Here is a 57,671-nt window from a genome sequence, read left to right on the forward strand (position 1 = left end):
TTTGGTACAGGAATAAGTGAAATAGCGCTTCTTTCACTTGTATATTCAATTACCAAGTCGGAGATAGATACATCTTTAATGGTATCTGTGAGATTAATGGCGAGTATATTAGTTTTTGTGGTTATTGGTGGGCTAACTGCTCGGTTTAATATGAGGGCTATTTGTATTTCTTCGGATTTATTTCGGGTAGTAACAATATTTCTTGCTGTATTTGTCAATAATATATATTTATTGTTTTTCATATCTTTTCTTCTATCATTTTTTTCAGGTTTGAATATATCAATAAGGTCAGTAGCATACCAAGCATTTGTTAGCTCAGAAGAAAGAGTGGCTTTTATATCAAAGCAACAATTCTATTATGGATTGCTCTCTATATCTTCTCCATTGATAGCTGGTTTTTTGATAAATATGATTTCAATACGCCCCTTATTTTTTATTGAATCAATGTGTTTTATTTTATCAATTATATTTCTCTTTTTTATCGGCGATTGGGGAACTAAAGTAAAGGAAAAAGATATTTCTATGAAATATGGTGGGTTAGAATATATTATCAAGAATAATACGCAGAGAAATATATTATTATTCAGGATAAGTATTTTAACTGCAATGGTGTCATATCAAGTAATTTCGACCTATATAGTGACTTCTAACTATACAACAATTTCCTCTTTATTTAGTGGGCCATATTCGTTTTCTTTTTCTGATTTGATTGCTTATTTTTCCTTTTTAGCTTCTGTTTCAATGTTATTTGGGTCTTATTTATCTGGTCGCTATTTTACTATAAGTAGAATAAAAAAATCTTTCTTTCTTGGTTCTCTATTGATTGCAATTGGGAGTATCCTTTGGGCTATGCCTTTATCAAAAATTGTCCTGTTATACTATACTCTGGGGACCGTGCTTATTTTTATCGGACTTTCTTTTTTAAGAATCTCTCTCTATACATCAGGGCAAGAGCTAACTCCAGAAAAATATTTTGCGAGAATAATATCGTCTTCGGATGCAATTTCAAGAAGTTACCAGTCAGCCTTTGGTATTATAATAATATGGTTAATCCCTTTGCTAGGAAGTAGTGTTTTGTTTGTCCTTTTTGCAATGTGTTCTTTAAGTTCAATTGTTGTTGCAAAGAAAATAAGTGCTGACGTTGAGAATAAACTCACATTAAAGTAGTTTATTTTAAAGGAAATTATTGGCAATGGTTTCAATTTACTGAATTTTTATCTCTGTGATGAGATCCTCAAACCAAGAGACTTTGCTAGCGGGGGGTCTGTAATGATGCTCTAAAGTTTAAAGGATTTGCTATCGAAAACGTTTGTAAATCAACCAAACATCCTCAATTGTTTTTACCGCCTTGCAGCAAGATCTGACCATGTTATTATCAACGGATGGCTCAGAAACAATGCCACAATTTCACGCATAACGATGAGATATGACAAAATGACCGATAAACTAACCTCCCTGCGTAAACTGACAACAGTAGTGGCAGATACCGGGGATATTGCGGCGATGAAGCTTTATCAGCCACAAGATGCGACAACTAACCCATCTCTGATCCTTAACGCTGCACAACTTCCTGAATACCGTAAATTAATTGATGAAGCAATTGCGTGGGCGCGTGAACAGAGCGATTCCCGCGAGCAGCAGATTGTGGATGCTAGTGATAAACTGGCGGTAAATATTGGCTTGGAAATTCTCAAACTGATCCCCGGCCGTATTTCGACAGAAGTTGATGCTCGTTTGTCTTATGACACTGAACGCAGTGTTGCTAAAGCTAAACGCCTGATTAAGTTGTATAACGAGGCGGGTATCAGCAATGATCGGATTTTGATCAAATTGGCTTCAACTTGGCAAGGTATCCGCGCGGCTGAACAGCTAGAAAAAGAGGGTATCAACTGTAACCTGACACTATTGTTCTCCTTTGCTCAGGCGCGTGCTTGTGCGGAAGCGGGTGTATATCTGATTTCGCCATTCGTTGGTCGTATCCTTGACTGGTATAAAGCGAACAGCGATCAGAAAGAGTTTGCTCCACATGAAGATCCCGGCGTCATTTCTGTGACTGAAATCTACCAATACTATAAACAACATGGCTATAACACTGTGGTTATGGGAGCAAGTTTCCGTAACGCTGGTGAGATTTTGGAATTAGCGGGTTGTGACCGTTTGACTATTGCCCCTGCGTTGTTGAAAGAGCTATCGGAAGCTCAGGGTGAAGTTGAACGTAAACTGAGTTATACCGGTGAAATTAAAGTGCGTCCAGAGCCATTGAATGAAGCTCAGTTCTACTGGGAACATCATCAAGATGCAATGGCAACAGAAAAACTGGCGGATGGTATCCGTAAATTTGCTATCGATCAGGGTAAACTTGAGAAGATGATCGCTGATCTGCTGTAATAATAGGTTATAAGCTATTCTTTTAGTGTCAAAGGCGGCATAATTAGCCGCCTTTTTGCCATCAGTTAATTGAGGTTTGTATGAATGAATTGCGCATTGGCTTGGTATCCGTCTCTGATCGTGCATCGAGTGGGGTTTATCAGGACAAAGGGATTCCGGCATTGTCCGAGTGGCTGAAAAGTGCGATTACCACCCCTTTTCAGATAGAGGCTCGTCTGATCCCGGATGAGCAGATCATCATTGAACAAACCTTGTGTGAGCTGGTGGATGAAATCGGCTGTCATCTGGTTTTGACCACTGGTGGAACGGGTCCGGCACGCCGAGATATGACTCCTGATGCCACATTAGCGGTTGCAGATCGTGAAATGCCGGGCTATGGCGAACAGATGCGTCAGATTAGTTTGCAATTTGTTCCAACGGCAATTTTATCCCGTCAGGTTGGTGTTATTCGCAAACAGGCGCTGATCCTGAACTTACCGGGGCAACCAAAAGCAATTGCAGAAACGCTGGAAGGTTTGAAAGACGAAAACGGCAACGTTCTGGTATCCGGCATTTTTGCCAGCGTGCCATATTGTATCCAATTGCTGGATGGCCCATATGTGGAAACCAATGATAAGGTAGTCGCGGCTTTTAGACCGAAAAGTGCTTGTCGTTAAGCAATGGGTTGATTAGAGAATCAAAAAATCAAACTTTTATCCGCCACCTATCATCATCTACCGGTTGAGGTTTTGGCTCAGGAAGATAAGGTTCTTGCTAAATCAATCAGCGAGGCTGAGTTTTTCGGGTTAAGGATACCTTTAAAACTGACTGGTAGAAATTGCGTTAACCACGGATAAGTTTTATCTGCGTGCGTTGCATCAGGCATGTTGTGCAGTGCAATATTACCTAAACCGGCCATTAATTCAGGGGATGTTGTGATCACGTAAGTGGCAATGCCCGGCACAACAACCAGGAAAGGCAAAATGAGTTTCAGAAAGGCGGCGAAAACAATTCCTTTCTGTGCTTCCTGAATTGATTTTGCGGCAAGAGTACGCTGAATAATGTATTGGTTGAAGCCCCAATAATAGAGGTTTGCGACCCATAAACCGCCAATCAGTACAGCAAGACCAGGCAAGTTTATGAATTCAGGGTTACTTTTATCCAAAATCATTTCAAAGTGCCCCGGTGCCGCATCAGCCATTTTTATAAATCCAGCTATCATGCCTTCATTGCCGCCAATATAGCTGACAGCAATAAATGTTGTGAGCAATCCACCTAATATCAGGAAGAAAACTTGAATAACATCGGGCCAAACTTGTAAACGTTACCATTTGGTGGAGATGTAATCAGAATCACAAAATTGTTATTAAATATCCTATTTGTAACTTATCTTAATTCTTAATAATTTGTTTTAATTAATAGATTAAGTAAATTTACTGTGACTTTTAACTCATGTTTGCAGAATATGTTAAAGTTGAACACATTATCTGTATTTTAGGTTTATATTTAAACTTTTTGTGTAACCGTTTACATTTGCGTGATTGGTATCTCAGATTAGTGTTAATGTCCGTTGTTAAACTGTGTCCAGCCTAAGTATTAATAAAGATTTTCACAATCGGTGTTGAAAAATATACCCAATGGATTTCAAGATGCATCGCGACGGCAAGGGAGCGAATCCCCGGGAGCATAGGTAACTATGTGACCGGGGTGAGTGAGTGCAGCCAACAAAGAGGCAACTTGAAAGATGATGGGTATATAAAAAGTAGAGACTGCTATGCCCAAAATTGCATTCAATCCTGTTGAACATCCCCATCGTCGTTACAATCCGCTAACCGGGCAATGGGTTTTGGTCTCTCCTCATCGAGTGAAGCGGCCGTGGTGTGGGCAAGATGAGCAGCCATTGATAGATAATATTCTTAACTATGATGAGCAATGTTTTCTTTGCCCATCAAATACACGTATTTCCGGTGATAAAAATCCTGCTTATCAAGGAACCTTTGTTTTTAATAATGATTTTTCGGCTTTAATGCCCGATTCACCTGATGTGCTCCAATCGTCTCACCCGTTATTTAAAATACAAGGAGTACGAGGATTAAGTCGCGTGATCTGTTTTTCTCCTGATCACAGTAAGACATTGCCTGAATTGCCGGTTAAACATATTCGTCAGGTAATTGATACCTGGAATGAGCATATTGAAATACTGGGTAAAGAATATCTTTGGGTTCAAATTTTTGAAAATAAGGGTGAAGTAATGGGATGTTCTCAGCCTCATCCACATGGACAAATTTGGGCAAATAGTTTTCTGCCAAACGAAATTGAACGTAAAGATAAACAGTTACGTAACTATTACCAAGAACAAGGTTCCAATTTACTGATGGATTATGTTCAGGCTGAATTAGCTGATGGTGAACGGGTGGTGGTCGATACAACCCATTGGTTGGTGGTTGTGCCTTATTGGGCTGCATGGCCCTATGAAACCATGTTATTACCTAAAGTTCATGTTCGTCGTATGAATGAATTAACGGGTGAACAACGCGATGATTTGGCGGTTGCGCTTAAAAAGCTTACCAGTCGTTATGACAACTTATTTCATAGCTCTTTTCCTTATTCAATGGGTTGGCATTTTGCGCCGTTTTTTGCACAAGGCAGCGATATTGAACATTGGCAACTGCATGCACTTTTCTATCCGCCATTATTGCGATCGGCTACTGTGCGAAAATTTATGGTAGGCTATGAAATGTTTGCTGAAACACAACGTGATTTAACGGCAGAGCAAGCTGCTCAGCTTTTGCGTGCTGTGAGCGATGTACATTATAAAGAGCAGCAATGCTCATTATCGAGTGGTTGATACCATATTTGAGAGTAATGTGATGGAAACTTTAATTAATCGCGTTAAAAATGTTTTTGATTTAGTATTTCATTATACGCCGACACATATTATTCAGGCACCGGGTCGGGTTAATTTGATTGGAGAGCACACGGATTATAATGACGGCTTTGTATTGCCCTGTGCTATTAATTACCAAATCGTGGCTGCTGCGGCGAAACGAGAAGATAATATTATCCGTGTTGTTTCGGTTGATTATAATAATCAGTTAGACGAGTTTGATATTAGCCAATCTATTATATTTCATGAAAGTAAAATGTGGGCTAATTATATTCGCGGTGTTGTAAAGTGTCTGCTCAGTCGTGGGTATATATTTAACGGGGCAGATATTGTGGTAGTGGGTAATGTGCCACAAGGGGCGGGATTAAGTTCATCGGCTGCACTGGAAACAGTTATTGGTCAAACAATTAAAAACCTTTACCACTTAGCCATTAGCCAAACAGAAATAGCATTAAATGGGCAGCAAGCTGAAAATGAATTTGTCGGTTGTCATTGTGGCATTATGGATCAATTGATTTCCGCACAAGGTAAGAAGGATCATGCGTTATTAATTGATTGTCGTCATTTAACCACGCAAGCCGTATCTATGCCGAAAGATATTGCAGTTATGATTATTAATTCAAATAAAAAACGGGAATTGGTTGGCAGTGAATATAATGTTCGTCGGGCTCAATGTGAACAAGCAGCCGCACTATTTGAGGTTAAAGCTTTGCGGGATGTGGCATTAGATGAGTTTGAAAAACGTCGTGTTGAGCTGGATAGTGTAGTGGCTAAACGTGCACGCCATGTGATCACGGAAAATGAACGTACACTTTTGGCAGCAAAAGCATTAGCAAAGGGTGATATGCCATTAATCGCGGAACTTATGGCGCAATCACATCAGTCAATGTGTGATGATTTTGAAATTACCGTACCTGAAATCGATACCTTGGTTGATATTGTGAAACAAGTCATTGGTAAACAGGGTGGAGTGAGAATGACTGGTGGTGGGTTTGGGGGTTGTGTGGTGGCTTTAGTTCCACAAACTTTGGTTGATGTGGTTAAGGCTGCGGTAGAACAACATTATTTTGCGTTGACAGGTCTGAAAGAGGCCATTTATGTGTGTCAGGCTTCGGACGGTGCAAATCTGGTTGAAACACTGTAGGCAATAAAATGACAGATGCTTACTTTGAATTATTGAACGCTTCAATGACACAAAATGTTGCTTGGGATGGAAAGAAAACAAATCTTGTCTGCCTTTCCAATGTTTCAGGTTTTTCTATGGTGCTGATGGACATTGGCGCTTCGTGGTTAAGTTGCCGTGTACCTTTAATAGCGCAGGGGTAAATATCATCGGCTTTTTCTACCATCTTTTCCTCTGAAAATAACGGACTGGAAGAGGAGAAAAAATTTGCCTTCTTCCAACCCGCGGTTTATTACGGTTTTATCTCGCCAATGGGCAGAATAGTGCGTCCATACTGCTCATTCAGCACTTCCGCCATTGCCAGATAAAATGCGCTGGCACCACATATTATCCCTTCATAACCGGCAATCGTCAGAAGAGTGGTATTTCCGGTAAAGTTGCCAATCGCTAACAAAGCGAACAACAGTGTCAGGCCACCAAAGATAAACTGTAGTACGCGGTTAGCCTTGAAGGTGCCAAAGAACATAAACAGAGTAAACACACCCCATAGGCCAAGATATACCGCTAAATATTGGCTGCTGGTGGCTTCTGCCAGTCCCATTTTAGGCAGAAATAATAACCCGACCAGACTGAGCCAAAACAACCCATAGGAGGTGAAAGCCGTTGCGGCAAAGGTATTGCCTTTCTTATATTCAAAAATCCCTGCCAGTACTTGAGCCAGGCCGCCGTAGAAAATGCCCATACTCAGGATAACGGATGCCAGTGGAAAGAGACCTGCGTTATGCAGATTAAGCAGAATGGTTGTCATGCCGAAGCCCATTAGCCCTAAGGGGCCGGGATTAGCCAATTGATTCGCGCTCATAAGTCCTCTGAAAGAAAATCATAAAAGTCATAAATAGCAAAGGAGGCGAATCATAATGATCTGTCAGCAATGAAACAATAATCTTTGAAATAATAAAAAGGTTTTTTTTTCGCATCCCCCCTTGATGATAGCTTTAACGACCCCATCTTATAATCAACCGCAGTTGCTAATCGCTGTCCTATACAGCCGGTGTTATAAGCAAGGGTGAGGAATCGCGTAGAGGCATAAAAATGGGTGCCATTGAAAAGCAGAAAGTCATCCTCATATTGATTAGCAACTTGACTGATTACGAATTTCTTTGGAGGCGTTTAGATGGGTAAAATTATTGGTATCGACCTGGGAACTACCAACTCTTGTGTAGCTATTATGGATGGCACGACAGCTCGTGTGCTGGAAAACAGCGAAGGTGATCGCACAACCCCTTCCATCATTGCTTATACCCAGGATGGTGAGACTCTGGTTGGTCAACCGGCTAAACGTCAGGCTGTTACTAACCCGCAAAATACGTTGTTTGCTATTAAGCGTCTGATTGGCCGTCGTTTCCAAGACGAAGAAGCGCAACGCGATGTAGCTATCATGCCATACAAAATTATTGCGGCAGATAATGGCGACGCATGGCTGGAAGTGAAAGACCAGAAGATGGCTCCTCCTCAGGTTTCTGCTGAAGTTTTGAAGAAAATGAAGAAAACGGCAGAAGATTATCTGGGTGAGCCAGTGACTGAAGCGGTAATCACCGTACCTGCATATTTTAACGATGCTCAGCGTCAAGCAACCAAAGATGCTGGCCGTATCGCAGGTCTGGAAGTAAAACGTATTATCAACGAACCAACCGCTGCTGCACTGGCTTATGGCTTGGACAGAGAAGTAGGTAACCGTACTATCGCGGTTTATGACCTTGGTGGTGGTACTTTCGATATCTCTATTATCGAAATCGATGAAGTTGATGGTGAAAAAACATATGAAGTGCTGGCAACCAACGGTGATACTCACTTGGGCGGTGAAGACTTCGACAGCCGTATGATCAACTACTTGGTTGACGAATTTAAGAAAGATCAGGGCATTGATCTGCGTAACGACCCATTGGCAATGCAACGTCTGAAAGAAGCAGCGGAAAAAGCAAAAATTGAACTCTCTTCTGCACAACAGACCGATGTGAACCTGCCATATATCACCGCAGATGCAACCGGTCCTAAGCACATGAATATCAAAGTGACCCGTGCGAAACTGGAATCACTGGTAGAAGAGCTGGTTAAACGTTCTATGGAGCCTGTACGAGTCGCATTGCAAGATGCCGGCCTGTCAGTTTCTGATGTGAACGATGTCATTTTGGTGGGCGGTCAGACCCGTATGCCAATGGTACAGAAAGTGGTTGCTGACTTCTTCGGTAAAGAGCCACGTAAAGATGTGAACCCTGACGAAGCGGTAGCAATGGGTGCTGCGGTACAGGGCGGTGTTCTGGCCGGTGATGTGAAAGATGTCTTGTTGCTGGATGTTACACCACTGTCTCTGGGTATCGAAACAATGGGTGGCGTTATGACTTCCCTCATTGTGAAAAACACCACGATCCCAACCAAACACAGCCAGGTGTTCTCTACGGCAGACGACAATCAGTCTGCGGTAACTATCCATGTGTTGCAGGGTGAGCGTAAACGTGCCGGTGATAACAAATCTTTGGGCCAGTTCAATTTGGATGGTATCCAAGCAGCACCTCGTGGTATGCCTCAGATTGAAGTGACTTTTGATATTGATGCTGATGGTATTTTGCATGTATCTGCTAAAGACAAAAACACTGGTCGCGAACAGCAGATCACTATCAAGGCCTCTTCCGGTCTGAATGAGGACGAAATTCAACGGATGGTTCGTGATGCAGAAGCTAACGCTGAATCTGATCGTAAGTTTGAAGAGTTGGTACAAACGCGTAACCAAGCAGATCAACTGGTTCACGGTACCCGTAAGCAAGTAGAAGAAGCGGGTGACAAGCTGCCAGCAGAAGATAAAACTGCGATTGAAAGTGCTATCACTCAGCTAGAAACCGCAGCGAAAGGCGAAGATAAAGCGGATATTGAAGCGAAAATTCAGGCTTTGGTTCAGGCTTCCGCTAAGTTGTTGGAAATTGCTCAGCAGCAGGCTCAGGCTGGTGCAACCGCAGACGCTGGTGACAGTGCGAAGAAAGATGACGACGTTGTAGACGCTGAATTCGAAGAAGTTAAAGATAAAAAATAATAGCCCTTAGCGGGCGCGGTGACAGTTAGATGATGACAACTGTTGCTGATTAACCGGCACGGGCGTCGAGGGAACTCTGCGCCCGTGCGCGTATGTTAAGGGTAAAATAAGAGATGGCGAAAAGAGATTATTACGAAGTTTTGGGGGTTTCCAAAACAGCGAGCGAAAAAGAGATTAAAAAAGCCTATAAGCGGCTGGCGATGAAATATCATCCTGATCGTAATCAGGGTGATAAAGAAGCAGAAAGTCAATTCAAAGAAGTTAAAGAAGCTTATGAAATTCTGACGGATGACCAGAAACGGGCTGCTTATGACCAATATGGTCATGCTGCTTTTGAACAAGGTGGCATGGGCGGTGGCGGTTTTAGCGGCGGTGCTGATTTTAGTGATATCTTTGGTGACGTTTTCGGTGATATCTTCGGAGGTGGTCGTCGTCAACAGCGTCCAAGCCGCGGTGCTGATTTGCGTTACAGCATGGAGTTGACGCTGGAAGAAGCAGTTCGTGGTGTGACCAAAGAGATCCGTATCCCGACACTGGAAACCTGTGATGCCTGTCATGGTAGCGGCGCAAAAGCAGGAACCAGCCCTGTAACCTGCTCAACCTGTCAAGGTGCTGGTCAGGTTCATATGCGTCAGGGGTTCTTCACCGTTCAGCAACCTTGTCCACATTGTCATGGACGTGGTCAGATCATTAAAGATTCTTGCCATAAATGTCATGGTCATGGGCGAGTTGAAAGATACAAAACCCTGTCTGTTAAGATCCCGGCAGGTGTAGATACCGGTGACCGCGTTCGTTTGAGTGGTGAAGGTGAAGCGGGAGCTAAAGGCGCACCCGCAGGTGATCTGTACGTTCAGGTACAGGTGAAATCGCACCATATTTTTGAGCGTCAAGAAAGTAATCTCTATTGTGAAGTGCCGGTTAACTTTGCAATGGCGGCACTGGGCGGAGAAATCGAAGTACCAACCCTCGATGGCCGTGTGAAATTGAAAATACCTGCTGAAACCCAGACAGGTAAAATGTTCCGCATGAAAGGCAAAGGTGTTAAATCTGTCCGTGGTGGCATTCAGGGTGATTTACTGTGCCGGGTAGTGGTAGAAACGCCAGTTAAATTGAATGAAAGACAGAAAGAATTACTGTGCGAATTGGGTGAATCTTTCGGTGGTGCTGGCGAAGAAACGAATAGCCCACGTTCTAAAAGTTTCTTCGATGGTGTAAAGAAATTCTTTGATGATTTGACTAAGTAATAGTCGATGTCGCCACATATATACCCTGTGGATTTCAAGATACATCGCGACGGCAAGGAAGTGAATCCCCGGGAGCATAGCGAACTATGTGATCGGGGTGAGCGAGTGCAGCCAACAAAGAGGCAACTTGAAAGATAACGGGTATAGAGCTGGATTGCTAAATAAAGCTCAAATTACGGGTGAAAAGTCCTCGTTTTAAATGAGGACTTTTTGTTTAAATTGAAAATTATAAACTAACAGTAATTTGTGTGAGCAAGTTATAGGCATCATCCTCTTTCGGTGTCACTGATGGGTGATGAGTATACGATAAGCTATTAGTCCAATAGATTCCGTTGTAAACACGATAGGTATACGCTACAGAAGCGGTGGCACTATAACTTTCAGCAAGTTGACCATTGCGGGCGAAGTAATCTTTTGCATCGTTACTGAATTTATCGTATGCCAGACCAAAAGTGACCATATCGTTTGGACGTGAATTAAATGGCCCGATGCTGAACAGTGATAACGAAATATCAGCATTAAATAGGTTACGATTCTTTGGTGCGTAATTGGCTTTGCCGTCAATATACCAGCCACGGAAAGGCATTGACGCATCCGGTTTGGTTATTTGGCGGGTAGCCGCTATATAATGAGAGTAAGTGTTATCTTCATACTCTAAGTTATTATAGTTAAAATAAGGTGTTTTATTGAACACCGATCCGCCCCGCAGCCAGATCATATTTTCCGTTTCATTGGTATTAACACGATAACCTAATTCATTGATCACCAAGGTGCCTGCTCTGGGAAGTTTCCAGCGCAGACCGTAAGTATTATATTTTGAGTCTGCCTTTAAACCTTCTGAGCTTTGACTTCTGGCAACACCAATGTGGTCATACCAACGTTTATTTTCCGATAAAAACCGAATATCTATCGATGGACTCGGTTTGGTCATGGTGAGGCCAGCTTGGGCCAACATGACACTGGTTGGCCCCAACGCGGATGAGGCTGTACTGCTACCAAAAAATAATCCATAGAAATTGAAGAGTAGTGTTGTATAGCCGTAATTTAATATTACTTGGTCATTAAATAAGGGTTGGTTAATGGAAAAGGCTGAGACAAAAGGATGTCCATCTTGACCATTATTTTTGAAGTTATTATAAGCATAGGTTAAACCTAAACGCAGTTGTGCTTTATCAGTGAAACCAATCCGTGATAAATCGTAAGTGAGTTCTGTAGCGGCCATATTACCGGTAGTTAAGCGCTGTCCCATATAATTGGGATTAGGTGTATTTTTCCAGCTTCTTGATACATCGTAGGTTAGGTTAGTGAGTAGTTGAAAATTTGCATAAAAGCCACGATCTGCCATCTCTTTTCTAAGGCCGCCCCATTCAGGAAATACGGTATCGCATGCAGATGAAACCGAAGGTGTTTCTTGTCCTCTCGGTAAAAGGGCATCATACGAGCTACAGCTATTTTCTGCTGCCACAGTAATATTGTTATAAAGCAAAATAAGTGGAACTGTGAGTAAACGAAATTTATTGGTTATTTTCATTTTTTTCCTCCGGGGATTTAAGCGTATTCCCGTGACTGCTTATCACCTCTTTATACCAACTAAAACTTTTTTTACGTCGCCGTTCTAATGTCCCATTACCTTGGTCATCACGATCGACATAAATAAATCCATATCGTTTTGACATTTCTGCTGTAGAGGCGCTGACCAAATCTATTGGCCCCCATGAGGTATATCCTAATAATTGAACACCATCTTCAATGGCTTCTCGTATCTGAAATAAGTGATCGTTGAGATAGTTAATACGATAATCATCAATAATAGAGCCATCGTCTTGAATAACATCCCTGGCACCCAAACCGTTTTCTACAATAAACAGGGGCTTCTGGTAACGGTCATATAGCATATTGAGAAGATAGCGAATACCTTGGGGATCGATTTGCCATCCCCATTCTGAGCTGGACAGATAAGGATTTTTCACCGGATTAATTATATTCCCTGAGGTCTTGATAATCTCAGGATTTGTCGTTGCACAGCTACTCATGTAGTAACTGAAAGAGAGAAAATCAACGGTTTCTTTGAGTGCTTTTTTATCTTCATCTGTTATATCAAGTGTAATATTTTGCTCTTCAAATAGACGGGACATATAAGATGGATAATATCCACGAGCTTGTACATCAAAGAAGAACAACCATTCGCGATTCTTTTTCAATGATTCTAATATATCATCAGGGTGACAAGTCAATGGATAATAAGGTGCCGCTGCCACCATATTACCTATTTTTGCATCAGGAATAATTTCATGGCAGGCTTTAACTGCTTTAGCACTGGCAACTAATTGATAATGTAGCGCCTGATAAATATCTTGAATTTTACTTTTTTCTGGTAATCCTGCGCCGGTAAAACAAGAGAATAAAGACATGTTAATTTCATTGAATGTCAGCCAATATTTTACTTTATGTTGGTAACGTTTAAAAACAGTTCTGGTATAATGGTCAAAAAACGTAATTGTTTCACGATTTCCCCAACCACCATATTTTTTTACTAAGCCATAAGGCATTTCAAAATGAGAAAGCGTAATCAATGGTTGAATATTATGTTTTATCATTTCGTCAAAAAGGCGATCATAAAAAGCTAAACCATTTTCGTTCGGTATTTCTTCATCTCCTTCAGGGAATATACGTGTCCAGGCGATAGAGGTTCTCAGGCATTTAAATCCCATTTCAGCAAATAGCGCAATATCTTCGGGATAACGATGATAAAAATCGATACCAATATCCTTAATATGAAAATCACCCAAACTGCGTTCTATGCTGTGACCAATGACTCCGCGGGGTTGCATATCTGAGGTTGATAACCCTTTGCCATCTATTTGATAGGCACCTTCAACTTGATTTGCAGCCAGCGCTCCTCCCCAAAGGAAGTTATTTGGAAATTGTTTGTTCATGATTTTCCTCTTGTTAATTGCTCGTTAAACTTGGAAGATATCTTCTTAATATGATTCTTCCTCTCAGAGTTTAAATTAATTTTTTGTACGGGATGTTATTGGTGAAGCTTTTACTTCTGATGGCAAACCGAATAAATAGGTTGCGATACAGGAGAAGACAAATGAACCTAACGAACCTAATACGACACTCCAGAAAGCACTATCTATGCCGGAGGGAGAAATAAATGAGGTAAATGCAAAGATACCCATGCCGCCAACGTTATATGCTGTTCCTGAATAGAAACCGACAATTGCCCCGCCAAGTGCCCCGCCAATACAACCGATAATAAATGGGCGTTTTAGTGGCAGTGTGACACCATAAATAGATGGCTCAGTGATGCCAAAGAGACTTGATATCAGTGCGGTACCTGATAATGTTTTCATATTCTTATCGCGTGTACGTAAAAATACCCCCAGAGTTGCACCTGCTTGACCAAATATTGCTGGCTGGAGCAGTGGAGAGAGCATATCTCTTTTCTGGGTCATCATATTATTGATCATTATTGGGATAAGTCCCCAATGCAGACCGAAAATGACACAAACCTGCCACAATGCGCCCATCAAAAGTCCAGCAATGACCGGATTTAATTGATAGAAAAAGAGATATCCCGCTGCCAGGCTATCACTGAGCTCTGTTGCTATAGGGCCAATAACTAGAAAAGTCAAAGGAACCGTAATCAATAGACATAGGAAAGGTGTGGCAAACATTTTGAAGGAAGAATGAAACCAACTGTTAAACTTCTTTTCCAGCAAGCAGCTAAACCATGCTGATAAAATAATGGGAACAACTGTTGAGCTGTAATTAATGAAAGTAATAGGGACACCAAGGAAATTGAGGTGAATAGCAGGCGTAATTTGTGAAAGTTTAAATGTCTCGGTCATGGTTGGATAGGTTAAGGCTGCCCCGATAACCATGGTAATAAAAGGGTTGCCTCCGAACCGCTTACCTGCGGTATACCCTAATAAAATAGGCATGAAATAGAGCATTGCATCACCGGTAGCGTATAAAATTTTATAGGTACCGCTGTCTATGCTCATCCAATTGAATACGTTGGATAAAGCGAGAATGCCTTTAATTAATCCGGCTGCAACCAATACACCTAATAGCGGGGTAAAAATACTGGAAATAATATCAATGGCGACATCAAGAATGCGTTTTAAACCTCTGGCGTTATCTCGTTTTATCTCTTGTGGTGAAGTTATATTTTGTGCTGCTTCTGCGTCATCTTGTAAGTATTTATGATTAATATCATCGTAAACATCACCTACATGGCTACCGATGACTACCTGATATTGCCCACCACTCTCTACTACGGTAATAATTCCCGCAGTCTGTTTGAGTAATTCGCTATTGGTCAGGCTGCTATCTTTAAGTTTAAATCGTAAACGAGTCGCACAATGGACTAGGCTAGATATATTCTCTTTCCCACCTATTGTGCTGACTATTTTCTCAGCCAGACTTTCGTATCTCATTGGACCTCTCCTTCATTTTAGTACGCTGAAAACAGCGAAAGGCCAAATTTAAGGTAAAAAAAAACCTAACCCACCATCTACAATCGCCTTGGAATAAGGGAACTGTAGCGTGATGGATTAGGTTTTGCCCGACGTCAGTCGCAACTAAGTCGGTAACAAGCCTATATCAGTTGGTCAAAAACTAATTACTCCTTGCGATACTTGCAAGTTATTAAATGTAATTTTGGTAAAAATGTGATGCTTATCATAAATATCCTGGGTAAGTGGATATGTTGCTGTGTCGTTGACTTTGTAAAAATAATGTTTTAGCTTAAAAGGTAACATAATGAATATAGTGTACAGGAGTGTTACTGATTAGACTCAGGCACAACCAGGTCACAAATATATTTCACCTATTTTATAGGCTTAGGTTGGTGCATATATTGGTGCATATAATAGTTTATCCTGTAAGGTATCTCTTTTGTTAACGATAGTAAAACTCATAAATAATAATGTCGTTCTTGCCGTTGATGAGAATAATAATGAAGTTATTCTAATGGATAAGGGCATAGGTTTTAATAGAAAAAAAGGCGATAGGCTGAATATTCAAGATGTTGAAAAAGTCTTCACTGTTGAAAAGAACGATAGAATTAATCAAATTATTGCGACTATTCCAGTCTCAGTTATAGAGCTAACCGAGAAAATTATCGCATTAGGGAAAGATCTTCTTGGCAAATCTCTCAACGATTCATTACTCATTACTTTGTCAGAGCATTTAAACTTTGCATTTGAGCGAATGAGTAAAGGATATCAGATTGGTAATGTCTTACAATGGGAGATCCCTCATCTTTACCCGTTGGAATATGAAGTCGGTAAACAGGCGCTTATCTATATTAATGACCAGATTGAAAAACCATTACCGCCGATAGAAGCCTCATTGATTGCCTTGCATTTTGTCAATGCTCAATATGAAGGGCAAACAATGGGAGATACATTAAAATTAACGAATTTGATTAATAAAACGGTTAAGCTTATTCACTACTATTTTCATGTTAACCTTGATACAACCTCGGTAAATTACTCTCGTTTTATTACGCATTTGCGCTATTTCCTGATTAGACAAAATAAAAATGAGCATTCTTCTGCGATTGAGATGGATTTTTCTCTGCAAGAGTTGATAGAAGAAAAGTATTTCAAAAGCTACAACTGTGCAGTTAAGCTAATTAAATATCTGAGGGAGAAATACCAATGGAAAGTGCCCGATGATGAATTGATTTATTTAGTCATTCATATAGAGCGGGTGGTTAATGATAGTTATAAGGGCAGAGAATGATAAGTAAATGGATCGTCAAATAAGTGTCAATCGCTAATGGTATTAGATGAGTATATTTATGTGATTTAGATTTTTTGGGAGGTGGTGAATAAAATGAGAGATGAAGATTTTGCAAAAGAGATCATTATATTTATTGGCGGACAAGAAAATATAAATAAAAGTTGGCATTGTGTTACCAGATTGCGTTTTAATATTATAGATGATAGTAAAGTAGATATTGCTGCGATCAGAAAAATGCAGGGGGTTATTGGAGCACATTTTCACAGCGGGCAATTGCAAATAATTATTGGCAATAGAGTTGTTGAAATATTTAGTGAAATAATTAAGCAGTTAAAAGAAAATGAAGGAAATCATTATGGTCCAAAAAAGGGTTTCATTAGTCATATTCTTGACGTCATTTCAGGCATATTTGTTCCCATATTGCCTGCAATTGTAGGGGCGGGTTTACTTAAAGGCGGATTAATTTTTTTCTATATGATGGATTGGGTTTCAGAGCAGAGTAATGAGTATAAATTATTATATATTCTTTCTGATACACCTCTCTATTTTTTGCCTGTTCTTTTGGCTTTTTCAGCGGCAAGAAAATTTAAAACAAATGAATTTATTGCCGCCACATTAGCGTGTATTTTAATTTATCCAACATTATCTGATCTTGTGAGCAGTTCTGGTGGTGGATATTTCAGTGTATTTGGTATTACTATTCCCGCTATTCATTATAGTTATACTGCCATTCCAATTATTTTAGGGGTTTGGTTGCTCAGTTATATTCATAGATGGGTAGATAGGTTTATTCCAACGGTATTGAAAATAATATTTACACCATTATTGGTCTTATTAATTTCTGCACCTATTTTATTGATTATTGCTGCACCGTTGGGAAATACAATTGGTTTGTATATTGAAAAGTGGCTTTTAATATTATTTTCCGTGGCTGGACCGTTTGCGGGATTATTGTTAGGTGGATTGATACCTATTTTAGTTATTACTGGAATGCATTATGCCTTTTTGCCAAGTGTTTTTGCTAATTTTAAATCTCTTGGATACGATTTTATGTTATTACCCATCAGTTTTGCGAGTAATATTGCACAAGCTGGTGCGACATTAGCAGTCGCAATTAAAACTAAAGACAGGCAAATGAAATCATTAGCTTATTCATCTTCATTCTCTGCTTTTTTAGGCGTAACTGAACCTGCAATGTATGGCGTTACGCTTAAATTAAGAAAACCTTTTTATGCTGCATTAATGGGTGGAGCCGTTGGTGGCGCTATTATAGGTATTTTCTCTGTGAAAATATTTGCTTTTAGTGTACCGGGATTGGTGTCATTACCTTTTTATATGCAAAAAGATAGCAATAATTTTATTTTTATTTTGCTTGGCATTTTTAGTAGTTTCTTAGTGGCATTTATATCCACTTTATTAATGAAATTAGAATCTAATGTTGATTCTATAGTATTAATAAAGCCACGTTTTTCAAAAAAGAAGAAAATCATATTACGTTCTCCGATGACCGGCACAATAGAATCTCTCTCAAGAGTACCTGACGACACTTTTTCTGAAAAAATTATTGGTGATGGTATTGCTATTATTCCTACCGAAGGTGTGGTTAAATCGCCTTTTAATGGCAAGGTTTCAATGATTACTCCGACTGGACATGCTATTGGTTTAATTTCCGATCAAGGAGTGGAGTTATTAATTCATATTGGTATTGAAACGGTAGGTTTGCAAGGAGCGGGATTTAATTTGCAAATTATAGAAGGGCAGAGAGTAGTTGCCGGTGAGGTATTAGTTAATTTTGATCTGGAATTTCTTCAAGAGAATAAAATTCAGATTATATCGCCAATTATTGTCACTAATAGTGAGGAATATCACTCAATAATGCCTACTAAAAGAAAAAATGTTATTGGATGTAAAGATGATTTGTTGTTTATTAATCGATATTGATTTGTTTTTCAAATGATTAGTGTATATTAATAATATTCTTAATTCTTTTTTTGTATTTAAAGATTGCAATATGACCAGTTTTAATACCTGTTAATTGTTCATGCTGTTTTCTCGTTATTATTGTCTTATTTTATCTTTTCTGTCGAATCCTTAGAAATTATCTAGCTATATAAATTCTGAAAAAATATATTTTGCATAATATGAAGTCATATTGAATACTAATATTTTGAGGTGAAAAATTAATCGATCAACATTGACAATTAACCCTAAAAGGGCTGCTTTTTATTGTGTAATAATATAAGGTAGCGCTCAAATTCATTTAATTAATTGGCCCCGTAAGGGGCTTTGTTCTGGAATACTTATGCGACTGATCGGCAATTATTCTCCTCCTACTACAGAAGATCTCATTAAACTCAAAGAAGAATTAGGTTTCACGGGAGAACAAATGGCCGATTTAGCGGGAGTTTCCGGTAACAATCAATGGAGAAAATACACGGGCGGGAAAATGCCACGTGTTATTTCTCCGCACATTCTATTCTATACCTAATAGATTTCGAGTTGCAGCGCGGCGGCAAGTGAACGAATCCCCAGGAGCATAGATAACTATGTGACTGGGGTGAGTGAAAGCTGCCAACAAAGCAGCAGTTTGAAAGATGAAGGGTATATATAGCAACACAGTTAACACTATCAGAAGATGATTTAAACCGCATTTTGGCTAAGATGCGGGAAATTGGTGCTAATGTAAAATAAATAGGCACGCTTCACTTAACGATTTCCTCTGATTGATAATCTATTTTATTGAGATGTAGATCATCAATAGATCGGTTATATCGAATTATTCTGGTTATAAAATCGATTTTTTTCGAAACCATAGCTAGAGTACCATTTAAGCTCGATCAGTTTCAGAGGTTAATCATCGTGACAGCAATTATTCGTCAATTCCTGAAATTAGAAGCGGCTGGAGGGCTCCTTCTTATCATTGCTGCCATTATTGCGCTGATAATGGCAAACTCGCCATTACAGGGTATTTATCAGCAATTTCTTAATATTTCGATGGTAGTGCAATTCGCTGCACTGGAGATCAATAAGCCTTTATTGTTATGGATTAATGACGGCTTAATGGCTGTCTTCTTTTTGATTGTTGGTCTGGAAGTCAAGCGGGAATTGCTGGAAGGTTCTTTAGCGGGGCGTGATAAGGCAATATTTCCGGTAATAGCGGCGATAGGAGGTATGGCCGCTCCGGCACTGATATATCTGTTATTTAATGGCAATGATGAATTTACCCGTCAAGGGTGGGCTATTCCTGCGGCAACCGATATTGCTTTTGCCTTGGGGGTGATGGCGCTATTGTCTAAGCGGGTGCCAATAGAACTCAAGGTTTTCTTGTTGGCACTCGCGATTATTGATGATCTGGGCGTTATTGTGATTATCGCTCTGTTTTATACCAAAACGGTTTCTCTTGTGGCGCTTGGATTGTCAGCGGCAATGATTGCTTTGCTGGTTTGGATGAATTGGCGTGGTGTCGAAAAAACATCGGCTTATCTGGCTGTTGGCACTATCCTTTGGGTTTGCATCTTGAAATCGGGTGTTCATGCAACACTAGCTGGCGTCATTGTTGGTTTTCTGATTCCTCTGCGTGGTCAGAATGGTCATTCACCATCTGAATTACTTGAGCACGGTTTGCATCCTTGGGTGGCGTATCTTATTTTGCCATTATTTGCATTTGCCAATGCAGGCGTAGCCCTGAATGGCGTTACGTTAAATGGTTTGACCGATATGTTACCGTTAGGTATTGCTGTGGCTCTGTTTCTTGGTAAGCCATTGGGCATTTTTCTTTTTAGCTATATTTCTATTAAGATCGGATTTGCTAAATTGCCACAGCAGATTAATCTTAAACAGATATTTGCGGTCTCTGTTCTTTGTGGAATCGGTTTTACTATGTCTATCTTTATTTCAGGATTGGCTTTTGAAGGAGCGGATGAATCTTTCAGTGTCTATTCCCGTCTTGGCATTCTGATAGGTTCAACCATCGCTGCGTTTATGGGGTATGGCTTGTTACGAATGGTCTTACCAAAGAAAAAGTGATGGCAGAGTGGGGATAAATTCATTAACTTAGCCAAATGAAGTTCTACATTTTAGAGAAAATTTCTGGACTGACTCATCATTTTTGTATTTGCGGTACAACAACTAAAATTGTATCGCGGATACTTTATGTAGTGAAAAAACAGAAAATCACCGGGAGACGGTGGATTAGTAATGTATGGCTGGCGTTGTCTACCAGACGTAAGCGATACATAAGGAAAAACGTATGCGGGTGTCACATCTGAATTTTAATCATCTCTATTATTTCTGGCATGTTTGCAAGGAAGGATCAGTGGTTGGGGCGGCAGAAGCGCTTTATCTAACACCTCAAACGATCACAGGACAGATAAAAGCGCTGGAGGAGCGTCTGGGAGGGAAACTGTTCAAACGTCAGGGCAGGGGATTAGTGCCATCAGAGCTAGGACAGCTTATCTTCCGCTATGCGGATAAGATGTTTATGCTAAGCCAGGAGATGTTGGATATCGTTAACTACAGCCGTGAATCTAATCTTTTATTTGATGTTGGTGTTGCTGATGCACTGTCCAAACGTCTGGTTAGCCAGGTATTAAAAACGGCGGTTGTGGAACATGAGCAGATTCATCTACGTTGTTTTGAATCAACCCATGAGTTGTTGCTGGAACAACTCAGCCAGCACAAACTCGATATGATATTGTCTGATTGCCCGGTGGATTCTTCCCAACAGGAAGGGCTGTTCTCGGTAAAACTGGGTGAATGTGATGTGAGTTTCTTCTGCCGACAACCTATCCCGGAAAAACCTTTCCCGGAATGTTTGGAGGAACGTCGCTTATTGGTTCCAGGGCGTCGCTCTATGTTGGGGCGTAAATTGTTGACTTGGATACGTAATAAAAATCTTCAGGTTGAAGTACTAGGTGAGTTTGATGATGCCGCGTTAATGAAAGCGTTTGGTATGTATCATAATGCGATTTTCGTGGCGCCATCTTTGTATACCAATGATATTTTTACAGATAATGATATTGCCGAGATTGGTCGGTTGGATGCCGTGCAGGAAGAGTATTATGTGATTTTTGCTGAGCGAATGATTCAACACCCGGCTGTTCAAAGGGTATGTAATAAAGATTTTTCTGCGTTGTTTAATGTGCTATCTAAGAAGCGTACTTAAAAAATAATTGATAGTAACTGCAGACACAAAAAAACCGGCGCAGGCCGGTTTTTCAGTAACCCAAACGCAAATTATTACATTGCGTTGATTTGCGCCGTCAGATTAGATTTATGACGTGCTGCTTTGTTTTTGTGGATCAGACCCTTACAGGCGTGACGATCGACAATAGGTTGCATGTCATGAAATGCTTTCTGCGCAGCTTCTTTATCGCCGGTAGCGATAGCAGCATATACCTTCTTGATAAAGGTACGCACCATAGAACGACGGCTAGCGTTATGCTGACGACGTTTTTCAGACTGTATGGCGCGTTTCTTAGCTGATTTGATATTAGCCAAGGTCCAACTCCCAAATATATTCTATCGAGGACAATTCAAAGGCCGAGGAATATGCCTGTTCAACCTTCTTTTGTCAATGGATTTGTGCAAATAAGCGCCGTTGTACCGCGGCAACTTGTTTCGTTGTGATGGCGCAGGATTTTATCAGTTTACTTAGTGGGAATACAGTCTTTCACAATAAAAATCTCATTGAATAGTCCAGATAGAAATAAAATGAATATTTTTCGGGATTCCTGCTCGTTTTTGTTGTATGAATCAGGGCTATTGATTTAAATCATCTTATGATGGTGGGTTAACCTTGAGCTTTGTACAAGGTATAATTTGGTAATTTCCAGGGTATTGAGCCAGCTATGGAGCTAATTCGCGGTATACGTAATATCCGGACATGTCACCGCGGTTGCGTGTTGACGATTGGTAATTTTGATGGTGTCCACAGAGGTCATCAGGCACTACTGAAACACTTAAAACACGAAGGGCAGCGTCTGGGATTACCAGTAATGGTCATGATTTTTGAACCACAACCTTTGGAGTTTTTTGCTAAGGGTAATGCTCCTGCGCGTCTAACGAGATTAAGGGATAAAGCCAAATATCTCGCCCAATGTGGAGTGGATTATTTATTATGCGTGAAATTTGATAGAAATTTTGCGGCAAATACGCCAGAAGCCTTTGTTTCACGGTTGCTGGTGGAAAAATTGGGTGTTAAGTTTCTCGCTGTAGGAGACGACTTTCGTTTTGGTCAATCTCGCAGTGGTGATTTTGCCTTTTTGCAGCGAGCCGGTGAGACATACGGCTTTGATGTGACCAGCAGTGAAAGTTTTTGTGATGATGGTTTACGGATTAGCAGCACAGCTATCCGTCAAGCACTGCAAGATGATGATTTGGTATTAGCCGAAACATTATTGGGACATCCATACAGCATTTGTGGCCGGGTCGTTCATGGTAAGCGACTAGGGAGCACTATTGGTTTTCCAACAGCAAATTTGCCGTTAAAACGATTAGTGGTTCCGGTACACGGCGTTTATGTTGTTGAAGTCTATGGTTTGGGAGACCAGCCTTTACCGGGTGTTGCCAATATTGGTACACGTCCAACAGTCTCTGGTCAGGGTCAACAACTTGAAGTACATCTAATTGATACCCAAATGGATCTCTATGGGCGTTATATTGATGTGGTGTTACGTAAAAAATTGCGTAATGAACAGCGGTTTGCTTCCCTTGATGCACTCAAGCAGCAAATTGCGAATGATTTGGTTGCTGCGAAGGAATTTTTTAAGCAGCTACCTGTGTCATGTATCTAGCGGAAAATTGGAATTGAGAATCGAATGAGTGACTATAAAAACACCCTGAATCTGCCAGAAACAGGGTTTCCAATGCGCGGAGATTTAGCAAAGCGCGAACCAGATATGTTAAAACGTTGGTACAAAGATGGGTTGTATCAAGTAATTCGTAAAGCAAAAGCCGGTAAAAAAACATTTATTCTGCATGATGGCCCTCCTTACGCGAATGGCAGTATTCATATTGGTCACTCAGTCAATAAGATTCTCAAAGATATTATTATTAAATCCAAAGGAATGGCGGGATATGATTCGCCATATATCCCTGGTTGGGATTGCCACGGTTTACCCATTGAGCTTAAGGTTGAGCAGATTATTGGTAAGCCGGGGGAAAAATTTTCCGCCGCTGAATTTCGTGCCGAGTGCCGCAAATATGCTAAAGAGCAAATTGAAGGTCAGAAGAAAGACTTTATCCGTCTGGGCATATTAGGTGACTGGGAACGTCCATATTTGACGATGGACTTTAAGACCGAAGCCGACATTATTCGCGCATTGAGCCGTATTATCGCTAATGGTCATTTGTTGAAAGGTGCCAAGCCTGTTCACTGGTGTACTGATTGTCGTTCGTCACTGGCCGAAGCAGAAGTTGAGTATTACGACAAAACTTCTCCATCGATTGATGTGCGTTTTAATGCGGTTGATGCAGTTGCCGTTTGTGAGAAATTTGGTGTGCAGGTAGCAGATCAACCGGTCTCTCTGGTTATCTGGACAACCACGCCGTGGACGTTGCCGGCTAACCGAGCGATCGCTTTGCATGCTGAATTTAGCTATCAATTAGTACAGATTGAGGGTGAATGCCTGATCCTGGCTGCTGATTTGGTAGAAAGTGTGATGCAGCGCGCAGGTATAACTTCGTGGGTAGTATTAGGGAGTTGTACGGGTGCTGCATTGGAGCTGTTGCGCTTTAAACATCCATTTATGGGTTTTGATTCACCGGTTGTACTGGGTGATCACGTGACTTTGGATGCGGGTACCGGTGCTGTGCATACGGCCCCAGGTCACGGCCCGGACGACTTTGTTCTTGGTCAGAAATATGGCTTGGAAGTTGCAAACCCGGTTGGCCCTAATGGTTGCTACCTGCCCGGTACTTATCCTTCTCTGGATGGTGTGTTTGTCTTTAAAGCGAATGATGTTGTGCTGAATATCCTGAGTGAAAACAATGCGTTGTTGCATTTGGAAAAATTACAGCACAGTTATCCTTGCTGCTGGCGCCATAAGACACCTATCATTTTCCGTGCCACGCCGCAGTGGTTTGTCAGCATGGAGCAAAATGGTCTGCGTAAACAATCGTTGCAGGAGATCAAAGGGGTTGAGTGGATTCCGGGTTGGGGTCAGGCCCGTATTGAGGCAATGGTTGAAAATCGCCCTGACTGGTGTATTTCACGTCAACGTACTTGGGGTACGCCGATGTCTCTTTTTGTCCATAAAGAGACGGAAGAGCTTCATCCACGTACTATCGAATTGATGGAAGAAGTTGCAAAACGTGTTGAAGTTGACGGTATTCAGGCGTGGTGGGATCTGGAACCAGCCGAACTGTTAGGTGATGATGCGGCTAACTATGTCAAAATTTTTGATACGTTGGATGTCTGGTTCGATTCGGGATCAACTCACGCATCGGTGGTTGATGCCCGCCCTGAATTCCAGGGTAACGCTGCGGATATCTATCTTGAAGGTTCAGATCAGCACCGTGGCTGGTTTATGTCTTCCCTGATGATCTCAACGGCAATAAAAGGTAAAGCACCTTACCGTCAGGTGTTAACGCATGGTTTCACTGTGGATGGTCAGGGCCGTAAGATGTCTAAATCTATCGGTAATACCATCAGTCCGCAGGATGTCATGGATAAATTAGGGGCAGATATTCTGCGTCTATGGGTTGCTTCTACCGATTACACCGGTGAAATTGCGGTATCCGATGAGATTTTGAAACGCTCTGCTGATGCATATCGTCGTATCCGTAACACGGCGCGTTTCCTGCTGGCAAACCTGAATGGTTTCGATCCTGAACAGCATAGGGTTAAACCAGAAGAGATGGCTGTGTTGGATCGTTGGGCTGTGGGGCGTGCTCAAGCGGCGCAAGCGGACATTACCAAATGTTACGATAGATATGATTTCCACACCGTTGTTCAACGTATGATGCAATTCTGTTCCGTGGAGATGGGATCGTTCTATCTCGATATCATTAAAGACCGTCAATACACCGCTAAGAGCGATAGTTTGGCTCGTCGCAGTTGTCAGACTGCGCTGTATCATATTGCGGAAGCATTGGTTCGCTGGATGGCGCCTATCCTCTCCTTTACTGCTGATGAAGTTTGGAATGAGTTGCCTGGTGGCAAACGTGCTCAATATGTATTTACCGAAGAGTGGTACGACGGTTTGTTTGGTCTGGCCGCAGGCGAACCAATGAATGATGTTTTCTGGGCTGATTTGTTGGCTGTGCGTGGTGAGGTTAACAAAGTGCTGGAGCAGGCACGCGCAGACAAACATATCCGTAGTTCACTGGAAGCCGCGGTGACGCTGTACGCCGATAATGAATTGGCGGATAAACTGAATAGCCTCGGAGATGAATTGCGTTTTGTTCTGCTAACATCTCAGGTTGTTGTTGCAGATTATGAGCAGGCTGGTGAAGATGCGCAACAAAGCGAAATCGGTAGTCTGAAAATTGCTTTCCGCAAAGCGGATGGCGAAAAATGTCCTCGTTGCTGGCATTACGCTAAAGATGTGGGATTGGTGGCGGAACATGCAGAACTTTGTGGCCGCTGTGTAACTAATGTTGCCGGTAACGGCGAAGAGCGTAAGTTTGCCTGATGAATAAACCCATTTGCTCCACCGGCCTTCGCTGGCTTTGGTTAGTTGTTGTGGTATTGATTTTGGATCTGGGTAGTAAGCAGCTAGTGTTGCAACACTTTCATCTGTATGAATCCGTTCCATTGATACCTTATTTTAATCTGACTTATGCCCAGAATTTTGGGGCGGCTTTTAGTTTCCTTGCAGAGAAAGATGGTTGGCAGCGTTGGTTCTTTGCATTCATTGCCGTTGCTATTTCAGTTGTACTGATGGTGATGATGTATCGTGCCAGTGCAAAGAAGAAACTGAGTAATATCGCTTATGCCCTGATTATTGGTGGAGCATTGGGTAATCTGTTTGACCGGTTGGTTCATGGTTTTGTCATCGATTTTATTGATTTTTATGTCGGTGATTGGCACTTTCCAACTTTTAATATCGCTGATATGGCGATATGTATCGGGGCTGGATTGGTTATCATTGATAGCTTTCTAAGCCCGGATGAAAAGACCATCAAAGTGGGATAAGTAATATGTCAAATCAGGTGCAGGCGAATAGTGCAGTTTTACTGCACTTCACTTTAAAACTGCAAGATGGCTCTATTGTCGACTCCACTCACACTCAGGGCAAACCTGCATTATTTCGTTTAGGTGATGGAACCCTTTCTTCACCTTTGGAACAGCAGCTTACTGGGCTAAAAGACGGAGATAAACATACCTTTACTCTGGCTGGTGAGAATGTATTTGGTAAACCAAATCCTGATCTGATCCAATATTTTACTCCGCGTGATTTTGCTGAAATGGGTATTCCTGAAATTGGCACTATAATGTTATTTACGGCAATGAATGGCAGTGAAATGCCGGGCATAGTCAAAGCTGTAACAGAAGAATCTGTGACTGTTGATTTCAATCACCCGTTAGCTGATCAGAACGTCACGTTTGAAATTGAAGTGTTGGAAATTGATCCACAATTGGAGGAAAACCATGCAGATATTGCTGGCTAACCCCCGCGGTTTTTGTGCTGGTGTTGACCGTGCTATCAGTATTGTAGAGCGCGCGCTGGAATTATATGGTGCGCCGATCTACGTTCGTCATGAAGTTGTGCATAACCGTTATGTTGTAGATAACCTGCGCAAGCGGGGTGCTATCTTTATTGAAGAAATTTCAGAAGTACCGGATGATGCGATTCTGATTTTTTCGGCACATGGTGTTTCACAGGCTATTCGTGCTGAAGCACGTTCTCGCAATTTGACAATGTTGTTCGATGCGACTTGTCCTCTAGTGACTAAAGTCCATATGGAGGTAGCAAGAGCCAGCCGCAAAGGCAAAGAAGCTATTCTGATTGGTCACGCTGGACATCCCGAAGTTGAAGGTACAATGGGTCAGTACAACAATGCGGAAGGTGGAATGTATCTGGTTGAATCTCCGGAAGATGTATGGAACTTGAAAGTCAAAGATGAAGACAACATGTGTTTTATGACTCAAACCACATTATCTGTTGATGATACTTCAGAAGTGATTGATGCACTTAATGCGCGATTCCCAAACATCGTTGGTCCCCGTAAAGATGATATCTGCTATGCGACGACTAACCGCCAGGAAGCGGTACGGGATCTGGCGTCTGACGCCGATGTTGTTTTGGTTGTGGGTTCGAAGAATTCATCTAACTCTAATCGCCTTGCTGAGTTAGCTCAGCGGGTTGGTAAACCTGCTTACTTGATAGATTCTGCTGAGGATATTAAAGAAGAGTGGATTACCGGCATCTCTTTGGTTGGCGTAACCGCGGGCGCTTCGGCACCGGATATTCTAGTTCAGCAAGTTATTGAACGCTTGAAATATCTTGGTGCTGATTCCGTCCAAGAATTACACGGTAGAGAAGAAAATATTGTATTTGAAGTGCCAAAAGAGTTACGTGTTGAAGTTAAAGAAATTAGCTAAATTATCAAGATAAATAAGAATAAAGTATTGCATATACTCTTTATTTAGAGCATTCATCTGACTGTTCATCGTGTTAAATATAGTGAGGGCTTATGGCTGATACAGATATTCGTGTTGCTATTGTTGGCGCTGGTGGGCGTATGGGACGTCAGTTGATTCAGGCCATATATCAAATAGATGGTGTTGCTCTTGGTGCAGCTTTGGAACGCTCCGGTTCTTCTCTGATTGGCGCAGATGCCGGAGAGTTGGCGGGTATTGGTCATACAGGTGTGACTGTTTGTGATGACTTGAAAAGTATCGTTGATGATTTTGATATCCTTATCGATTTTACCCGTCCGGAAGGAACGTTGACTCATCTTGAAATTTGTCGCCAGAACGGTAAAGCGATAGTGATCGGTACAACTGGCTTTGATGAGGCTGGTAAACAGGCAATTAAAGAGGCTTCTGCTGATATCCCGATTGTATTTGCTGCGAATTTCAGTGTTGGTGTAAATCTGGTGCTTAAATTATTGGAAAAAGCAGCGAAAGTGATGGGCGAGTATAGTGATATCGAAATTATTGAAGCACATCACCGCCATAAAGTGGATGCTCCATCAGGAACAGCTTTAGCAATGGGAGAATCTATTGCTCATGCTTTGGGGCGGGATCTTAAAGCGTGTGCTGTCTATGCCCGTGAAGGTTATACCGGTGAACGTGATCCAAAAAGTATTGGTTTTGCAACTGTCCGTGCAGGGGATATCGTGGGCGAGCATACCGCTATGTTTGCAGATATTGGGGAGAGAGTAGAGATAACTCATAAGGCTTCCAGTCGGATGACATTTGCAAATGGCGCTGTAAAGGCTGCTTTATGGCTGAGTGGTAAAAATAGTGGTCTTTTTGATATGAAAGATGTGCTAAATCTCGACTTACTTTGAAAGAAAATTTTTACAACTTATTGATATCGCATAATTAAATATTTTATTGTGCGATTTTTAATTTCTTTGTTTATTTTCATTGCTTTTTAGTTTTTTTTTCTATTTTTATCTTATTTCTAACCTTAATTTTCTGCTTTTTTCTCCTTTTCATGATTATTTTCAACTTTTCATCTGAGAATCAAGTTTTCTATGCTGATTACCGTTTTCTAAATTAGTTTTATTGCTGTTTTTAGTCTTATTTCATTAATTCACTCAGTGAAATGTGTAAAAAAATAAGAAAAGTAACATTTTTTGTAGACAACTCTCCCTCTCATCATTAGAATGCGCGCAATTTGCCAAAATTTTGCCTAAAAAGCAGCTTTGGCATTGATTTTGAGGAATAAATCTGAATTAATATGCACTAATTGCGAGTAATTATTCTTTGGAGGGTGTTTTGATTAAGTCAGCTATATTGGTTCTGGAAGATGGAACCCAATTCCACGGTCGTGCCATAGGTGCGGAAGGGGCGGCAGTTGGGGAAGTGGTTTTCAATACCTCGATGACCGGATATCAAGAAATTCTCACAGACCCTTCCTATTCCCGCCAAATTGTCACTCTTACTTATCCCCATATTGGTAATGTCGGTGTTAACTCAGTCGATAAAGAATCACTAAAAGTACAGGCCCAAGGGCTAGTGATTCGTGATCTACCACTGTTGACCAGTAACTTCCGCTGCGAAGAAACACTTTCCGATTACCTTAAACGTCATAATATTGTTGCGATAGCAGATATCGATACCCGTAAACTGACACGTTTGTTAAGAGAAAAGGGTTCACAGAATGGTTGTATTATAGCAGGTAAACAGATTGACGCTCAGGTTGCACTGGAAAAAGCGCAAGCGTTTCCGGGGCTGGAGGGGATGGATTTAGCAAAAGAGGTGACAACTAAACAGATTTATCCGTGGTTACAGGGGAGCTGGACGTTGGCGGGGGGATTACCGGAAGATAAGCAAGAACAGGATCTGCCTTATCATGTTGTTGCTTATGACTTTGGCGCAAAACGTAATATCTTGCGAATGCTGGTGGATCGTAGCTGCCGCCTGACAGTGGTTCCCGCTCAGACACCGGCTGAGGATGTATTGAAGCTGAATCCAGATGGTATTTTCTTGTCCAATGGGCCAGGAGATCCGGCACCTTGTGGTTATGCAGTCGATGCAATCAAAACCCTGCTTGAGACAGAGATTCCGATCTTTGGTATCTGCCTTGGACACCAATTGTTGGCGTTAGCCAGTGGAGCTGAAACTATGAAAATGAAATTCGGCCATCATGGTGGTAACCATCCGGTGAAAGATCTTGAATGTAATGTTGTAATGATTACTGCACAAAACCACGGCTTTGCTGTGGATGAAAAATCACTGCCGTCAAATTTGCGCGTTACTCATAAATCTCTGTTTGACGGTACGTTGCAAGGGATTCATCGTACCGATAAACCTGCATTCAGCTTCCAGGGGCATCCAGAAGCTAGCCCCGGTCCACATGAGACTGCATCGTTATTTGATCACTTTATTGAACTCATTGAGCAGTATTGTCAGAAAAATAATCGTCATAACACCAAGTAATCAGGAGAAAATAAAATGGCAAAACGTACTGATATTAAAAGTATCCTGATCTTGGGAGCGGGTCCAATTGTCATTGGTCAGGCTTGTGAATTCGACTACTCGGGAGCACAAGCTTGTAAAGCGTTACGGGAAGAAGGTTATCGTGTCGTTCTGGTGAACTCGAACCCTGCTACTATTATGACTGATCCAGAAATGGCCGATGCCACTTACATTGAGCCGATCCACTGGGAAGTGGTACGTAAAATCATTGAAAAAGAGCGCCCCGATGCGATTCTGCCAACAATGGGCGGACAAACTGCACTGAACTGTGCGCTAGAACTAGAGCGTCAGGGAGTACTGGAAGAGTTTGGCGTTACCATGATTGGCGCTACCGCAGATGCGATTGACAAAGCGGAAGATCGCCGCCGTTTCGATATAGCAATGAAAAAGATTGGCTTGGAAACTCCGCGTTCTGGTATCGCTCATTCAATGGAAGAAGCGCTGGCAGTTGCTGATCAAGTCGGTTTTCCTTGTATTATCCGCCCTTCCTTTACTATGGGAGGAAGTGGTGGCGGTATTGCTTATAACCGCGAAGAATTCGAGGAAATTTGTGAGCGTGGCCTGGATCTTTCACCAACCAACGAACTCTTGATTGATGAATCTCTGATTGGTTGGAAAGAGTATGAAATGGAAGTTGTGCGGGATAAAAACGATAACTGCATTATCGTCTGCTCTATTGAAAACTTTGATGCAATGGGGATTCACACCGGTGATTCCATCACGGTCGCTCCGGCGCAAACGCTGACGGATAAAGAGTATCAAATCATGCGTAACGCTTCGATGGCGGTATTGCGTGAAATCGGTGTAGAAACTGGGGGATCTAACGTACAGTTTGCGGTGAACCCAAAAAATGGCCGTTTAGTTATCATCGAAATGAATCCACGCGTTTCTCGCTCTTCTGCGCTGGCTTCGAAAGCGACAGGTTTCCCGATCGCTAAAATTGCCGCTAAATTGGCTGTGGGCTATACCCTTGACGAATTGATGAATGATATCACTGGTGGTCGCACGCCAGCTTCCTTTGAACCTTCTATCGACTACGTAGTTACTAAAGTTCCTCGCTTTAATTTCGAGAAATTTGCTGGAGCCAATGATCGTCTGACAACCCAGATGAAATCTGTTGGTGAGGTGATGGCGATTGGTCGCACTCAGCAAGAATCTCTGCAAAAAGCATTGCGTGGTTTGGAAGTGGGGGCAACCGGTTTTGACCCGAAAGTCAGTTTAGATGATCCAGAAGCATTGACTAAAATTCGTCGCGAATTAAAAGATGCAGGTGCTGAACGTATCTGGTATATCGCGGATGCTTTCCGTGCGGGTATGTCTGTTGATGGTGTTTTTAACCTGACTGATATTGATCGCTGGTTCTTAGTGCAAATTGAAGAACTCGTGCGATTGGAAGAGCAAGTAGCAGAGCAGGGCATTAACAGCTTGACGGCCGACTTCCTGCGCCATCTGAAGCGTAAAGGTTTTGCTGATGCACGTTTGGCGAAACTGGTCGGTGTGGCCGAAAAAGAGATCCGCAAACTGCGCCACAAATATAATCTGTATCCGGTTTACAAGCGCGTTGATACCTGTGCGGCAGAATTTGCGACTGATACTGCATACATGTATTCCACTTATGAAGATGAGTGTGAGGCTAATCCGAATAGTGACAAGCCAAAAATCATGGTATTGGGTGGTGGCCCTAATCGTATTGGGCAGGGGATTGAATTCGACTATTGTTGTGTTCATGCGGCCTTGGCACTGCGTGAAGATGGGTATGAAACCATCATGGTGAACTGTAACCCGGAAACCGTTTCAACAGATTACGATACTTCGGACCGTCTCTATTTCGAACCGGTGACTTTGGAAGATGTTCTTGAGATTGTGCGTGTTGAGCAGCCAAAAGGGGTGATTGTTCAATATGGTGGGCAGACTCCGCTGAAATTAGCTCGTGAACTGGAAATTGCCGGTGTTCCCATTATTGGTACCAGCCCGGATGCGATTGATCGTGCGGAAGACCGTGAACGTTTCAAACAGGCGGTAAATCGCCTTGGCCTGAAACAACCCGAAAATGCCACAGTGACCACGATAGAACGGGCAGTTGAGAAGGCAAATATTCTGGGTTATCCGTTGGTGGTTCGTCCATCCTATGTTTTGGGTGGCCGTGCGATGGAAATCGTATATGACGAAGTTGACCTACGTCGTTACTTCCAGACGGCGGTCAATGTCTCTAATGATGCCCCAGTATTGCTTGATTGTTTCCTTGATGATGCAGTGGAAGTGGATGTTGACGCTATCTGTGACGGTGAGCGTGTATTGATCGGCGGCATTATGGAACATATTGAACAGGCCGGTGTGCATTCCGGCGACTCAGCTTGTTCATTGCCTGCTTACACCCTAAGTCAGGAAATCCAGGATGTCATGCGTCAGCAGGTAGAAGAACTGGCGTTTGAATTGGGTGTACGTGGCTTGATGAATGTCCAGTTTGCTGTCAAGAATGACGAAGTTTATCTGATTGAAGTCAACCCGCGTGCGGCTCGTACTGTGCCATTTGTTTCTAAAGCGACCGGTTTACCACTGGCGAAAGTTGCGGCTCGTGTGATGGTTGGTCAATCTCTGGTTGAGCAAGATGCAACTCAGGAGATCATTCCACCATACTATTCGGTGAAAGAAGTTGTATTGCCTTTCAACAAATTCCCAGGTGTGGATCCGATTCTGGGGCCTGAAATGCGGTCAACCGGCGAAGTGATGGGGGTTGGGCGTACATTTGCCGAAGCTTTCTCAAAGGCACTATTGGGGTGTAGCGCCAGAATTCCGCAAAATGGTAGAGCACTTTTGTCCGTGCGTGAAGGTGATAAAGGCCGGGTTGTGGATTTGGCCGCTAAATTGCTGAAACAGGGCTTTGAACTGGATGCGACTCACGGTACTGCGGTTGTGCTAGGTGAAGCGGGGATTAACCCTCGTCTGGTGAATAAAGTTCACGAAGGGCGTCCGCATATTCAGGATAGAACCAAAAATGGTGAATATAGCTATATTGTAAACACGACTGCGGGTCGTCAGGCGATTGAAGATTCCAAACTTATTCGCCGCAGTGCACTGCAATATAAAGTGCATTATGACACCACATTAAATGGTGGATTTGCTACAACAATGGCACTGAGTGCTGATCCAACTGAGCAGGTGATTTCTGTACAGGAAATGCATGCGATGATTAATAGCTAGTCCGTATTATGATTAATTGAAGTAATAAATAAGGTGCGCTTGAGAAAGCGCACTTATTATTTATTACTGACAAAATGCCGGATAAAAAAATCAGCGCTTTGTTAGGTGAGGTCAGAGATCTCACAATTTCCCCGGCATTGGCACCACTGTTAACGCCTTTGGCGCTGTGGGTAACGCTGCCGATGATTTTGCCACCCGCCTGAATTTTCATTGGATCGCTGAATGTTTTATCTGATGTTATTGTTACCCTCTTTTTAAATAATTTTCTCTGATAAGTAAATAGTAACTGACAGGTAAATAAGCCCCAGCCGTGGCTGGGGTTGTGAGTTATTTGTTTCGAGGATAGTTATAATGATCAGGTATTTTGTAATCTTCTGGAATCTCAGGCCACAAGTCCTGACTGTTTATTGATACAACATCGTCGATAATATCTGCATATAGATTAGACAGATTCAATGATGTAATCCGAACTCTTGTCAGCGCACATTGAATAGCTATTTGATCATTTTCTTCAATAGTTCTGTTAAGTAACATCACTGCCTGTTCAAAATCATAAATATATTCCTTGTATTTTTCGGTAATATCTAAATTCAGATTTAACTCAGATTGGATATTTTTCCTAAGTGAGAGTAAATTAATACAATAGCTAAGTTTGTTTAGAGTTTTCATCATTTTAATTTTCTCCCCTCCGCAGCTTTAGTTTTAGCATCATTAATTGAACCATCCAAGTTAAGCACAACTCTAAAATTTCCTCTTTTATCAAAAATTTCAAGATGATTCTTATGATCACCATCTAAGTAAATCTGATCGCCTTTTTTGATATATTTATCAATGTCACTTTTTGCAGAATAAATACTCTGCCCATCATACATTTTACTAGTTTTTTGAGTATTTCCTTTAATTTGGCTCCCAAAATCCGGTTGTTTCAGGAATTCATTCATATTACCAACAGCACCCTGATTCGGCTGATAAGGCTGTTTATTCTTCTCAATAATCGAAGCAACCGAAGCTTTACCGCCGATAGCGCCACCAATATCGGCAGATTCTACCGCCTCTTTGGCTATTAGTGCACCTTTTTCCCAAGTTGGCAGTTGTTCAAGCGTATTAAGAAAAGATCCCAGCTTTTGGTACTGGGATCTTTCTGGTTTAAGGGAGTTGAGCAAGTAAGGATTTTACTTGCTCTGTATCTTCTGGATGTAATTGAAGATATTTCTCACAGGCTAGTTTTATATATTCAAAGCCGATGGATTCAGAAACAATAACTTCACCTTCCCATACACCGAACATTATTCCTTCAAAATGGTATTTCAGGATCGGGATCATCTAAGTTTGGAAAAATACAATAGGTTTCATTAACTCCACACCCGTCCTTTTTTAGAACAAGCGGTAAAGCCCATAAAAATTCACCTTGGGAATATATAGAATTAAAAAACTCCTTCATAACCCACTCTGAATCACTGTTATAATCTATTTTTTCAAAAAGACGTTTATTACTCATTGTGTCACCGGGAAAAAGTTAGTAACTGTACTTATATTCTCTGTCTGTTATACGATAGGTCGAAAATTTCGCAATTTTTTTGGAACAGATAACTTATGGGTATGTCAATTCCCGGCACTGAAAACGCTCAGGGCTTGCTTGAACGTGTGTTTAATCAATCAACTGGCTGATAATTCCCCGTGTTAGCGTACTGCTAACACGGGAGGATAATCATTTCATTAACAAGAGATCACGCAAATCCATTTGTAGACTCTTAAATTTTACAAATATTCTTTAGGTATATTTGATATCTGCTCCTCTAGTGACCAATTTTCTGGCTTGGATCTTTCGAAATTCCACTTTGCGCCTTTATCCAACCACTTAGATCTGTAATTTTTTAATGCTGTTAAAGTAGCATCTTCATAGCCAAATTCCACCCCACAGCAATCACAAATATCAAACGTTGGTGAATTGCCATCTCCACCCCACGGAGGATCTAATTGTTCTGCACCACATACACGGCATACATATAATCTATTATTTTTGTGCATTGAAGTAATCCAAATTTGTTTTATATCCATGATCTACTGGATTTGGTTTAAACATTGTTTTAGGAACACCATCCGCATTTTTTACTGCGAAAATATTTGTCTCTGAATTGTAATATAAAGTATCTCCATTAGCTCGGGTTTTGATTAAAGTTCCTTTCGGAGGATTTTTAATAAAATTATGGGTGGCTTCAACATATTGTTTTGAATTCTGATATTCAGGGAATTCACTTTTATGTTTATCCCAGTGACCATAAGCATTTGCTACAGGTTCTTTTTTCTTCGTTTCCGTCCATATTTGAGTTTCTTTAGTTTTGCCTGAATCTATTGTGTTGCCAACATTACGATTCTTCCCAACAATCGAAGCAACGGAAGCTTTACCGCCGATAGCGCCACCAATACCGGCAGATTCTACCGCCTCTTTGGTTATCAGCGCGCCTTTTTCCCAGGCGGGTAACGAGTTATATAACAGCCCTAAATCGTTCTGGTTTTCTGTCGTTACAAACTGGCTGAGATGGTTGGAATTTTTAATCCTAACTCTGCATTAGACTGATAAATAGAAAATATTTATCCTTATTTAATCTAATCCGCCAAGTTAAAATAATCCCAGCCGTAGCTGACTGGGATTAGAGTTTTATCTAGACTTACGAGTCATTAGTAGATATTTTAGTTAACGGACATTGTGACATTTTTTGAATTACAGAATCAACTGTACCGGCAGGTAATAATGTCTCCTTTATTGTATTCCCATCATCAATACTCCAAATTAGGCGATCATTTTGGCTTGTTTTCATAAAATAAATATAATAGCCATTATCCCCCATTGCAGTACAAGTCATATCAAACAAGCCATCAATAAGATCTTCTCCTTCCCCTGTAAAATAACTTTCTGCATTTCTGTATAAGGTAATAGGATCAAAGGGAATATCATTACATGCTAACTCATCTATTTTCATATTTGAGTAAAATCCAATTGTTGTTCTTAATTCGAAAACATCAACAATGTCAAATAATTTATTCCCTTCTAAATAGAAAGAAAATATTCCATTTTTCCAAAAGCTATCTGGAGAGTTCCATGACTCAACAATGTCAAATTGAAGAGAAAAGTAAAATGGATCACCATAAATCATTTTAGTTTCACCCCTAGTTTTTTCTGAATATCACTTGGCACCTGTTTGCTTGTTAAGGAATTGTTAATATCTCCGGAGCTGCCATTCCAATGATATTCTCCGTTAGTTCCTTCGAATCGGTGAACATTACCGTTCTTATCTACTGAGAATCGAACCTCTTTATTGTTATAGTTTTTTGAGCTTGGTATAGAGTTTTCAAAAAGAATTAGAGAGTCTCTAGGTTCTATTCCTGCATTTTTGCGATTTCCATCACCTCCGGGAGTATGTTTAGGGTTTGATTTGTAAGTTAGCCCATTAGAAGCGACTATTGGCTCTGGTACCGGTATTGCGCTTCCTCGGCGTTTCCCAATAATCGAAGCAATGGAAGCTTTACTGCCGATAGCGCCACCAATACTGGCAGATTCTACCGCCTCTTTGGCTATCAGCGCACCTTTTTCCCAGGCAGGCAGCGAGTTATATAACAGCCCTAAATCGTTCTGGTTTTCTGTCGTTACAAACTGGCTAATACGATGGGCATTTTCAGCTGATGAATCAAACATCCATCTCAGACCACTAATAGCATCCGCTGTTTTTATCCCGCCGTCCATTTCAGCCTGATAGGTCAGTGTGCATAACCCACCGTTCCCGGCACAGGCAGATAACATTTCTGCCCGGTGTGCAGCGCTCAGTTTGTTGTATTTGTTCCAGATTATTTCGGTAGGAGTTCCTTGCTTATTAGCTTCCTAGAGCTCTCTAGCCAGATTATAGGCATTCACGGAGTTCAGGTGGTTAAAGAGAATAACAATTTCCCCGGCATTAGCCCCACTGTTAGCGCCTTTGGCGCTGTTGGTTGCAATGCTGCCGATGATTGCTGACAAAAGGTCGAAAGCCCGCGTGATGTGGGCTTTCGGTTCATAATGGCTGAGATTATTATTTACTAGATGGATAAATGTAATTGTCAGGGATCTTTGTCCAACCATTCAGATGAAGCAATACTTCTGCATCTTCAGTTATTGCTTCAAAGAAACTAGATAAACTCATTGAATGACTACGGATTCTTAATAAGGCTGCCTGTGTAGTCATTTCATCTCCATTTTCTGTTGCATCGGCTAGCAACTCAGCGGTACCACATAATAAAGTTAAATATCTTTTTAGTCTTTTATCTAAGTGGTCATTGTAGTTTATTGATAGGTTATCCGTATCTATCGTGCCAATAGATTTTTGGTTGAGAATGAGCAAAAAGTCTTTTTTCATTCTATCAAGAGGAATATGGTCTATCATTTTGGCAATCTCCGTCCTTCAATCATTGCTTTTTGGGTTTTAACCTCATTATATGAACCATCTAAATTAAGAACAGATTTGAATTTCCCATTCTTATCAAAGATTTCAATATGATTTTTATGCATTCCATCAAGATAATATTTATCGCCTTTAGCTATATGATCTCCGACCACATCTTTAGCTTGATAAACACTTTGGCCTTGATAGATTTGGCTGGTTTTACTTGAGCTATTCTTTATTTGGCTTCCAAATCCTGGCTGTCTAAAAAACTCCCCCATATTACCAACAGCACCTTTATTCGGCTGATAAGGCTGTTTACTCTTCCCAACAATCGAAGCAATGGAAGCTTTACCGCCGATAGCGCCACCAATACCGGCAGATTCTACCGCCTCTTTGGCTATCAGCGCACCTTTTTCCCAGGCAGGCAGCGAGTTATACAACAGCCCTAAATCGTTCTGGTTTTCTGTCGTCACAAACTGGCTGATACGATGAACATCCTCAGCCGATAAGTCAAACATCCATCTTAAGCCACTAATAGCATCCGCTGTTTTTATCCCGCCGTCCATTTCGGCCTGATAGGTTAGAGTGCATAACCCACCGTTCCCGGCACAGGCAGACAACATTTCTGCCCGTTGCGCAGCGCTCAGTTTGTTGTATTTGTTCCAGATTGCTTCGGTAGGCGTTCCTTGCTTATGTGCCTCTTGAAGCTCTCTAGCCAGATTGTAGGCATTCATGGAGTTCAGGTGGTTAAAGAGAATGACAATTTCTCCGGCATTGGCCCCACTGTTAGCGCCTTTGGCGCTGTTGGTCGCAATGGCCCCTGCAACGCTGCCGATGATTTTGCCGCCCGCCTGAATTTTCATTGGATCATTGAATGTTTTATCCAATGTTATCGCGGCCAGTTCTGCGGCTAATGCCCCGGCAGCAGCACCTTTGGCATCACCGCCGCCAATTTCCGCTGCAAGGGCAGAAACTACCGCATGGCTGATGGCTTTTCCGGGTAAACCTGACACCTGACCGTTCTTGCCAATCAACCCGGCCCCTTCGGCGTTAATCTGGCTGCTAATATTGGCCAGTAATGCGGTGGTAAAATTGTCCTTAAAACTACCGCCATTGATGGCTGTACCCAGGCTGGAACTGATAATGGATTGACCTGCTACCCGTTGAGCCACTTTGCTCCAGTCACCCTTGCTCAGTTGAGGTAATGTCGCTTTTGCCGGGTCAATTTGCGTGCCATTGGCGGCTTTATCCCATCCCATGATGTTATCAAAACCCGCCAAAGCCCCACCCATCGCCATTGACGTGAGGGTTGATTTAACCGTATCGCTGTTTCCCATCACTTTTAAGGTTTTAGATAAGTCACCTTGATTATCCACCAAAGCTACCGCTGCCTGAGAAGCGAGTGCGGCCATGCCGGAAGCTGTCGCGCCGTAAGCGACTGAACTCATGGCGGCGGCCGTGCTGGCGGTAGCGCCTGCTGCCGTCGCGGCTGAACCCGCTGTACTTGCGGCTGACCCGGCAACCGAAACCGTTAAGCCGGCTCCCGCTGTTGCAGCGGCGACGGCAATCGCGATAACCGCAGAGACCACCGGATTCAGGTGCTGGCTTTTATAATCCCAACTATCATAGGCATCTTTAACTAAATTCCATTGAACGTCTTTACGTTCACTGAGTCCTTTTAACCAGGCGGTTTCCGGCGTATTGCCGAAGACTGATACCGCATTTTGTAACGATTGACCATTTTGGGCTTTGATATCCGCGCTAACTCCTTTGGTCGCCTCCACGGTGAATTTTCCGCCGATATGAATGGCAGGCAGAACCCATGTGTTTTCGGTATAACCTTTATCGGTCTGCTTGATATAAAAGCCTTTGGAATGGGTAATCGTCTGTTCAAAGGTGCTGTTTTTGACCGCTTTAAAATTGACTTTACCGTGAGTGCTGGTCAGTTTGGCATTTTTATTAGTCGCCATTTTACTGGCTTCGTAAGTGCTGTCATCCCGGCTTAACAGATTAATATCACCGCCAGCGGTAAATTCAGTGACTTTATTCGTGACATCATGACGGGTACGTTTAGCGGTTTTCTTCTTGCCATACCAATTACGATTTGTCTCTGTTTTTTCATAGTGGCTGGATTCTTCCATCGCCTGAGCGTAGAGATAACCGCCTTTCGCCGCGATATCCATTGCCCCTTTGGAAGCCAGTTTGGTGGCCTGAAAAAGAATGCTGCCGTTTGAAAGGACAGTCAGCACGCCACCACTGGTTAATTCAGTACTTTGTTGAGTATAGGTTTCTGTGATGCTGTCATCTTTGAAATAATCAGCGCGATCTTTGTAGAAGTGATTCCGAGCCGACTCGAAACGTATATCACCACCAGAGGTAATCGTGATATCACCATCAGAAAGTAGCGTTGAACCCACAGTGGTAATGGCTCCATTTGCAGCCATTGTCAGCTTTTTGGTACCACGGATTTGTGCGCCATGATTTCTGTCATCCTTATATTCATCATAATGCTCAGGTCTGTCATCGTCATTGTAAGCAATAGCCGAGTAAAGCAGGGGCAGGAGTGTGATATTCCTGCCAGAGGATAATAATGCGTTACCGTTTGCCTGTATCTGGACCGCCTTTCCGTTGATATCTGTACCGCTGATAACACTGATATTATTTCCGGCGGTTAATCGGCTGCTTAATTCTCCTGAACGTGATGAAGGGAATAATTTATTCAGTGACGGCGATAATTCACGGGGAGTCAGATCAATACTTTTTGCCGAAGTTAAGTTGATGTCTTTTTCTGCGGAAAAACGAATACTCTTCGCAGATAAATTTCTGCCGGCATTAATCACAACAGAATTTTTTGCATCCAGCTTACCCATTTTAGATAACATGTTATTAAAAAGTTCTTGCTCTTTAATGTAAGAGAGAATATTGCCAATTCGGTTATGTGATAATAGCACCGCATTGTTATTGTCAATCGTAATATCATTATTTGCCGCCAAAGTAATATTATCACTTTTAGTTAAAAATACATCCCGTAAAATAATATTCTTGCCTGCGTTTAACAATAAATCACCGGTTGCTTCAATGCTGCTGATTATTCGATTACCATCGTGGTTGAAATATCCGGCAGTCTCATTGCTTTGCAATTTTAAATCCGCATTACGGCTAATAACAGTAATATTTTTTCCCTTGATTTTACTCTGCAATGCATCAATATTATCAGCGGCAATCATAGAGATATTACCACCAGAAATAACTTCCGCTGTATTTAATGTAATAGAGTCAGTTGCCAAAATAGTGATATCGTTATTCGCTTTAATAATATTATTGTTACTAATTTTCCCTGAGTTTAATACAATATTTTTAGCAGATAATGTATCATAACTGCCTGCGACAGTTATTTGGGACATTTCATTTATGTCATAGGGTAGTGGGGTGCGAATATTAATATTATCTTTAAAATCAGCGACAAGATTACCGGTAGCAACAACACTGGCTGGTTCAATAATATTTTTTTATCCTCCCATGTTTTAACGTTTCCTGATTTGTCAAAGTCTGTCCTAATATATACGTCACCAATGGAAGATATATTACTTTCAGTTTCTTTTTCAGTATATACAATATAATTATTTAGCACGCCGGTTATTTTGCTTTCATTAATAAAATTAATTCCCGTCAAGAAAATATCTTTACCGGCACTCATCTTACTGACAAAATTCAAGAGTTCATCACTGTTGATATAAATATTCTTTCCAGATGTGATAACTCCTGGCTGCTTACTGTCAGAAATGATGGTTTCAGTTCTAGAGTGATTTACATGAACTCTCTCGTCTATAATATTATCTCTACCAAAATCAACACGTCCAAACCATTTCTCAGGAAGTGGCGTTATTAATTCAGCCTCATGAATAACTGAGTTTCCAAAATCACTGGTTTCCGTTTCATTAATAATCATGTTTTTATCTGTTGAATCGGGTATTAACTCTTTGTTTTTAACAACAAAAACATCACGTGCATTATTAAGTTTTTTGGTCCTGACAACCAAATCTCCCTTCACGGTTTTTATTGTCGCAGATCTATTTTCGACTAACTGACCTTTATTCCCCTGAGCATCTTTCTGTATCCACATATTATCGTTGGCTTGTAGCAAGGCTTTGTTGCCTGTATTTTTCACAGTGTCGCCAAATATCCGTATATCCCGACCTGCGGTTACACTGCCTTTATTATCCAGTGTGGTATTTTCCAGAGTAATATCTCGTCCCGCTTGCACTTTAATATTGGGCGCAATATGGGTTTCTTTGCCAATAATATTCAGGTCCGTTTTAGCCTTAATATTTCCCAGCTCAATTTTGCCATTGGCGTTTAAAGTAATATCACGCTGGTTACTGGTTAACTCTTTCAAATTAACGCCAACGCCCTCTTCAGTGGCAACCAGTCGAATTTTATTGGCATACATGCCGCCTAACGCTTTGGTATCAACCGCTAATTGAGGTTTAGCACCTTCGCCAGCGACAGGTTTAACTGTGCCGTCTTTTAAACTGATTCGGTTAGCGCCTTGCGTCAGGGACAGGTTATTAGCCTGAATTTTTCCATTTAATTCCGTTGCACGGCTGATAATATCGACATAATCCGTCGCCTTGCCATCTAACCCTTTACCGCCAATAGTAATTTGGCCTTTTTTAACCTCCAATGCTTCCAACGCGCCCTGTTTATCAAATTGGGGTTTACCCGTGGTCAGTGTTGCGCTCGAGGTATTAATAAAACCACACCATCACAGGTAATGCCGTTGGGGTTAGCAATCATCACATTGGCTTTATTGCCGAAAATCTCCAACTGACCTTGCAGATTAGATCGTCCGCTGCCGGTCACTTCATTAATAATCAGTTCCGCTGCTTTTCCATGCAGATTAGGGTTAGCGTTAAGTTGTCCCGCCAGTTGTGATTTAGCCGTTTGAGTGGCGTTATTGAGTACGGCGCCTTGAGTGGCGATATTGAACTCTTTATAAGTATTGTGAGATATCCCCGCGTCATTCGGCGTAGCAATATTCACCACCGGGACATTGCCCTGATTTTGTACCTGAGTCTGGTTATTATCCGGTGTGATTCCAGCGGCAATCGCCGGGTGTAGCGGCTGGATTGCCGTCAGGTAAATTAAAAGATAACTCTTGCCTCTCGCCACAGAGTTGTTGTGTTTACTCATCGTACTCTCCCTTTTGTTGAATTTAAGTGTTACAAAGTTACAAAGTCAGTGATACTGACCAATAAGTGACCCGGTTATCTGCGGTCAGGCTGTGGTGATAAAATGGTCATATACCCACAGAGAATATTGATGATTTAATAGTTACATCATTAAACTATACTAATATGAAATTAATTGATTGTCAGAATGGGTAGTATGAAATGTGATCAGGTGTCGATTTTTTAATCCTGATAATGGGGAATCTGTTATATTAAATGCCGGTAAATTGCGATAAGGCTAGAGGTATTGTTTCTTTACTCCTGCCTTGACACTTTCAGTTTTCGCGTGATGGTATCTGGCAATTTGATTAGGACGGGCTTCCACGATGAAAAGACCCGTAAAGAATTTAACCATTAAAGGTAAAAGACCTTGATTAAAGATTTTTTAAGGTGGGTATATACCATTATGATTAAAATTAATAAAATAACAGGCGTCAAAAATGGTAAAAAATCGTTAAAACTTTATACTATTAAACCCAGATGTTAAAACAATGACTTTTAGTCACAGTTTAAAACCTACCTATCGAAATTCTTAATGAAAAAAATTGGCTTTAATAACGTTTTCAACCGAAGAATGAATTTTTTCATAAGCCAATTAAATAATTGATGGTAAAAAACTGGAATAATAAAATCTCTGAATAAATCAGGGCTGGATTTTGAGGTGCGCTTTATTAAGCGCACTTTTCTATGTTTATTGAAAATTTAAAAGAAAAGAATCACTGTCTGTTATCCCAGTGCTACTTTGACACCTAAGCCAATTAAAACGATGCCTAGTAGTTTATCGATAATCTTCTGAGCCTTAGCTAATCCGCGGCGTACTGGGGCACTTTGGATCAATATGACTAACAGTGGCCAATAGATGACTGACAATCCCCAGATAATAGAGGCATACCATAATTTCTCGCCAACACCAGAATTGACATTTAGCAACTGAGTAAATATTGCCAGAAAAAACAACGTTGCTTTTGGATTCAGTAAGTTACATAAGAACCCCTGCATAAACGCTTTTTGGAAAGTAACAATCTGCTGTGGTTGATCATCGAAAGTTAGAGTATTCCCACCACGTGAAAGCATGCTATTGATCCCAATCCAAATAAGATAAGCTGCTCCGGCATATTTCATCAGGTTAAATAGCCACGGCGTTGTGGTGATAACAATAGCCAACCCGGCGACGCAATAAACCATATGGCAAGTTATAGCAGCGATTAAGCCCACTACTGTCATCATAGCGGCGGAACGTTGGTAACGTATAGCATTTTTGACTACCAAAAAGAAATCGGGGCCGGGAGAGAGCATACCCAACGTTGAGATAGTGATGACGACCAGTGATGTTTCCAGCATAATGTACCCTATGGTTAATATTAGCTTTGTTATTATTTTGATCAATAAATGTCTTAAGTAATAAACCAAGTATAAATTAATCTTTTGTACTTAAGAAAGCGTTGAGCCTATCGACTGGGTACATCCCTTTCCGTATAGTGTCATCAATTTTTATACTATTTGCCTATTAAGGTGGCTTAATGAATATCAGCTTGATCGCTGCTTTAGCTATGGATCGGGTTATCGGCATGGAGAGTAAAATGCCGTGGAATCTGCCGGGAGATCTGGCCTGGTTTAAACGTAATACATTGAATAAACCCGTTATTATGGGGCGAGTAACTTATGAATCTATAGGTCGTCCGTTACCGGGAAGACTCAATATTGTATTGAGTAGTCAGCCGGGTAATGATGAATGTGTAACCTGGGTAAGTTCAGTTGATGAAGCACTGGCTGTGGCGGGTGATGTAGAAGAAGTTATGGTCATGGGTGGTGGTAAAGTTTATGACCAATTTATTTCACGAGCGAGTCGTATGTACCTGACTCACATCGATGCAGAAGTGATAGGTGATACACATTTTCCTGACTATGAACCGGATGAATGGGATTCTGAATTTACTGAGTACCATGATGCCGATGAATTAAATTCTCACAGCTACTGTTTTGAGATTTTACAACGTCGTCTGTGATTGATAGAACACGCCGGTGAGCTTTTTTCACGGCGTGTCTGGCTTAATGCTGTTTTACTGCCGGTAACGATGATTGTGTAAAATATTGCTTATCTTCCCAACGCAACATCGTCAGTTGTCCTCCCCAACAGCAGCCTGTATCTAATGCATAAAACCTTTCGGGTGTTCCCTGGCCTTCCAATGATGCCCAGTGACCAAAAACGATGGCATACTCTGATGGGATCTGCCGTTCCAGTTCAAACCAAGGTCTTAGCGGCGCAGGCGCGTTTTCGGGCTTATCTTTGCACAACATGTCTAACTGACCATTTGGAAAACAGTAACGCATACGTGTCAATGCATTAGTACTGAAACGTAAACGTGCCAGCCCAGAGAGTTCTGGTGACCAGTTGTTTGGCATATCCCCATACATGGAATTGAGAAACAGAGGGTAACAGCTACTGTTGAGCATGGTTTCAACTTCGCTGGCACACATTTTTGCTGTTTCCAAATCCCATTGAGGCGTAATACCGGCATGTGTCATGAGCAGTTTTAGATCATCATCGAACTGTAGTAACGGTTGTTTGCGTAGCCAATTAATTAATTCATCGGCATCTGGCGCGGACAGTAACGTATCAATTTTATCTTTAGGTTTATTACGGCTGATCCCGGCATAAACGCCCAATAAATGGAGATCGTGATTGCCTAATACCATCCTTGAGGCTGAACCTAACTGTTTAACATATCGGAGAACGTTAAGAGAGTCCGGGCCTCGGGCAACTAAATCTCCTGTTAACCACAATGTGTCCTTTTTAGGATCAAAATTAGCCTTGGTTAATAAAGCACGTAATTCACGGTAGCAGCCATGAATATCACCAATGAGATAGGTAGACATAATCAATTAATCAGCGTTGGGATAGCCAGACGGAAAACCGGAATGGCAACGCGAAATGGTTCGCCATTGTGGTCAACCATTTCATAATGGCCTTCCATAGTACCCAAGGGCGTTTCCAATATTGCGCCGCTGGTGTAACGGTATTCGGTACCTGGCTGGATTATGGGTTGCTCACCAACAACACCTTCCCCTTGAACTTCCGTTTGATGGCTATCGCTATTGGTAATCAGCCAGTAACGATTCATTAACTGAACCAGTTCGCGCCCAAGATTTCGAATAGTAACTGTATAGGCAAAAACGAAACGCCGTTGATCGGGACACGATTGGCTTTCTACATAAACACTTTGTACCTGAATAGAAACCCTGGGCGTATTAATCATAATTGACTCCTGTTATGACTGCATTTCAGGTTGTTCTGATAGCCAGTTTGCCATTTTACAGTACTGCTCAACAGAAATATTCTCTGCACGAGTACTTGGATCGATACCAAGTTCTGTTAGCTGTTCTACAGTAAAAAGATCACCGAGGCTGTTACGGATAGTTTTACGCCGTTGGTTGAAAGCTTGAGTCGTGATCCGGCTCAGCATACGAATATTTTTGACGGGGTGCGGTATGCTTTTGTGCGGTACCAGACGTACAACGGCTGAATCGATTTTAGGTGCGGGAGTAAACGCGGTTGGCGGTACTTCCAGCACAGGGATAACCTGACAATAATATTGGGCCATGACACTCAAACGCCCGAAAGCTTTACTTCCGGGGCCAGCTGCCAGACGGTTTACCACCTCTTTTTGTAACATAAAATGCATATCAGCAATAGCATCAGTATAGCTGAAAAGGTGGAACATTAACGGCGTGGAAATATTATAAGGTAAATTACCAAAGACGCGTAGCGGCTTCCCTCTTTGCTGAGACAATTCGCCAAAATTAACCGTCATGGCGTCTTGCTGGATGATGGTAAGTTTATCTTTTAATTGTGGATGAACTTGTAGACGTGCGGCTAAATCGCGGTCGAGTTCAACCGCGGTCATTTTATCTATACGTTCGCCGACCGGTTCTGTCAATGCACCAAGACCGGGGCCAATTTCTAACACTGCTTGGCCGGGTTGTGGATTGATAGCGGCAACAATACTATCAATGACAAATTGATCGGTTAAGAAGTTCTGCCCGAAACGTTTACGGGCAAAGTGCCCTTGGTGGACTCTGTTATTCATTACTGTTTTGTATCATTTTAATTGCTAAATTTAATGCGGTGATAAAGCTTCCCACATCAGCTTGACCTGTCCCGGCCAGTTCCAGTGCTGTGCCATGATCGACCGAAGTACGGATGAACGGCAGGCCCAATGTAATATTCACTGCTCTGCCAAAACCTTGGTATTTTAACACGGGTAATCCCTGGTCGTGATACATTGAGAGTACGGCGTCTGCATGTTGAAGATATTTAGGTTGAAACAAAGTATCTGCCGGTAAAGGGCCTTCCAGCACGATGCCTTCTGCTCTCAGACTGGCTAATGCAGGAATAATAACATCAATCTCTTCCCGTCCCATATGGCCGCCTTCTCCCGCATGAGGATTCAGACCGCAAACATAAATACAGGGTTTTGCCAGGCCAAACTTTGTTTTTAAGTCATGGTTAAGAATAGTAATCACTTCTCGCAGGCTATCGAAAGTGATGGACTTTGGTACATCAATAATGGGTAGATGCGTCGTTGCCAGGGCAACCCGAAGTTCTTCTGTCGCAAGCATCATGACGACTCGTTGGCATCCGCTGCGATCGGCAAAGAATTCGGTATGGCCGATAAAAGGCACGCCAGCATCATTGATATTCCCTTTATGAACTGGCCCTGTGACTAATGCTGAAAATTCCCCGTTTAAACAGCCGTCACAAGCTTGTGCCAGTGTTTCGGTGACATATCTACCGTTTTCTTGATTCAATTCGCCAGCGATTGCGGGTACATGAAGAGGAACTGGCAGTATTGTCAACGTCCCGGCAGCCTGTGGTTCGTGGGGCTTGTCAGCAGAATATTCTTGTAGTTGCAAAGGTAAATTAAGTTGTCTGGCTCTGTCGAGAAGCAGGTTGGGGTCTGCGCAAGCGACCAATTGCCTTGGCCAACTTTGTTGAGCAAGAGCCACTGTTAAATCAGGCCCAACCCCGGCAGGCTCGCCGGGGGTAATAACGATCGGTTTATTAATAACAATTGGTTTATTGTTGTGCATCGCTGCCATCTAAAATTTTCACATAAGCTGAGGCGCGTTGTTCCTGCATCCAACTTTGTGCTTCTTCGGTGAATTTACGGTTGAATAACATACGGTAAGCACGATCTTTCTGAGCGACATCTGTTTTATCAACTTTGTGAGTGTCCAGCAGTTGGATCAGATGCCAACCAAAAGATGAGTGAACTGGCTGGCTGATTTCACCTTTGTTCAGTCGCATTAATGCGTCACGGAAAGCAGGATCGTAGATATCAGGGGTAGTCCAGCCGAGATCACCACCACGCAGGGCGGAGCCTGGATCGTCTGAAAACTCTTTGGCGGCATCGGCAAAATCAGTTTTTCCACTGCGAATATCACTGGCGATTTGCTGCAACTTGGTACGCGCTTGATCATCGGTCATGACAGGAGAAGTTCTTAATAGAATATGGCGGGCATGAACTTCAGTGATGGCGATGGTTGGATTACCGCCACGGATGTCATTAACTTTGAGAATATGGAAACCAACACCGGAACGAATTGGGCCAACAACGGCACCTTTCTGAGCTAATTGCAGTTGTTCAGCAAACAGAGTTGGTAACTCCTGAAGCCTACTCCAACCCATATTACCGCCTTTCAGCGCTTGTGGATCGGCAGAATAGGCGATAGCCAATTTACCGAAATCAACACCATGTTTAAGTTCAGACATAATTTTCTGCACTACCGTCATGGCTTTTTCCATTTGTGCCTGATCAGGATTTTCTGGCAATGGGATCAGAATGTGGCTGATATTCAATTCAGTATCGTTAGTATTCTGGTTGCTAATTTGTTTAACTAAGGCATCGATCTCTTGAGGCAAAATGGTGACACGACGGCGGACTTCATTATTGCGCACTTCTGCTATCAGCATCTCTTTACGGATCTGATCACGGTAAGTATCGAAACTCATTCCGTCAGCAGCAATGCGATGTTTCATTTGATCCACTGTGATGTGGTTCTGGGCTGCAATATTGGCAATTGTAGAATCCAATGCTTGATCAGGAATGGTGATCCCCATCTGTTTTGCCATTTGTAGCAGGATATTATCTATAATCAGACGCTCAAGGATCTGATGACGTAGCGTTTGTTCATCCGGTATTTGCTGGCCGGCATGTTGCGCATCCAGTTTGACAGATTGTAAGCGGTTGTTGATGTCGCTCTCCAGTACCACCCCGTTATTAACGACCGCAGCAATTTTATCCATTTGCTGAGGCGCAGCGAAGGCAGTACTCACTGAAAACATCAATCCGAAAATGAGAGTTCTCCAGTTCTTCATACTTTTCCCATCATATGTAGGTTCCGCAATAGCGGATTTATCATGTTTAATATCAAAATGAAATCCATAGGGTATAGCATCAGAATGCACGTTGGTATGGCATGATGCCAGACTGCAACATTTTTTTGCTACCCAAACTATGATTGTTACTTAAGCCACGAAGTTCAAAGTTAAATGACCATTTGTTGTCATATTCGCTATTGTTGTTTTTCCAACCAACGATCTTACGTTCATAGCCAACGTTAATTGCCCAGCAACAAGTGTTGTACTGCAAACCCACTAACTGACTTGCTGGTTGCTGTTCTTTAGTATCGTAATAGTAAGCACCTACTAAACCCCAGCGATCACTTAACGGCCAACTTGCAACCAGACCAACTTGAGAAATCCCTTGCTGGAAAGCCGGAGCACTCTTAGCTGTAGCTTGGATATAATCTCTGTCAACAAAACGATAGTTCAACTGTACAAGTCGGTCTTCATCACGGCGATATTCTAGTACTGCATTCCCCATCGTTACGCTGCTCAGGCGAGTATCGTACTGCATACCACCTTTCAAGCCCCAGGAATCATTAATTTTCCAGTAAGTATCACCTGCCCAGGTCATCATGCCGGTACTATCTTTACTGTTGATGATGGTTTCTTTACCGGTGCGTGGACGTTCAAAGTAATAGATTTGACCTAATGACAGGTTAAAACGTTCAACCAAACCTTCATCATAAATACGGGTAGTGAGACCGGTAGTCACTTGATTGGCCGATGAAATACGGTCCAGGCCACCATAAAAGCGGTCACGGAACAGGCCGTTGTAGTCAGTTTGCAGTAAAGATGAGTCGAAGTTATTGATATTATCTTGGTCTTTGTATGGCACATACAGATACTGAACCTGCGGTTCTAGCGTTTGGGTGTAATTGTTGTTCAGGTACGTTGAACGCTCAAATACCATTTTGGCTTCGCTTTTGAACTGTGGCAGAACCCGGTTAACGGATTCTCTATATTCAGCATTCTCGGTAGCTTTGGGAATATCCTGCTGATAGTGAGTCGCCATCAGCTTAACTTCATTATTCATACTGGCCCAGCCATTGGAGAGTGGCAGGTTAATGGAGGGTTCCAGATGCCAGCGGGTCGCTTCCGGGTTATTTTTACCTACACTGGTAAATTTCGCCGCTTGACCATAAACTTTAAGGTCAAATGGCCCCAGATCATTTTTGTAATAATTCAAATCTAACTGAGGTTCTGCTCTGTAAGCTTTTCTACTGGTATCTTTAGAAAAAATTTGGAATTGTTTAGTTGATAGCGTGGCATTCCAGTTTTGTTGAGCATAGCCCAGACTGAATTTTTGTGTGGCATAGCCATCGGTGGTGGAACCATATTGAGAGCTGAAATCAGAAAAATATTCGGGATCACTGACTTTGGTATAGTCGATATTAAAACGCCATACCCTATCCATCACACCACTGTGTCTCCAATAAAATAACCAGCGATTATCACTTTCTCTGGCGGTACGTGTGTTTGTCTTTTTGTCTTTGACATACTGTTCGTCGTTATTCAGCCAGTCGAGAGCAAGGGTTCCTGTGCCTGCTTTGGTTAAATAACGGAATTCATTATCCAGTTTTAAACCACGTTTACTGATATAGTGCGGTGTAATCGTGGCATCATAATTTGGTGCGATATTCCAATAATAAGGCAGCAGAAATTCAAAGCCGTCATTTTTGGAATAGCTGGCGTTAGGAATAAGAAAACCGGAACGGCGTTTATTACCGATCGGTAATTGAAGATACGGACTGTAAAATACGGGAACGTTAGCCACTCTGAAACGGGCATTCCATATTTCTGCCACTTCTTCTTCGCGATCGAGAATGACTTCGGAGCCGACAACGCTCCAGCTATCATTACCCGGCAGGCAGGAAGTAAAAGTACCGTTATCCAGAATGGCATAACGGTTTTCACCACGCAGTTTCATTTTGTCTGCGGTGCCGCGTCCTTGACGCCCGACCATCTGATAATCACCTTGATACATATCGGTATCTTTATTATTTAAATTAGACCAAGCGTGTGGACCTTTCAGAATAATCAGGGGATCATCATAATGGACATTGCCCGTTGCAGTTACGGTTCTTAATGGAACTTTATCTTCTGTTTGATCAAGTTGTACCTGATCGGCGGTCAGGGTTTTATTACCCTGTTTAATATTAACATTACCGATAAATTTAGCAGAACGCGGATAATCTGCGCGTGAATCATCTGCCAGAATATTGATAGGAAGTTGATTTAAATCGCCATTAATGATTGGCTGATCATAAACAGGTATCCCCAGCATACACTGCGCTGCGAGATCAGCATGTGCATGCTGACCATAAAGTGCGGCCCATACCGTTGTGGCCAGCAAAGTTGGATAACATTTCTTCATAGATATTTATGCGGTTCCGTCATCAGTGGCATTATGCCGGGCAAACCTCAAGAGACTAGCGTACTCGATGAATATACGCCAGTGTAAAGTCATACCTTTACTTATCTTGCCGTTAGGCACAGAGCTGAATGAATAGTATGATAATGCAAAACTACACTCAGAGCATTGGTGAATTGAGGAGTATATGCATTATTGGGGAAAATTGCTTGGGCTGATCTTTGGTGTTGTGTCTGGAACAGGCTTCTGGGGTATTGTCATTGGTCTATTTATTGGCCATATGCTTGATAGGGCCAGTGTACGGAGAAACCAAGGTTTTTTTGCAAATAATCAGTCTCGCCAACTGCTATTTTTCAGCAGTACTTTTCAGGTGATGGGCCATATTACTAAATCAAAAGGGCGGGTGACTGAAACAGATATCCGGCTTGCGAGCCAGTTAATGGAACGAATGCAACTTCACGGACAAGCCAGGATTGCAGCACAGCAGGCTTTTCGTGAAGGTAAAGAGCCTAATTTTCCTTTGCGTGAGACACTAAGACAATTGCGTCGTGCCTGTTTTGGCCGGTCTGACTTAATTCGCATGTTTTTGGAGATCCAGTTACAGGCGGCATTTTCTGATGGTCAATTGCATCCGAACGAGAGGATGGTACTGTTTATTATTGCTGATGAACTTGGGATCTCTCGTAACCAATTCGAACAATTCCTTGCCATGATGGAAGGTGGTCGCAATTTCGGTGAAGGAGGAGAGTGGCAGCAACGGCAGTATGGCGGTTATCAGAGGGCTGCGCAGGGGCCAACATTCGCGGACGCCTGTAAGGTGTTGGGGGTGCGTGAAAAGGATGATGCGACGACAATTAAACGAGCCTATCGTAGATTGATGAGCGAACACCATCCGGATAAGCTGGTAGCAAAAGGTTTACCACCGGAAATGATGGAGATTGCTAAACAAAAGGCCCAGTCAATTCAGGCAGCTTATGATCTCATTAAAAAAGAGAAGGGTTTTAAATAGCTCATTTTTTATTTTTAAAAACATGTTACTAAATGTATAGGGGAATAACATCCCCTATGGCTGTTGAGTTTATTTTTTATTCCTCTAAAATATTAGAATATTTTATATTTTTGTTTGTTTTAATTGAGGAGGAATGCAAAAAAATGGCAAATATCCGTGTTCTTTTGGCTTGTTGTGGCTTGGCCTTATGTCTGATATTGGCTTCATTAGATTCGGTTACCGTATTTGTCTATTAATCAAAAATCGGCTTTACACTGAAAATGCATTGGCGTTCCATAGACCGGATGTGTGATATATAACTCTTGTGCATGTAATTGCAGGCGAGGTGCCATTGCTCTTGCCTGCTGATGAGCGTAAAACCGGTCTCCCAAAATTGGGTGTTCAAGTGCTAGCATATGCACCCTGAGCTGATGTGAACGACCAGTTATCGGTGAGAGTTTTATTCGAGTTGCCTCATCTTCGTAAGCGAGTACTTCGTATTCAGTCTGGGCTGATTTTCCGGTTTCAAAACACACTTTCTGCTTTGGCCGGTTCGGCCAGTCACAAATCAGCGGTAAATCGACAAGACCCGTTTCTGGTTCCAGACGTCCCCAAACCCGCGCAATATAGGTTTTTTCCGGTTCTCGTTCACGGAACTGACGTTTCAGTTCACGCTCTGCATCTTTGGTCAGTGCAACTACCATTACGCCGCTGGTTGCCATATCCAGCCGGTGAACAGATTCTGCCGCTGGAAACTGCTGTTGTATCCGCGTCATAATGCTGTCTTTATGTTCTTCTGCCCGACCGGGAACAGAAAGTAGCCCACTGGGTTTATTGACCACAATGATATATTGATCCTGATAGAGCACATGTAACCAAGGATCGGTAGGAGGATTATAAGCTTCCATTGAGGCTCCGGTAGCTGAATATCAGGAGGCGCGGGAATAGGGTCCTTAGTGAAGGTTACCCTATCCCGGACCAGCCTCCAGGTATTGCTAATATTTACTGGTGTGTAACGACGACAAGGCGAATAGCATCCAGACGCCAACTTGCCTGATTTAAGTTAAGCAGTGACTGTTGGCGATTGGTTTCAATAGCTTCCAATTCATCATCACGAATATTTGGATTGACTGCCTTCAATGCTTCCAAACGGGAAAGTTCAGCAGCAAGATTTTCATCTGCTTCCTGTTTTGCTTGTTCAATCAATGATTTTGCCTGAGTTTCTACTAAACCTTCGGCCTGTTGCAAAATAGCGTGAACTTCTTTTTGTACCGCATTGACCAGTTTACTTGCAGTATGACGATTCACTGCATTAAGCTGGCGGTTAAAGCTTTCAAACTCCACTTGACCCGCCAGATTATTGCCTTTTAGGTCCATTAGTATCCGCAATGGAGTTGGTGGAAGGAAGCGGGTCAATTGCAGGCGTTTAGGGGCTTGTGCTTCAACTACATAGATCAGTTCTACCAGCAGAGTTCCAACAGGTAATGCTTTATTTTTCAAAAGGGATACCGCACAGCTACCTGTATCACCGGAAAGGATCAGATCCAACCCATTACGGATAATTGGGTGCTCCCAACTGATAAACTGGGCATCTTCACGGGACAATGACTGTTCACGATCAAAAGTGATAGTACAACCATCTTTTGGTAATCCAGGAAAATCTGGGACCAGCATATGATCGGATGGTGTCAGCACTATCATATTGTCATTGCGATCTTCCTGATTGATACCAACGATATCAAATAGATTGAGAGAGAAGTTCACCAAATCAGTATCATTGTCATACTCTGAAATTTTCTCTGCCAGCCGCAAACCATGCTCGCCGCCATTGGAGTTCATTTCCAGCAGCCGGTCACGGCCTTGCTCCAGTTGCTGTTTGAGTTGCTCATGTTGCTGACGGCACTGATCAATAAATTCACCAAATTTTTCCTGCTCCTGGTTATTGGGTTTGGCAAGATAGTTCAGCAGAGTTTCATAATAGTGATCGTAAATAGTACGACCCGTTGGGCAGGTATGCTCGAATGCATCCAAACCTTCGTGATACCAGCGAATCAGGACTGCTTGGGCGGTATTTTCCAGATAAGGCACACTAATTTGGATATCACGGCTTTGGCCGATACGATCCAGACGTCCGATACGCTGTTCCAGTAAATCCGGGTTGAATGGTAAATCGAACATCACTAATTGGTTGGCGAACTGGAAGTTGCGGCCTTCTGAGCCAATTTCGGAGCATAGTAATACCTGAGCTCCTTCTTCTTCGGAAGCAAAATAGGCTGCGGCGCGATCACGTTCAATCAGTGATAAACCTTCATGGAAAACAGCACCACGAATCCCTTCTCGCTCACGTAGTACCTGTTCCAATTGCAGAGCGGTGGTTGCTTTCGCACAAATTACCAGCACTTTTTCATGGCGATTTGCCATCAAAAAACCGAGTAGCCATTCTACGCGGGGATCAAAGTTCCACCAGGTAGCGTTTTCGCCTTCAAACTCTTGATAAATTTGTTCTGGGTAGAGCATATCCCATGCGCGTGCTTCCAGCGATTTTTTAGCGCCCATAATATCGGAGACTTTAATGGCGGTCTGATATTGGGATGGCAGAGGCAACTTTATCTGGTGTAATTCCCGATGGGGGAAGCCTTTCACACCATTACGGGTATTACGGAACAGAATACGACTGGTGCCGTGGCGATCCATCAGCATGGAAATCAGTTCACGTCGTGCAGTTTCACTTTCATCGCTATTACTATTGGCGGCTTTCAACAGAGGCTCAATATCCTGCTCACTAATCAACTCACCCATTAGGTTTAATTGATTATTATTAAGTTGTTCACCTGATAACAGCAGTGTGACAGCATCGGCAACTGGACGATATTTTTGTTGTTCGTCGATAAAAGTCTGATAATCGTGGAAACGGTTTGGATCAAGTAGGCGTAGACGGGCAAAATGACTTTCCTGTCCTAGCTGCTCTGGTGTTGCAGTCAATAGCAGTACACTTGGGATCTGTTCAGCTAATTGTTCGACAACCTGATATTCACGGCTAGGTGTATCCTCGCTCCAGGCCAGATGGTGAGCTTCGTCCACCACCATCAAATCCCAGCTGGCTTCAAGCATATGCTCAAAACGCTGTTTATTACGGCGGGCAAAATCCAGTGAACAGAGTACCAATTGTTCTGTTTCAAATGGATTGTCACTGTCGTGCCGTGCTTCGATATAGCGGCTATCGTCAAACAGGGCAAAGCGCAGATTGAAACGGCGCAGCATTTCTACCAGCCATTGATGTTGAAGGCTATCCGGCACAATCACCAGAACACGTTCAGCACGACCGGCCAGCAATTGCTGGTGGATGATCATCCCGGCTTCGATGGTTTTACCCAAACCGACTTCATCGGCCAATAGAACTCTTGGTGCGTAGCGCTTGCCGACTTCATTTGCGATGTGAAGTTGATGAGGGATCAAGCTTGCGCGGATACCCCGCAAACCACTTTCAGCCAGTTTAAATTGTTCGCTTTGGTATTTACGGGCGCGAAAACGTAAGGCAAAGCGGTCCATACGGTCAATTTGACCAGCAAACAGGCGATCCTGTGGTTTGTTGAAGGTAAGTTTACTGTCAAGTAACACTTCGCGCAGACTGATATTTTCTTCCAGAGTATCAAGTCGTGTGCCTGTATAAATCAGCAGGCCATTTTCTTGTTGGATTTCATCTACTTTGAGTTGCCAGCCTTCATGGCTGGTGACAACATCCCCCGAGTTAAACATAACACGGGTAATAGGAGAATCATTGCGTGCATAGAGGCGGTTTTCACCGCTGGCAGGAAAGAGCAAAGTGACCATTCGTGCGTCCAGTGCAACAACGGTTCCTAATCCAAGTTCGCTTTCTGTATCGCTGATCCAGCGTTGACCGAGGGTAAATGGCATAAATTTTAACTCAGTTTCTGTTAGATAATGTTATTCATAGGTGGAGGACGACAGCTTTTTATTTGATCTAACGGAGATAATGGGTAGACAGCAAGACACCCCGTCAATCCCCTTATCACTCGTCAAAGGGGCGATATGTTAATGGAAGCAAAGCCGGTCGTCACCTGCAAAAAATAGTAATCAGCCAAATAGTAATTAGCCAAAAGGCATTACCATCTGTCCGGTGAGTAAAGTTATAAAATCATCCTGTAAAAACGGCAGGATAGCATCAGCGATAGGCTGAAGTTGCTTATTGATATAGTGATCATAGTCTGGTGATGAATGCAGATTTTCCAGTGGTTCCGGCCCGGATTGTGTCATGACATAGCTTATCCACCCCCCATTTTGGTACTGCAAGGGCCGGTTATGTTGCAGATTGTATTCATCTGCCAGCCTTGCTGCCCTCACATGGGGTGGTACATTGCGCTGATAGTCAGACAACTTACGGCCCAACCTTTTACGGTAGATTAGTTTATCATCAAATTTTCCTTTTAGGGTACTGGTAACATAACCACGGATAAACTCTTGATAAGGTTGT

General features: G+C 42.2%; 49 protein-coding genes and 2 pseudogenes (1 of these 51 running past the window's edge). 24 read left to right on the forward strand and 27 right to left on the reverse strand.

The genetic code is table 11. The features are described from left to right. The 3 genes from LG003_RS13570 to mog form a co-directional block, all read left to right on the forward strand. On the forward strand, positions 1–1,167 hold a 1,167-nt coding region (locus LG003_RS13570), incomplete at its 5' end, for an MFS transporter (protein WP_262980971.1). Between the two features lie 267 nt (positions 1,168–1,434). Then, the gene (tal, locus tag LG003_RS13575; RefSeq protein WP_112876426.1) at positions 1,435–2,388 is read left to right on the forward strand and encodes a transaldolase; all 954 of its coding nucleotides are present in this window, start codon (positions 1,435–1,437) and stop codon (positions 2,386–2,388) included. An 80-nt stretch (positions 2,389–2,468) separates the two neighbouring features. Further along, a complete protein-coding gene (mog, locus tag LG003_RS13580) occupies positions 2,469–3,044 on the forward strand; it encodes a molybdopterin adenylyltransferase (RefSeq protein ID WP_262980972.1) in 576 nt (191 codons plus the stop codon). Between the two features lie 77 nt (positions 3,045–3,121). On the opposite strand, the gene LG003_RS13585 is transcribed toward mog, so the two are convergent. Then, positions 3,122–3,637 (reverse strand): hypothetical protein, encoded by a 516-nt coding sequence (locus LG003_RS13585; protein WP_262980973.1) that lies wholly within the window; start codon positions 3,635–3,637, stop codon positions 3,122–3,124. Positions 3,638–4,141: 504 nt separating this feature from the next. Between LG003_RS13585 and LG003_RS13590 the strand changes: the two genes are divergently transcribed. From LG003_RS13590 to LG003_RS13600, 3 genes are read left to right on the forward strand one after another with little or no spacing between them, the layout of a single operon-like run. Further along, complete coding sequence (locus LG003_RS13590; RefSeq protein ID WP_112876430.1) at positions 4,142–5,215, forward strand: UDP-glucose--hexose-1-phosphate uridylyltransferase; 1,074 nt, start codon at positions 4,142–4,144, stop codon at positions 5,213–5,215. A 22-nt stretch (positions 5,216–5,237) separates the two neighbouring features. Then, entirely contained in the window at positions 5,238–6,398 is a 1,161-nt protein-coding gene (galK, locus tag LG003_RS13595) for a galactokinase (RefSeq protein ID WP_262980974.1), read from the forward strand. Between the two features lie 8 nt (positions 6,399–6,406). Next, positions 6,407–6,580, forward strand: coding sequence for a hypothetical protein (locus LG003_RS13600; protein WP_192880978.1), 174 nt, complete (start codon positions 6,407–6,409; stop codon positions 6,578–6,580). A gap of 89 nt (positions 6,581–6,669) precedes the next feature. On the opposite strand, the gene satP is transcribed toward LG003_RS13600, so the two are convergent. Continuing rightward, positions 6,670–7,239 (reverse strand): acetate uptake transporter, encoded by a 570-nt coding sequence (gene satP, locus LG003_RS13605; protein WP_112876431.1) that lies wholly within the window; start codon positions 7,237–7,239, stop codon positions 6,670–6,672. Positions 7,240–7,551: 312 nt separating this feature from the next. On the opposite strand from satP, the gene dnaK reads away from it, so the two are divergent. Both dnaK and dnaJ read left to right on the forward strand, forming a co-directional pair. Next, the gene (gene dnaK, locus LG003_RS13610; protein ID WP_112876432.1) at positions 7,552–9,462 is read left to right on the forward strand and encodes a molecular chaperone DnaK; all 1,911 of its coding nucleotides are present in this window, start codon (positions 7,552–7,554) and stop codon (positions 9,460–9,462) included. Between the two features lie 113 nt (positions 9,463–9,575). After that, on the forward strand, positions 9,576–10,706 hold the full coding sequence (gene dnaJ, locus LG003_RS13615; RefSeq protein WP_112876433.1) for a molecular chaperone DnaJ: 1,131 nt from the start codon (positions 9,576–9,578) through the stop codon (positions 10,704–10,706). Positions 10,707–10,932: 226 nt separating this feature from the next. On the opposite strand, the gene LG003_RS13620 is transcribed toward dnaJ, so the two are convergent. From LG003_RS13620 to LG003_RS13630, 3 genes are all read right to left on the reverse strand, one after another. Then, positions 10,933–12,237 carry a carbohydrate porin gene (locus tag LG003_RS13620; RefSeq protein WP_262980975.1) on the reverse strand — a complete coding sequence of 435 codons (1,305 nt, stop codon included), beginning with the start codon at positions 12,235–12,237 and terminating at the stop codon, positions 10,933–10,935. Further along, a complete protein-coding gene (locus LG003_RS13625) occupies positions 12,221–13,642 on the reverse strand; it encodes a glycoside hydrolase family 1 protein (protein WP_112876435.1) in 1,422 nt (473 codons plus the stop codon). The genes LG003_RS13620 and LG003_RS13625 overlap by 17 nt, the downstream gene beginning before the upstream one ends. Before the next feature lie 75 nt (positions 13,643–13,717). Beyond that, positions 13,718–15,154, reverse strand: coding sequence for a PTS transporter subunit EIIC (locus LG003_RS13630; RefSeq protein ID WP_112876436.1), 1,437 nt, complete (start codon positions 15,152–15,154; stop codon positions 13,718–13,720). Positions 15,155–15,614: 460 nt separating this feature from the next. On the opposite strand from LG003_RS13630, the gene LG003_RS13635 reads away from it, so the two are divergent. The 5 genes from LG003_RS13635 to nhaR all read left to right on the forward strand — a co-directional run bounded on the left by LG003_RS13635 (position 15,615) and on the right by nhaR (position 21,630). Then, the gene (locus LG003_RS13635) at positions 15,615–16,466 is read left to right on the forward strand and encodes a PRD domain-containing protein (RefSeq protein ID WP_112876437.1); all 852 of its coding nucleotides are present in this window, start codon (positions 15,615–15,617) and stop codon (positions 16,464–16,466) included. A 93-nt stretch (positions 16,467–16,559) separates the two neighbouring features. Then, a complete protein-coding gene (locus LG003_RS13640) occupies positions 16,560–18,407 on the forward strand; it encodes a beta-glucoside-specific PTS transporter subunit IIABC (RefSeq protein ID WP_112876438.1) in 1,848 nt (615 codons plus the stop codon). 361 nt (positions 18,408–18,768) lie between these two features. After that, positions 18,769–18,954, forward strand: coding sequence for a hypothetical protein (locus tag LG003_RS13645; protein ID WP_192880979.1), 186 nt, complete (start codon positions 18,769–18,771; stop codon positions 18,952–18,954). A 371-nt stretch (positions 18,955–19,325) separates the two neighbouring features. Next, complete coding sequence (gene nhaA, locus LG003_RS13650; protein ID WP_112876439.1) at positions 19,326–20,492, forward strand: Na+/H+ antiporter NhaA; 1,167 nt, start codon at positions 19,326–19,328, stop codon at positions 20,490–20,492. 223 nt (positions 20,493–20,715) lie between these two features. Beyond that, positions 20,716–21,630: a transcriptional activator NhaR gene (gene nhaR / locus LG003_RS13655; RefSeq protein ID WP_112876440.1), complete on the forward strand. Its 915-nt coding sequence runs from the start codon at positions 20,716–20,718 to the stop codon at positions 21,628–21,630. A 74-nt stretch (positions 21,631–21,704) separates the two neighbouring features. Here nhaR and rpsT read toward each other — a convergent pair whose 3' ends face one another. Then, complete coding sequence (rpsT, locus tag LG003_RS13660) at positions 21,705–21,965, reverse strand: 30S ribosomal protein S20 (protein ID WP_112876441.1); 261 nt, start codon at positions 21,963–21,965, stop codon at positions 21,705–21,707. A 350-nt stretch (positions 21,966–22,315) separates the two neighbouring features. Between rpsT and ribF the strand changes: the two genes are divergently transcribed. From ribF to LG003_RS13705, 9 genes are all read left to right on the forward strand, one after another. Further along, positions 22,316–23,260, forward strand: coding sequence for a bifunctional riboflavin kinase/FAD synthetase (ribF, locus tag LG003_RS13665; protein ID WP_112876442.1), 945 nt, complete (start codon positions 22,316–22,318; stop codon positions 23,258–23,260). A gap of 24 nt (positions 23,261–23,284) precedes the next feature. Then, positions 23,285–26,101: an isoleucine--tRNA ligase gene (gene ileS / locus LG003_RS13670; RefSeq protein WP_262980976.1), complete on the forward strand. Its 2,817-nt coding sequence runs from the start codon at positions 23,285–23,287 to the stop codon at positions 26,099–26,101. Then, on the forward strand, positions 26,101–26,604 hold the full coding sequence (gene lspA / locus LG003_RS13675) for a signal peptidase II (protein ID WP_011144971.1): 504 nt from the start codon (positions 26,101–26,103) through the stop codon (positions 26,602–26,604). Before ileS ends, lspA begins: the two co-directional genes overlap by 1 nt. Before the next feature lie 5 nt (positions 26,605–26,609). Next, positions 26,610–27,080 carry an FKBP-type peptidyl-prolyl cis-trans isomerase gene (fkpB, locus tag LG003_RS13680; RefSeq protein ID WP_262980977.1) on the forward strand — a complete coding sequence of 157 codons (471 nt, stop codon included), beginning with the start codon at positions 26,610–26,612 and terminating at the stop codon, positions 27,078–27,080. Beyond that, on the forward strand, positions 27,061–28,014 hold the full coding sequence (ispH, locus tag LG003_RS13685) for a 4-hydroxy-3-methylbut-2-enyl diphosphate reductase (RefSeq protein WP_112876445.1): 954 nt from the start codon (positions 27,061–27,063) through the stop codon (positions 28,012–28,014). The genes fkpB and ispH overlap by 20 nt, the downstream gene beginning before the upstream one ends. 92 nt (positions 28,015–28,106) lie before the next feature. Further along, positions 28,107–28,928 (forward strand): 4-hydroxy-tetrahydrodipicolinate reductase, encoded by an 822-nt coding sequence (gene dapB / locus LG003_RS13690; RefSeq protein ID WP_262980978.1) that lies wholly within the window; start codon positions 28,107–28,109, stop codon positions 28,926–28,928. A gap of 433 nt (positions 28,929–29,361) precedes the next feature. Then, on the forward strand, positions 29,362–30,525 hold the full coding sequence (carA, locus tag LG003_RS13695; protein WP_112876447.1) for a glutamine-hydrolyzing carbamoyl-phosphate synthase small subunit: 1,164 nt from the start codon (positions 29,362–29,364) through the stop codon (positions 30,523–30,525). Between the two features lie 15 nt (positions 30,526–30,540). Then, positions 30,541–33,765 carry a carbamoyl-phosphate synthase large subunit gene (gene carB / locus LG003_RS13700; RefSeq protein WP_112876448.1) on the forward strand — a complete coding sequence of 1,075 codons (3,225 nt, stop codon included), beginning with the start codon at positions 30,541–30,543 and terminating at the stop codon, positions 33,763–33,765. Positions 33,766–33,839: 74 nt separating this feature from the next. Beyond that, positions 33,840–33,968 (forward strand): hypothetical protein, encoded by a 129-nt coding sequence (locus LG003_RS13705; protein WP_262980979.1) that lies wholly within the window; start codon positions 33,840–33,842, stop codon positions 33,966–33,968. 124 nt (positions 33,969–34,092) lie between these two features. Here the strand turns inward: LG003_RS13705 and LG003_RS13710 are convergent, their stop codons facing one another. The 12 genes and pseudogenes from LG003_RS13710 to LG003_RS13765 all read right to left on the reverse strand — a co-directional run bounded on the left by LG003_RS13710 (position 34,093) and on the right by LG003_RS13765 (position 44,752). Continuing rightward, entirely contained in the window at positions 34,093–34,437 is a 345-nt protein-coding gene (locus tag LG003_RS13710; RefSeq protein ID WP_112876449.1) for a hypothetical protein, read from the reverse strand. Further along, positions 34,434–34,928, reverse strand: coding sequence for a hypothetical protein (locus LG003_RS13715; RefSeq protein WP_240000716.1), 495 nt, complete (start codon positions 34,926–34,928; stop codon positions 34,434–34,436). Before LG003_RS13715 ends, LG003_RS13710 begins: the two co-directional genes overlap by 4 nt. Further along, the gene (gene cdiI, locus LG003_RS13720; RefSeq protein WP_255566851.1) at positions 34,912–35,052 is read right to left on the reverse strand and encodes a ribonuclease toxin immunity protein CdiI; all 141 of its coding nucleotides are present in this window, start codon (positions 35,050–35,052) and stop codon (positions 34,912–34,914) included. Before cdiI (LG003_RS13720) ends, LG003_RS13715 begins: the two co-directional genes overlap by 17 nt. A 7-nt stretch (positions 35,053–35,059) precedes the next feature. Then, positions 35,060–35,263: a ribonuclease toxin immunity protein CdiI gene (cdiI, locus tag LG003_RS13725; RefSeq protein ID WP_255566853.1), complete on the reverse strand. Its 204-nt coding sequence runs from the start codon at positions 35,261–35,263 to the stop codon at positions 35,060–35,062. 260 nt (positions 35,264–35,523) lie between these two features. Further along, entirely contained in the window at positions 35,524–35,823 is a 300-nt protein-coding gene (locus LG003_RS13730; protein WP_240002994.1) for a hypothetical protein, read from the reverse strand. Further along, positions 35,780–36,307 (reverse strand): annotated as a pseudogene (locus LG003_RS23495) (DUF637 domain-containing protein); the annotation flags it as partial. The gene LG003_RS13730 and the pseudogene LG003_RS23495, both read right to left, overlap by 44 nt. A 127-nt stretch (positions 36,308–36,434) precedes the next feature. Then, positions 36,435–36,920 (reverse strand): immunity 42 family protein, encoded by a 486-nt coding sequence (locus LG003_RS13740; protein ID WP_112876451.1) that lies wholly within the window; start codon positions 36,918–36,920, stop codon positions 36,435–36,437. After that, complete coding sequence (locus LG003_RS13745) at positions 36,917–37,564, reverse strand: hypothetical protein (protein WP_262980980.1); 648 nt, start codon at positions 37,562–37,564, stop codon at positions 36,917–36,919. The genes LG003_RS13740 and LG003_RS13745 overlap by 4 nt, the downstream gene beginning before the upstream one ends. 78 nt (positions 37,565–37,642) lie before the next feature. Further along, a complete protein-coding gene (locus LG003_RS13750; protein WP_262980981.1) occupies positions 37,643–37,777 on the reverse strand; it encodes a hypothetical protein in 135 nt (44 codons plus the stop codon). Positions 37,778–37,829: 52 nt separating this feature from the next. Next, on the reverse strand, positions 37,830–38,180 hold the full coding sequence (locus LG003_RS13755) for a hypothetical protein (RefSeq protein ID WP_262980982.1): 351 nt from the start codon (positions 38,178–38,180) through the stop codon (positions 37,830–37,832). Next, positions 38,177–43,373 (reverse strand): annotated as a pseudogene (locus LG003_RS13760) (DUF637 domain-containing protein). The gene LG003_RS13755 and the pseudogene LG003_RS13760 overlap by 4 nt, the downstream one beginning before the upstream one ends. Before the next feature lie 764 nt (positions 43,374–44,137). After that, entirely contained in the window at positions 44,138–44,752 is a 615-nt protein-coding gene (locus tag LG003_RS13765; protein ID WP_262980983.1) for a LysE family translocator, read from the reverse strand. A 179-nt stretch (positions 44,753–44,931) separates the two neighbouring features. Here LG003_RS13765 and folA point away from each other — a divergent pair, with 179 nt between their 5' ends. Then, positions 44,932–45,417 (forward strand): type 3 dihydrofolate reductase, encoded by a 486-nt coding sequence (gene folA, locus LG003_RS13770; RefSeq protein ID WP_112876454.1) that lies wholly within the window; start codon positions 44,932–44,934, stop codon positions 45,415–45,417. Between the two features lie 43 nt (positions 45,418–45,460). On the opposite strand, the gene apaH is transcribed toward folA, so the two are convergent. The 6 genes from apaH to lptD all read right to left on the reverse strand — a co-directional run bounded on the left by apaH (position 45,461) and on the right by lptD (position 52,194). Next, positions 45,461–46,288, reverse strand: coding sequence for a bis(5'-nucleosyl)-tetraphosphatase (symmetrical) ApaH (gene apaH / locus LG003_RS13775; RefSeq protein ID WP_262980984.1), 828 nt, complete (start codon positions 46,286–46,288; stop codon positions 45,461–45,463). A gap of 2 nt (positions 46,289–46,290) precedes the next feature. Continuing rightward, on the reverse strand, positions 46,291–46,668 hold the full coding sequence (gene apaG, locus LG003_RS13780) for a Co2+/Mg2+ efflux protein ApaG (protein WP_112876456.1): 378 nt from the start codon (positions 46,666–46,668) through the stop codon (positions 46,291–46,293). Between the two features lie 12 nt (positions 46,669–46,680). Then, the gene (rsmA, locus tag LG003_RS13785) at positions 46,681–47,499 is read right to left on the reverse strand and encodes a 16S rRNA (adenine(1518)-N(6)/adenine(1519)-N(6))-dimethyltransferase RsmA (RefSeq protein WP_112876457.1); all 819 of its coding nucleotides are present in this window, start codon (positions 47,497–47,499) and stop codon (positions 46,681–46,683) included. Beyond that, entirely contained in the window at positions 47,492–48,511 is a 1,020-nt protein-coding gene (gene pdxA / locus LG003_RS13790; protein ID WP_112876458.1) for a 4-hydroxythreonine-4-phosphate dehydrogenase PdxA, read from the reverse strand. The genes rsmA and pdxA overlap by 8 nt, the downstream gene beginning before the upstream one ends. Further along, on the reverse strand, positions 48,489–49,790 hold the full coding sequence (surA, locus tag LG003_RS13795; protein ID WP_112876517.1) for a peptidylprolyl isomerase SurA: 1,302 nt from the start codon (positions 49,788–49,790) through the stop codon (positions 48,489–48,491). Before surA ends, pdxA begins: the two co-directional genes overlap by 23 nt. 79 nt (positions 49,791–49,869) lie before the next feature. Next, positions 49,870–52,194 (reverse strand): LPS assembly protein LptD, encoded by a 2,325-nt coding sequence (gene lptD / locus LG003_RS13800; protein ID WP_262980985.1) that lies wholly within the window; start codon positions 52,192–52,194, stop codon positions 49,870–49,872. Between the two features lie 184 nt (positions 52,195–52,378). Here lptD and djlA point away from each other — a divergent pair, with 184 nt between their 5' ends. Next, complete coding sequence (djlA, locus tag LG003_RS13805) at positions 52,379–53,200, forward strand: co-chaperone DjlA (protein ID WP_112876460.1); 822 nt, start codon at positions 52,379–52,381, stop codon at positions 53,198–53,200. 236 nt (positions 53,201–53,436) lie between these two features. Here the strand turns inward: djlA and rluA are convergent, their stop codons facing one another. From rluA to LG003_RS13820, 3 genes are all read right to left on the reverse strand, one after another. Then, positions 53,437–54,087: a bifunctional tRNA pseudouridine(32) synthase/23S rRNA pseudouridine(746) synthase RluA gene (rluA, locus tag LG003_RS13810; RefSeq protein WP_112876462.1), complete on the reverse strand. Its 651-nt coding sequence runs from the start codon at positions 54,085–54,087 to the stop codon at positions 53,437–53,439. Between the two features lie 94 nt (positions 54,088–54,181). Next, positions 54,182–57,094: an RNA polymerase-associated protein RapA gene (rapA, locus tag LG003_RS13815; RefSeq protein ID WP_262980986.1), complete on the reverse strand. Its 2,913-nt coding sequence runs from the start codon at positions 57,092–57,094 to the stop codon at positions 54,182–54,184. A gap of 195 nt (positions 57,095–57,289) precedes the next feature. Beyond that, positions 57,290–57,671: the final stretch of a DNA polymerase II gene (locus LG003_RS13820; protein WP_262980988.1), read on the reverse strand. 1,967 nt of this gene lie beyond the right edge of the window; the window shows 382 of its 2,349 coding nt (coding positions 1,968–2,349); the start codon falls outside the window, past its right edge — the gene reads right to left on this strand; its stop codon occupies positions 57,290–57,292.

The sequence above is a fragment of the Photorhabdus kleinii genome, assembly GCF_025384885.1.
GTDB classification, from domain to species: Bacteria; Pseudomonadota; Gammaproteobacteria; order Enterobacterales; family Enterobacteriaceae; genus Photorhabdus; species Photorhabdus kayaii.

Bases quoted from the DNA above. Each gene is read 5' to 3' on its own strand.
- tal (WP_112876426.1), top strand. From the start codon at position 1,435: ATGACCGATAAACTAACCTCCCTGCGTAAACTGACAACAGTAGTGGCA.
- mog (WP_262980972.1), top strand. From the start codon at position 2,469: ATGAATGAATTGCGCATTGGCTTGGTATCCGTCTCTGATCGTGCATCG.
- LG003_RS13590 (WP_112876430.1), top strand. From the start codon at position 4,142: ATGCCCAAAATTGCATTCAATCCTGTTGAACATCCCCATCGTCGTTAC.
- galK (WP_262980974.1), top strand. From the start codon at position 5,238: ATGGAAACTTTAATTAATCGCGTTAAAAATGTTTTTGATTTAGTATTT.
- LG003_RS13600 (WP_192880978.1), top strand. From the start codon at position 6,407: ATGACAGATGCTTACTTTGAATTATTGAACGCTTCAATGACACAAAAT.
- satP (WP_112876431.1), bottom strand. From the start codon at position 7,239: ATGAGCGCGAATCAATTGGCTAATCCCGGCCCCTTAGGGCTAATGGGC.
- dnaK (WP_112876432.1), top strand. From the start codon at position 7,552: ATGGGTAAAATTATTGGTATCGACCTGGGAACTACCAACTCTTGTGTA.
- dnaJ (WP_112876433.1), top strand. From the start codon at position 9,576: ATGGCGAAAAGAGATTATTACGAAGTTTTGGGGGTTTCCAAAACAGCG.
- LG003_RS13620 (WP_262980975.1), bottom strand. From the start codon at position 12,237: ATGAAAATAACCAATAAATTTCGTTTACTCACAGTTCCACTTATTTTG.
- LG003_RS13625 (WP_112876435.1), bottom strand. From the start codon at position 13,642: ATGAACAAACAATTTCCAAATAACTTCCTTTGGGGAGGAGCGCTGGCT.
- LG003_RS13630 (WP_112876436.1), bottom strand. From the start codon at position 15,154: ATGAGATACGAAAGTCTGGCTGAGAAAATAGTCAGCACAATAGGTGGG.
- LG003_RS13640 (WP_112876438.1), top strand. From the start codon at position 16,560: ATGAGAGATGAAGATTTTGCAAAAGAGATCATTATATTTATTGGCGGA.
- LG003_RS13645 (WP_192880979.1), top strand. From the start codon at position 18,769: ATGCGACTGATCGGCAATTATTCTCCTCCTACTACAGAAGATCTCATT.
- nhaR (WP_112876440.1), top strand. From the start codon at position 20,716: ATGCGGGTGTCACATCTGAATTTTAATCATCTCTATTATTTCTGGCAT.
- ribF (WP_112876442.1), top strand. From the start codon at position 22,316: ATGGAGCTAATTCGCGGTATACGTAATATCCGGACATGTCACCGCGGT.
- ileS (WP_262980976.1), top strand. From the start codon at position 23,285: ATGAGTGACTATAAAAACACCCTGAATCTGCCAGAAACAGGGTTTCCA.
- lspA (WP_011144971.1), top strand. From the start codon at position 26,101: ATGAATAAACCCATTTGCTCCACCGGCCTTCGCTGGCTTTGGTTAGTT.
- fkpB (WP_262980977.1), top strand. From the start codon at position 26,610: ATGTCAAATCAGGTGCAGGCGAATAGTGCAGTTTTACTGCACTTCACT.
- ispH (WP_112876445.1), top strand. From the start codon at position 27,061: ATGCAGATATTGCTGGCTAACCCCCGCGGTTTTTGTGCTGGTGTTGAC.
- dapB (WP_262980978.1), top strand. From the start codon at position 28,107: ATGGCTGATACAGATATTCGTGTTGCTATTGTTGGCGCTGGTGGGCGT.
- carB (WP_112876448.1), top strand. From the start codon at position 30,541: ATGGCAAAACGTACTGATATTAAAAGTATCCTGATCTTGGGAGCGGGT.
- LG003_RS13705 (WP_262980979.1), top strand. From the start codon at position 33,840: ATGCCGGATAAAAAAATCAGCGCTTTGTTAGGTGAGGTCAGAGATCTC.
- LG003_RS13710 (WP_112876449.1), bottom strand. From the start codon at position 34,437: ATGATGAAAACTCTAAACAAACTTAGCTATTGTATTAATTTACTCTCA.
- cdiI (WP_255566851.1), bottom strand. From the start codon at position 35,052: ATGTTCGGTGTATGGGAAGGTGAAGTTATTGTTTCTGAATCCATCGGC.
- cdiI (WP_255566853.1), bottom strand. From the start codon at position 35,263: ATGAGTAATAAACGTCTTTTTGAAAAAATAGATTATAACAGTGATTCA.
- LG003_RS13730 (WP_240002994.1), bottom strand. From the start codon at position 35,823: ATGGATATAAAACAAATTTGGATTACTTCAATGCACAAAAATAATAGA.
- LG003_RS13740 (WP_112876451.1), bottom strand. From the start codon at position 36,920: ATGATTTATGGTGATCCATTTTACTTTTCTCTTCAATTTGACATTGTT.
- LG003_RS13745 (WP_262980980.1), bottom strand. From the start codon at position 37,564: ATGTTATCTGCCTGTGCCGGGAACGGTGGGTTATGCACACTGACCTAT.
- LG003_RS13755 (WP_262980982.1), bottom strand. From the start codon at position 38,180: ATGATAGACCATATTCCTCTTGATAGAATGAAAAAAGACTTTTTGCTC.
- LG003_RS13765 (WP_262980983.1), bottom strand. From the start codon at position 44,752: ATGCTGGAAACATCACTGGTCGTCATCACTATCTCAACGTTGGGTATG.
- folA (WP_112876454.1), top strand. From the start codon at position 44,932: ATGAATATCAGCTTGATCGCTGCTTTAGCTATGGATCGGGTTATCGGC.
- apaH (WP_262980984.1), bottom strand. From the start codon at position 46,288: ATGTCTACCTATCTCATTGGTGATATTCATGGCTGCTACCGTGAATTA.
- apaG (WP_112876456.1), bottom strand. From the start codon at position 46,668: ATGATTAATACGCCCAGGGTTTCTATTCAGGTACAAAGTGTTTATGTA.
- rsmA (WP_112876457.1), bottom strand. From the start codon at position 47,499: ATGAATAACAGAGTCCACCAAGGGCACTTTGCCCGTAAACGTTTCGGG.
- pdxA (WP_112876458.1), bottom strand. From the start codon at position 48,511: ATGGCAGCGATGCACAACAATAAACCAATTGTTATTAATAAACCGATC.
- surA (WP_112876517.1), bottom strand. From the start codon at position 49,790: ATGAAGAACTGGAGAACTCTCATTTTCGGATTGATGTTTTCAGTGAGT.
- lptD (WP_262980985.1), bottom strand. From the start codon at position 52,194: ATGAAGAAATGTTATCCAACTTTGCTGGCCACAACGGTATGGGCCGCA.
- djlA (WP_112876460.1), top strand. From the start codon at position 52,379: ATGCATTATTGGGGAAAATTGCTTGGGCTGATCTTTGGTGTTGTGTCT.
- rluA (WP_112876462.1), bottom strand. From the start codon at position 54,087: ATGGAAGCTTATAATCCTCCTACCGATCCTTGGTTACATGTGCTCTAT.
- rapA (WP_262980986.1), bottom strand. From the start codon at position 57,094: ATGCCATTTACCCTCGGTCAACGCTGGATCAGCGATACAGAAAGCGAA.